Genomic DNA, 51,973 nt, shown 5'->3' on the forward strand with positions numbered 1-51,973 from the left:
TCGAGCGGCCCGCGCCCCGGCCGGCCGGCGCTCCGGCGCCCGGGACGGGACCGTCCGGCCCGTCCGTTCCCTCGGGGACCCCCGGGTCGAGCGGGCCGGGCGGATCGGGCGGGCCGGGCGGGTCGCGCAGCGAGCCGACCGGCGGGTCCGGGAGTTCGGGCCGCACCGCGTCCCGCGGCGGGACGCGCGGGACGGGCTCCAGCGGGTCCGCGCGGCGCGGGATGCTCGGCGCCGGGCTGGTCGAGGTGCCGCCGGTCCCGTTCCGCGACCCCGCGTCCGCGATCATGGAGAACCCGGAGGTCCCGGAGAACCGGCGGTACTGCAGCCGGTGCGGCGAGAAGGTCGGCCGCGGCCGGGACGGGCGGCCGGGCCGCACCGAGGGGTTCTGCGCGACCTGCGGGCACCGGTTCTCCTTCACCCCGAAGCTGAAGCCGGGCGAGCTGCTCGGCGGCCAGTACGAGGTGCTGGGCTGCCTCGCGCACGGCGGGCTCGGCTGGGTGTACCTGGCGCGCGACCACAACGTCAGCGAGCGGTGGGTGGTGCTGAAGGGCCTGCTGGACACCGGCGACGCCGACTCCCTCGCCGCCGCGGCGGCCGAGCGGGCGTTCCTCGCCGAGGTCGAGCACCCCAACATCGTCAAGATCTACAACTTCGTGCGGCACGGCGACTCCGGCTACATCGTGATGGAGTACGTCGGCGGGCGCTCGCTCAAGGAGATCCTGCTCGCGCGCCGCGAGGAGGAGGGCGACCAGGCGGCGCTGCCGCTCGGGCAGGTGCTGGCCTACGGCCTGGAGGTGCTGAGCGCGCTCGGCTACCTGCACGGTGTCGGGCTGCTGTACTGCGACTTCAAGCCGGACAACGCGATCCAGTCCGAGGAGCAGCTGAAGCTGATCGACCTCGGCGGCGTGCGGCGCGCGTTCGACGTGGACAGCCCCATCTTCGGCACCCCCGGCTACCAGGCGCCGGAGATCGGCTCGTCGGGCCCGTCGATCGTGTCGGACCTGTACACGGTCGGCCGGACCCTCGCCGTGCTGAGCTTCCCGTTCCGCGGCTACACGCGGCGGCATCTGCGCAGCCTGCCGCCGCGCGAGGAGGTGCCGCTGTTCCAGCGGCACGAGTCGTACCACCGGCTGCTGCGCCGGGCGACGCATCCCGATCCGGCGCGCCGGTTCCAGAGCGCGGCGGAGATGGCCGAGCAGCTGACCGGGGTGCTGCGCGAGGTGCTGTCGGCGGAGGACGGGAAGGCCCGCCCGGCGCCGTCGCCGCTGTTCGGCCCCGAGCAGCACACCGCCGGGACCGACATCATCGACCCCGATCCGGCGCGCGACGGCGCGACGCCGGTGCTGGCGCCGCTGGAGCCGGGCGCGGCGGCGATCGCGCTGCCCGTCCCGCTCGTGCACGGCTCGGACCCGGCCGCCGCGTTCCTCGCCGGGCTGACCGCCCGCGACCCGGGCGACCTCGCGGCGGCGCTGGCGGCCGCGCCGGTGGCGTCGCGGGAGGTGCGGTTCGCGCTGGTCCGGGTCCGGATCGAGCTGGGCGACCTGGACGTCGCCGCGCGGCTGCTGGGGGAGCTGGAGGCCGAGCAGCCCGACGACTGGCGGGTCGACTGGTACCGGGGCGCCCGAGCGCTGGCGGACGGCCGCGCCGCCGACGCCGCCGCCGTGTTCTCCGACCTGTACGACCTGATGCCGGGCGAGCAGGCGCCGAAGCTCGCGCTCGGCTTCTGCAAGGAGCTGCTGGGCGAGCACGTGGCCGCCGGGCGCTTCTACGCGACGGTCTGGCGCACCGACCCGACGCACGTCAGCGCCGCGTTCGGGCTGGCCCGCGCGTACCTGGCGGGCGGCGACCGGGGCAGCGCGGGACGCGTGCTGGACTCGGTGCCGCGCATCTCCAGCCACTACCTGGCCGCGCAGCTCGGCGCGATCGGCGCGGCGGTGCGGGGGCGTCCGGCCGGGGAGCTGAACGCGGCGGCGCTGGTGGACGCGGGGCGGCGGCTGCGGTCGCTCCGGCTGGACACCGAGCGGTACTCGGCGTTCGTGGCGGAGGTGCTGGAGGCCGCGCTCGGCTGGCTGCGCGCCGACCGGACCCCGGCGCAGCTGCGACCGGAAAAGGACATCCTCGGCATCCCGCTGGAAGAGCCTCGACTGCGGGCGAAGCTGGAGGAGACTTACCGGGTGCTCGCCAAGCTCGCGGACGGCCCGGGACACCGCCACGCGATGGTGAAGCGCGCCAACGCCGTCCGCCCGAGGACGCTGTTCTGACGATGAGCGGGCACGGGAACGCGGCGCGCGTGGACGCCGCCTGCCTCGACTGCGGGAGCTGGTCCGTCACGGCGGACGGGTTCTGCGAGCGGTGCGGGCTGCGGCAGCCGGGCGCCGACGAGCACGCCGAGGCGCACCTGGTGGTGGACGGGCGGCCCGCGCTGGGCGCCGGCATCAGCGATCCGGGGCTGCGCCGCGTCCACAACGAGGACGCGTTCGCGCTGGCGGCGCTGCCGCACGGGGCGTGCGGGGTCGTCTGCGACGGGGTCGCGACGGCGCCGGGGTCGCGGGAGGCGGCGCGGGCCGCGGCGCAGACGGCGTCGGCGGTGCTGCTCGACCGGATCGCGGCGGGCGCGGCCCCCGACGAGGCGACCCGGGAGGCCGCCGGGCGGGCGGGCGAGGCCGTCGCCGCCCTCGCCGACCCGGGCGAGCCCGGCCCGGCCTGCACGTTCGTCTCGGCGGTCGTGGCGGCGGACCGGGTCACAATCGCCTGGCTGGGCGACAGCCGCGCCTACTGGCTGTCGGCGGCGGGGTCGTTCCCGCTGACCACGGACGACTCGTGGGCGGTGCGGGCGGTCGCGCGCGGCGAGCTGACCGCCGACGAGGCCTGGACGGACCGCCGCGCGCACATGCTGACGGGGTGGATGGGCGCGGACGCGGGCGCGTTCGAGGCGCACCTCGCCGCGTTCGAGCCGGACGGCCCGGGACTCGTGCTGATCTGCAGCGACGGGCTGTGGAACGATCTCCCGGACGCGGCGGCGCTGGCGTCGGTCGCGCTCGGCGGGGCGGGCGCGGAGGCCGGGCCGTTGGGGGCGGCGCGGCGGCTGGTGCGGGCGGCGCTGGACGCGGGGGGACACGACAACGTGACGGTGGTGGTCATCGAGTTCCCGCCGCCCGACCCGACGAGGGAGCCCGGCAGATGAGCGAACGTCCCGAGTTCACGATCCGCGTGGACCAGAACCCCTACCTGCCGGCGGGCGGGCGCGAGATGCACGCCATCGTGACCGTCGAGTCCCGCTCGGAGGGGGACGCAGGCCCGCCCGCCGAGGGCGGCGCCGCGGAGGTCATCATCATCGACACGTCCGGGTCGATGTCGTACGGCGGCAAGATGGCCGCGGCGCGGCGCGCGGCGAAGGCGGCCGTCGAGGTGCTGCGGGACGGGGTGCGGTTCGCGGTCGTCGCGGGCGCGAACCGGCCGCGGATGATCTACCCGCAGGGGGAGCGGCTGGTCGAGGCGAGCGCGTCGACGCGGCGCAGCGCGGCGAACGCGGTCGCGCGGCTGGACGCGGCGGGCGGCACGGCGATCGGGTCGTGGCTGCGGCTGGCCGACCGGCTGTTCGAGGGCCAGGACGGCCTCGTCCGGCACGCGATCCTGCTGACCGACGGCAAGAACCAGCACGAGAGCGCCGAGGAGCTGGACGCGGCGCTGCGGCAGTGCTCGGGGCACTTCCTGTGCGACGCGCGCGGCGTCGGCACGGACTGGGAGGTCGCCGAGCTGCGCAGGATCACCTCGGCGCTGCTGGGCGGGTTCCTGGACGTCCCCGACCCGAAGGACCTGGAGGCCGACTTCCTCGCGATGGCGCGGGCGGCGATGGGCAAGCAGCTCGCGGACGTGGCGCTGCGCGTGTGGACGCCGCAGTACGCGGAGCTGCGGTTCCTCAAGCAGATGGTGCCGACCGTGGACGACCTGACGGGCCGCCGGGCGGAGTCGGGCGCGCAGACCGTCGACTACCCGCTCGGCGCGTGGGGCAGCGAGAACCGCGAGTACCACCTGTGCGTGGAGGTGCAGCCGGGCGATGTCGGGCGGCAGATGCGCGCGGCGTGGGTGAAGCTGATCGCGCCGGGGGCGGGCGGGGAGGCCGAGCGGGTCCTGGCGTCCGGGAACGTCCTCGCCGAGTGGACCGACGACGAGGCCCGCTCGACGCGGATCAACGGGCGGGTCGCGCACCACACGGGGCAGTCGGAGCTGGCCGACGCGATCCAGGAGGGGCTGGAGGCCCGGCGCGAGGGCGACGAGGACACCGCGACGGCCCGGCTGGGCCGCGCCGTGGTGCTCGCCCGCGAGGTCGGCAACGAGCAGATCGCCGGGCTGCTGGACAGGGTGGTGGACGTCATCGACCCGGCGACGGGGACCGTCCGGCTGAAGTCGGACGTGTCGAAGGCGGACGAGATGTCGCTCGACACCCGCTCGGTGCGGACCGTCCGGACCGCCCGGACGCGCAAGGACGACGCGCCGCCGCCCGGAGCCCCGGGCGCCCCGCCGAGCCAGCCGCCGAGCGCGGCGCCGCCGGGCGCGCCGCCGCCGGGCGAGGCCGGGAGCTGAGGTCCATGCCGGTCTGCGCGAACGGGCACGTGTCCGCCGCCGACGACTACTGCGACGTGTGCGGCGACCTCATGGAGGGGGCGCCGCGCGCGGAGTTCACCATGGTCGAGCACGGCGCCGTCTCGATCGCCGACCCGGCCGGGGCGGGAGCGGCCTCCCCTCCGGCGCCGGAGGAGGCACCGGCGTCCGAGGACTGCCCCGACTGCGGCACCCCCCGCAGCGGCCGGTTCTGCGAGAACTGCGGCTACGACTTCGCGACCGGCACCGCCCAGGCCGGCTCCGACGAGGGCGGCGGGGACCCCGGCCCGGTGCCGCAGGCCCCGGCGCGCTGGCACGCGGTGATCACGGCCGACCGCGACTACTACGCCTCGGTGATCGCGCAGGAGGGCCCCGACTCGGCGTCGCTGGAGTTCCCGCCGTACTGCCCGGAGCGCCGCGTCCCGCTGCTCGGCGAGCAGATCAGGATCGGGCGGCGCAGCGCGTCCCGCGCGACCGTCCCGGAGATCGACCTCGGCGGACCGCCCGAGGACCCCGGAGTCTCGCACCTGCACGCGGTGCTGCTCGCCCGGCCGGAGGGCGGCTGGCTGCTCGTCGACCCCGGCTCCACCAACGGGACGACGGTGAACGGCGGCGCCGACCCGGTCGCGGTGAACACGCCGGTCCCCCTCGGCGACGGCGACCGCGTCCACGTCGGCGCCTGGACGACCATCACCCTGTCCCTTCAGGAGGGCCCGCCATGACGATGACGCCCGCGCAGCCGGCGGCGCCGCCCGGCGCCCGCCCTCCCGGCGCGCCCGCGCCCGGCACGGACGCCGTGCCCGCCGCTCCCCCGGCGCGGCGGGGGCGGCTCGCCACCTTCGCGCGCGGCCGCTGGCTGCGCACGATCCCCGGCCGGATCCGCGCGCACGTCGCGCTGGTCCTGGCCGCGCTCGTCGCGCTGCTGGCCGTGCTGACGGTCGCGGTCGGGAACGCGCGCGACTCCGTCCAGACGATCGGGCACGACGCGGGCCCGCAGGTCGTCGCGACCAGCACGCTGTACTTCGCGCTCAGCGACATGGACGCGCAGGTCTCCAACATCCTGCTGATCGGCCGCCAGCACGACCTCGGCAGCGGCTACGACCAGATGATCGGCGCCTACGAGCGGCGCCGCGCGGACGCCGACGCGGCGGCGGTGCAGGCCGCCCAGCTCGCCGGGCGCGACCCGGCGCTGCGGCAGACCGTCCAGGACGTCCTCGACGGCCTCGGCCGGTACGAGCGGCTCGTCGGGTCGGCGATGCAGCTCGACCGGCAGGCCGACCATCCGGCGGGGGAGCCGCCGAAGGAGGTCGTCGACGCCTACCGGCAGGCGACCGACCTGATGAAGCTGGAGCTGCTGCCGAAGGCGTACAACATCACGCTCGACACCGGCGCGCACGTCCGGCAGGCGTACGAGTCGAAGCGGACGTCGGTGCTGGCGGGCCGCGACTGGGTGGTCGTCGCGGGCGTCGTCGCGCTGCTGCTGCTGGTCGCGACGCAGCTGTACCTGGCGCGGACGTTCCGGCGGCTGCTGAACCCGGCGCTCGTCCTGGCGACGCTCGGGACCGTCGCGCTCACCGCCGTCGGCGCGGGCCTGCTGTCGGCGCAGGCGGGGCACATCAGGAAGGCGAAGGAGGACGGCTTCGACTCCGTCCTGTCGCTGTCCCGGGCGCGGTCGATCAGCCACAGCGCGTTCGCGGACGAGAGCCGCTACCTCCTCGACCCCGGCCGCGCCGACACCTACGAGCAGACCTACCTCGACAAGTCCCTCTCGGTGGTCTATCCGGACATCGGCGACAAGCCGCTGAATCTGGAGAACTACTACGCGGGGCTGGAGCAGAAGGTGGGGCCGTACCGCCCGCGCGAGGGCGCGGCGCCGTTCCTCGGCTTCCTCGCGGACGAGGCCGCCTCGGCGCGGAACGCCCGCGAGGCCGCCGCCGTGCAGCGGACGCTGCGCGCGTACATCGTCGTCCAGCGCGACGACCAGCGGATGCGGTCGCTCGCGGCGTCCGGGAACCGGGGCGGCGCGATCGCGCTGCGGATGGGCCGCCAGACCGGCGCGATCCCCGACTTCGACGCCTACGACGCGGCGCTCGGCTCGCTGATCGCCGCGCACCAGGACGCGTTCACCAGGCAGATCAAGGACGCGGACGGCGGGCTCCGCGGCTGGAAGGCCGTCCCGCCCGCCGCCGCCGTCATCGCCCTGCTGATCGTCGCGGGGGTCCGTCCCCGGCTGGCCGAGTTCCGCTGACCGGAGGAGACCCCCCATGCGCGCCATCCGTGCCCGTTCCGTCCGCGGCGCCGCCCTGGCCTGCGCCGTCCTGTCCGCCGCCGGGCTGCTGTCGGCGTGCGGGCTCGGCGGCGCGGACAAGCCGACCATCGCCCACAAGCACTCGCTGACCATCGGCGTGAAGGCGGACCAGCCGAGCCTCGGCGTGAAGGGCAGGGACGGGACGTACCAGGGCTTCGACATCGACGTCGCCACCTACATCGCCGGACGGCTGGGCGTGCCGAAGGACCGGATCAGGTGGCGCACGACGAACTCCTCGGTCCGGGAGAAGGCCCTCGCGGACGGCACCGTCGACATGATCGTCGCGACGTACTCGATCACGGCCACCCGCAAGCGGGTCGTCACGTTCGCGGGCCCGTACTACGTCGCGCACCAGGACACGCTGGTCGCGCCGGGCACCACGGCGATCCACGCGATCCGGGACCTGAAGGGCCGCAGGATCTGCGCGGTGACCGGGTCGAACTCGTGGCGGCGGGTGATCGAGGAGCGCAAGATCGCCGCGGTGCCGGTGCAGGCGCCGACCTACGGCGCCTGCATGGACGACCTCGCGGCCGGGAGGCTGGACGCGGTGTCGACCGACGACCTGATCCTCGCCGGCTTCGCCGCGGGCCACCCCGGCAAGATCATCAATGCGCCGTTCACGGACGAGAAGTACGGCGTCGGGCTGAAGAAGGGCGACCTGGAGGGCTGCGAGCAGATCAACCGGGCCATCACCGACATGTACCAGGACGGCACGGCCGCGCGGCTGCTGACCAAGTGGTTCGGCAGGTCGGGGCTCAAGCTCACCACGAGCGTGCCGCAGTTCGAGGGCTGTAGCTGAGGAGCCTCCGGCCACTCGGGGCGGGCCGGGCGGGCGGCACGGGCGGGGCGCGGTCAGGCCGTGGTGGACGGCAGCGCGCCGATCGCCTCCCGCAGCGTGTCGTAGATCGGGACGAACTTGTCGATCCCGGTGATGCGGAAGACGCGCTGCACGCGCGGCGGCAGCGCGACCAGCGACACCGTGCCGCCGTGCTCCCCGGCGCGCCGGTTCGCCGCGACGATCGCGTTGAGGCCGGTCGAGTCGCAGAACGTGACCTGCCGCATGTCGACGACCATGGGCTCGCCCGCGTCCGCCACCTCGAACAGGGCCTCCTCGAAGCGCGCCCGGGAGACCACGTCGATGTCGCCCTGCACCCGGACGAGGGTGCAGCGTTCGTCCTTCATCAGGCTGATGTCGAAGTCCATGGCCACCTCTCGCCCCGGTTCCAAGGGCACCTCGGTCCCGCGCACCTGGTACCCCACCTCAGGTGACTCCTCAGGATTGCGCACCCGTGCCCGCAATCCAAGCACTTCCCGGGATAAGGACCGGGTCGCCCTCCGGCGTCCCGGACCGTAACTCCCCTGGCCGCCGGGGCCGCGCGGCACCCCGTCCCCGTGCGGTCCGGCGCGGCGCGCCGCCGCCCGAATAACTTACTCCAGAGGAACTTACTGGATGGTAGGAAATGGTTTCACGATTTCCGCGCCTCCCCAATGTGACCGAAGTCCCACCCCGGGATCAAGGCCCCCAATAGTCCACCGGTGCCCCCCGTGACCAGCGGTTGGACCATTTCTTACCTCCGGTACGGCGGGAAAAGCAGGTGCTGACCCGGGGACGGATCGGCGCAGACGTTACAGTGGCGGTGCGAATGACAGGAGGCTGGGTGTTCTACACGTTCATGACGCGAGTGGTGCGTCCGATCCTCTGGCTGCTATTCCGCCCGAGGGTGATCGGCGGGGAGAACGTGCCCGCCTACGGGCCCCTCATCGTGGCCAGCAACCACCTGTCGTTCATCGACAGCTTCATCATCCCCCTCGCCGTCCCGCGGCCGGTGACCTACATCGCCAAGGCCGACTACTTCGTCGGCGGCGGCCTGAAGCGCGGCTTCGTCCGCTGGTTCCTCACCAACCTCGGCCACGTCCCGGTCAAGCGCGGCGCGCGGCGCGCCGCCATGGGCGCCCTGGAGCAGGCCGGCGACGTCCTCGCCAACAGCGGCGCCTTCGCGATCTACCCCGAGGGCACCCGCTCCCCCGACGGCCGCCTCTACCGCGGCCGCACCGGCGTCGGCTGGCTCGCCCTCGCGTCCGGCGCCCGGGTCCTGCCCGTCGCGCTGGAGGGCACCGAGAAGATCCAGCCGATCGGTGCGTCCAGGCCGCGCGTCTTCGGGCCGCGCCCCACCGTCCGCATCGGCCCGCCGATGGACTTCTCCCACTACCGCGACCTCCCGCCCGCCAAGGCGCGGCGCGCCATCACCGACGAGATCGTCGAGACCATCCAGAAGATGTCCGGCCAGGAGTACGCGCCCGTCTACAACGAGCGCGCCGACGAGGAGCGGCTGTAGCGGCCCCGGCTCCGCCCGGCCGGGTCATCCGCCGAGGTTCGGGGTCTTCTCCTGGATGCTCGTGCCCGCCTGGCTCTGGGCGTCGGTCTTCAGGCCGTCGACCGCCGAGCGCGCCGAACCGATCTGCGCCTGGTCGAGCCGCCCGGACTCGAACCTGCCGGCGAGCGACGAGAACATCGCCGACACCTTCTCCGCCGGGACCTTCAGCGCCTTGCACAGCGTCGGGTCCGCGCCGATGAGCTTGCGCGCCGCGTTGATCCGGTTGGCGGCGAACAGCCCGGCCGCGGCCGCCTTCGCGAACGCCTTCGTCCGCCCGTTCGCGCCCTGTTTGAAGGCGCCCGCCTGGTACGGATTCCAGATGTAGCGGTGGAAGGCGCCGAACGCCAGGCCGGCGTCCGCGGCGAACCGCGTCTTCGCGAAGTGCTTGGTCGTCTCGGTCGGGCAGGACGACGGTGCCGCGGCCGGCGAGCCCGCCGCCGCCGCCCGGCCCGCGGCGACATGGGCGCCGCCCTCCTGCGCCTTCTCGCCGCCTCCGCCGCACCCGGACGCGGCGACCAGCGTCAGCAGCAGGACGGGCAGCACCAGAACTCTGCGGAGCATTCTCTTCCCCCGATGTGCTCGTGCGCCCGGTCCCGGACGCCGTCCCGGTGCCCTACCCAAAGATCACTAGCAGGCACGGAGGGGTCGCACAGCGCGGCGTCCGGTGGCGCGGACGCCGCGCCACCGGATCGCCGGGCCGTCCGCGCCGGTCAGCGGCGGCGGGCGGTGCGCAGGAGCAGCAGGCCCGACGCGAGGACGGCGGCGGCGGTCGCGCCGTGGACGCCGAACGCGGTCGCCTTGGAGCCGTGGTGCGCGAGGACCGTCACCATGTCCCCGGCGGCGATCGTCGAGAACGCGCACATCACCAGGCCGAGCGCCTCCCGCTTCCCGCGGGCCAGCAGCGCGAGGACGGCCAGGCCGGTGCCGAGGTCCCGGACGCCCTTGACGTTCAGCCAGGCGGCGGCGTCGCCGGACGGCACGGACGGCAGGCCGAACCCCGCCGCGGTGCCCGCCGGGTCGAGGATGTACGAGAGCCCGACGTAGCCGATGCCGACGCCGGTGAGCAGGGCGATGGCGCTGCCGGTGCGGGACGTCCGGACGTCCTCGCGCAGCCGCCGCATCCGGGCGGCGTGGTGGCGTGCGCCGTAGACCCGCCAGAACGCGCGCGCCGGGGCGGGCAGCCCGGAGAGGAACTCGGTGCGCTCGTCCGGCGTCGCGTCCTCCAGCGCGACGCCGAGCAGCGTGAGGATCTTCGACTTGGGGGTGTGCTGGACGAAGTGGTCGCCCTGGGCGTTCCACTCGTCCTCGGTGAGGTGGCGCTCGGCGAGCGGCAGCAGGTGCGCCTCCTCGTCGTCCAGGTGTTCGACCAGGAGGGCGCGGTGCTCGGCGAGCGCGGCGACCAGGGCGTCGCGGCCCGCGGCGTCCGCCGACCGCGCCCAGGGCCCGGCGAGGTCGTGCAGGCGGGCGATGGTCGCGGCGACCTTCTCGTGCTGGGCCTCCATGCGCAGCACGATGTCGGCGTCCAGGTCCACCCGCGACAGCAGCAGCGGCCAGATCAGCTCGTCCTCGCCGTGGTGGTGGTTGTGCAGGCCCAGCAGGTAGTCGGCGAGGTGCGCGGTGAGCGTGTGGGCGCGGCGGCGGTCGCCGGGGCGGGTCGCGCCGATCAGCTCGGCGAGCAGGCGCGACTCGCGGCGCATGCCGCGGTGGATGACGACCATGGAGCGGGTGAAGGTCAGGGCGGTGTGGACGGTGTCGGTGCTCATGCCGCCAACGTTGCCGGGGGCGTCTTGGAACCGGCTTGGAGCGCGACTTGGAGACCGGCTTGGAAGGCCGCGTGGAGACCGGCGCGGAGACCGGTGGCTACGATCTGGTCGAGATGGTGCGGATTCGGGTGCTCGGTGCCTTCGAGGCCGAGGTGGCGGGCGTGCGGGCGGCGCTGGGCGGGCCGCGGCAGCGCGCGGTCCTGGCGCTGCTGGTCGCCGCGCGCGGCGCGGTCGTGCCGGTCGACCGCATGATCGAGGACCTGTGGCGCGGCGAGCCGCCGGCCCAGGCCGTCACGTCCCTCCAGGCCTACGTCTCCAACCTGCGCAGGCTGCTGGAGCCCGGCCGCCCGCCGCGGGCCCCGGCGCGGGTGCTGGTCTCCGCCGCGCCCGGCTACGCGCTGCGGCTGCCCGACGAGGCCGTGGACGCCTGGCACTTCGCCGCCCTCGCCCGCGACCCCGAACGCTCCGCGGAGGCCCTGGCCCTGTGGCGCGGCCCGGCGTTCGCCGAGTTCGCCGACGAGGAATGGGCGCGGGCCGAGATCGGCCGCCTGGACGAGCTGCGCCTGGCGGCCCGCGAACGGCACGTCGCCGCCCTGCTGCGCGCGGGCGACGCCGCGTCCGCCGTGCCCGAGGCGGAACTCCTCACCCGCGACGAGCCGCTGCGCGAGGAGGGCTGGCGGCTGCTGGCGCTCGCGCTGTGGGGAGCGGGGCGCCAGGCCGACGCGCTCGCCGCGCTCCGCGAGGTCCGCGCGACGCTCGCCGACGAGCTCGGCCTCGACCCGAGCCCCGCGCTCGCCGACCTGGAGACGGCGATCCTGCAGCAGCGCACCGAGGCGTTCGACCTTCCCGCGCCCGCCCCCGTGCCGGTCCCCGCTCCCGCTCCCGCTCCCGTGCCCGCCCCCGGCGGACCGGCCTTCCTGGGCCGCGACGGCGAGCTGGCCGCGCTGACCGGGCTCGCGCGCGAGGGCGGCGTGCGCGTCGCGCTCGTCACCGGCGAGGCCGGGCTGGGCAAGACCGCGCTGCTGACCCGGCTCGCCGGCGTCCTGGAGCAGGAGGGGTGCCTCGTCGTGACGGGCCGCTGCCCGGAGAGCGAGAGCGCGCCGCCCGCGTGGGCGTGGACGGAGGCCCTCACCGCGCTCGACCGGCACGTCCCGGCCCCCGCCGAGGCGGCGCCGCTGCTGCGCGACGCGTCCGCCGGCGAACCCCGCGACACCACCGCCGGCCGCTTCCGCCTCCACCGCGCCGTCTGGGCCTGGCTGAACGACGCGGCCCGGCGGCGCCCGCTCGCGGTCATGTTCGACGACCTGCACTGGGCCGACGCCGAGACCCTCGCCCTGCTGGCCGCCCTGTCCGGCGACGCGCCGCTGCTCGTGGTCGCCGCGTTCCGCGCCGACGAGGCGGGCACGCGCCTCACCGAGACCCTCGCGGTGCTGGCCCGCCGGTCGCCGCTGCGGCTGCCGCTGCCCGGCCTGCCGGAGCAGGCGGTCGCCCGGCTCATCGCCGCCGAATGCGGCGGCGGCGTGGACGCGGCGACGGTCTCCGCCCTCGCCGAGCGCACCGGCGGCAACCCCTTCTACGTGCGGGAGAGCGCGCGGCTGCTCAGCAGCGAGGGCGCGCTCGTGGCGACCTCGGAGGTCCCCGAGGGCGTCCGGGACGTGCTGCGCCGCCGCCTCGCCCGCCTGCCCGAGCCCGCCGTCGCGGTCCTGCGGCTGGCCGCGCTCGCCGGCCGCGAGGCCGACGTGGACGCGCTCGTCCTCGCGGCCGATGCCGGCGAGGACGCGGTGCTGGACGCGCTCGACGCCGGGCTCGTCGCGGGCCTGCTCACCGAGCGCGCCCCGGGCCGGGTCCGGTTCGCGCACGCGCTCGTCCGGGACACGATGGTCGCCGACCTCAGCGCCCTGCGCCGCACCCGCATGCACGCCCGGCTCGGCGCCGCCCTGGAACGCCTGACCCCCGACGACGCGTCGGCGCTGGCCTACCACTTCCACCGCGCCGCGTCCGCGGCGACCGCAGCGAAGGCCGTCGAGTACGCCGTCCGGGCCGCCGACCTCGCGGAGCACCGGTACGCGCACGAGACGGCCGTCGAGCTGCTCACCCAGGCGCTGGAGTCGTTCGAGCGCACGCCGGGCCGGGGCGCCGCGGACCGCGTCGACCTGCTCGGCCGGCTGCTGCGGGCCCAAGCGCGCGCGGGCGCCGTTCAGGATGCCCGCGCCACCCGCCGCCGCGCCGTCGACCTCGCCGAGGAGGCCGGGCGCGACGACCTGCTGCTGGCGGCGTTCACCGCGTGGACCGAACCGGCCCCCTGGCAGCTGCGCCCGTACGGGGTCGTCGACGAGCACCTGGTCGGCCTGCTCTCCCGGCTCCTGGACCTCGACGGCCTCGCGCCGGACGTGCGCTGCCGCCTCCTCGACGCCTATGCCGCCGAGCTCACGGGCACCGGGGACGCGCGGGGGCGGGCCGCCGCCGAGGAGGCCGTCGAGATCGCGCGGAGCCTCGGCGACCCGAAGCTGCGCGTCCTGACCCTGTTCACGCTCAGCCGCGAGCACGACCACCGCGTGTACGACCGCCGGGAGATCCGCCGCCAGGCCGCGTGCGCCCGCGAACTCCGCGCCCTCGGCGCCGAGCACGACATGCCCACCGCGCTGTGGTCGGGCACGATCAATCTCGCCGCCGTCGCCGTGCACGAGGGGCGTCCGGCCGAGGTGCGCGCCGGTATCGCCGAGGCGGCGGAGCTGGCCCGCCGCTACCGGATGCCCGAGGCGAGCGTCGTCTGCGAGGTCGCCGAGGCCGCGCTCGCCCAAGCCGAGGGCCGGCTGGACGCGGCGGAGCGCCACTACGCCGCCGCGACGCGGGCCATGGCGGACCAGGGGTCGCTGCACACCGCCGGGTTCGCCCTGCTCACGCGCGCGACGCTGGCGGTGTCGCGCGGCACGCTGGCCGGGTTCGCCACCGCGGCCGGGGAGCTCGCGCCCGAGCTGTCGTCGCTGCTCACCGACATCCTCGCCGCCGCGCACGCCGCCGCCGGACGGCTCGACGAGGCGCGCCGCCTCCACGCGTCGGCCCCGCCGATCCAGCCGGACTACTTCTTCACGATGTTCAGCACGTTCCGCGCCATGACCGTGGTCGCGCTGGGCGACGAGCGGGGCGCGGCCGAGCTGTACCAGGCGCTGCTGCCGCACCGGGACGGCCCGCCGGCGGGGCTGGAGAGCCTGGCCGTGGCCCTGCCGCCGCCCGCCCGCACCCTGGCCGGGCTCGCCCCCCTCGCAGGCGAGGACCCGGCCCCGCACCTGCGCCGCGCCGCGGAGGTCGAGGCTTTGTGGAATGCCCCGCATGAGGTGCCCGAGGGCTGATTCCGGCCCGTATGGGGGGCTCCTGCCGCCCGCACAGCGTGTCGGCCGGGCGATGCGGGGGCCGGGCGCCTAGGGTCGCGGGCATGGCGCAGAGGCTCCTCCCGATCGCGGTGCTGGCGACGGTCGCGGCGGCGTCCGCCTGCGGCGGCTCCGGCGGCGGGAGCGCCGGGGAGGTCCGCGGCCCCGCCCGCGCCGCGCCCGCCGGCACCGGCTACACCTCCGACCAGCTCGGGCAGGCGCTGCTCCAGCAGGTCACCGGCTACCGGCGCGGCGAGCCCGACTCCGGCGAGTACGGCTCGCTGAAGGCCCTCCGGAACGCCGCGCAGGTGCGCGAGGAGGCGGCGCTCGACAAGCCGAAGTGCGCGGACGCCCAGGCCGGCGGCGGGAAGGTCGCCGCGGACGTGCCCACCGCGCTCGTCACGTTCGTCAGGAGCGACGGCCAGACCGTGACGGAGACGCTGATGGGCGTCGCGGACGCCGACGCCGAGAAGCAGGTCGAGGCGCGCGTCCCCAGCGGCTGCCTGACGTTCCGCACCCGGCTCGGCGGGAAGTGGGCCGAGCACCAGGTCACCGAGACCCGGCGCGGCGACGTCGGCAACGGCTCCCGGACGGTCGGCGTCGCCACCACCAGCGGCGACCAGCGCACGAACACCTGGTACGTGGTGTTCGAGGGCCGCCACTACCTCGGCACCGTCACCGTCTTCGGCCCGAACGCGACCCGCTCCGAGGCCGAGGCCCTGGCCCGTGCCTCCGTCGCCCAGACCCACAAGATCCTGAGCTAGCCCGCTTTCACTGGACCCGCGCGAACATCTAGTGTCGTGATCGCGAGCGGAGCCGGATTCGAGCTTGCGAGAATCCGATCGCGCAGCGAGCCCCCAGGGCGAGTCGGAGCGATGCAGCGATCACACCCAGCGTCCGTGGAAGGGAGGGCCCCCGGGCCCGACCGCCGAGGGCGATGAAATCGATACGAGCGGTGGTGCCCTTGATCGGCAAGGAGGGCCGGGTGACCGGCCGGATCGGCCCCGGGCTGGTCGGCGAGGTCATGATCGCGATCCGCGGCGGCGCGGAGGCCTTCTACGCGCATCCGGTCGATCCGCGCGAGGAGATACCGGTCGGCTCCATCGTCGTCGTGGTCGAGTACCACCCGCCGCGGACGGTGTACGTGGCGCACGCGCTGGGGTCCTGAGACCGCCTTAAAAGGGGCGAACCAACGGCGGGTCCGCTGCGTCTACTGGAAAACGCGGACGGGACCCGCCTCCACCGGGCCGGCCGCCCGCCGAGAGTGAGGAGGCCGCATGCCCATCTTCGCGGTGGCGATCGCCGTTGTCGTCGCCATCATCGTGTTGATCGTGCTGTTCAAGATGGTCTGGCGGGTCGCGGAGCCGAACGAGGCCCTGATCATCTCCGGCCTGGGCGCCCGGTCCAAGCCGATCGACGGGGTGGAGAGCCTCGGGTTCAAGATCGTCACGGGGAAGGGCACCTCGGTGCTGCCGGGCTTCCAGACGGCCCGCCGGCTCCGGCTCGACAGCCGCGCCGCGAACCTCGAGGTGCACTGCGTCACCCAGCAGGGCATCCCGGTGAAGGTCCGCGGCGTCGTCATCTACAAGGTCGGCGACGACTTCGTGTCGATCGCCAACGCGGCGCGCCGCTTCCTGGAGCAGCAGAAGTCGATGGACGGGGCGATCCACGAGCTGTTCACCGGCCACCTGCGCTCGATCATCGGCAACCTGACCGTCGAGGACCTCATCCTCAACCGCGAGCGGCTCACCTCCGAGACCCGCGGCTCGGCCGCCGACGAGATGAGCAAGCTCGGCCTGGTCGTGGACTCGCTGCAGATCCAGGAGATCGACGACGAGACCGGCTACATCACCAACCTGGGCCGCCCGCACGCCGCGCGGGTCGCCGCCGAGGCCCGCATCGCGGAGGCCGAGCGGGACCAGGAGGCCACCCGCAAGGAGCAGGAGGCCATGCGGGAGAACGCCGCGGTGATCCGGGACACCGAGATCAAGAAGGCGGAGTACGAGGGCCAGGTGCAGCAGGCCGCGCAGCAGGCCCGCCAGGAGGTCATCCTCAAGGAGACGCGCAACGCCGAGCTGGAGGCCGAGCGCACCGAGAAGCGGCTGGAGAGCGAGGTCCGCAAGCCGGCCGACGCGCGCGCGTACGAGCAGGTGAAGCTGGCCGAGGCCGAGCGGGAGGAGCGCATCTCCTACGCGCAGGCCGCCGCCACCGAGGTGCAGCTGAAGGCGCAGCGGGAGGCCGAGGCCACCCGCCTCCTCGGTGAGGCGCAGGCCGAGGCGACCCGCCAGAAGGGCCTCGCGGAGGCCGAGGCGATCAAGGCCCGCGCGGACGCGCTGGCGCAGAACACCGACGCGGTCATCGCCCAGCAGCTCGCCGAGAAGTGGCCGGAGATCGTCCAGGCCGGCGCGGGCGTGTTCGGCAACGTCGACAACATGGTCGTGCTGAACGGCGCGGAGGGCATCGAGGACATGCTCGCCAAGGCGCTGACGCTCGGCGGCACCGGGCTCGGCGTGGCCCGCCAGCTGCTGGCGGGCATGAACGGCCAGAACGGCCAGAACGGCAACCCGGCCAACGGCGCCGCCCAGGCCGTCCCGGCCGCCCCGGTGGAACTCCCCGACAAGGACTGACCCCCCGGCGACCGTCCCGGCGACGCGGCCGGTGTCCCGCCCGAGCGGCGGGGCACCGGCCGTTTCCGCGGAGGCCCGCCGCCCCCGCCGGGCCCCAATAGACTCGGCGCATGTCCGTGCCGCGGCTCGCTGTCTCCGTCGATCTGGTCGTGCTCACCGTGCGGGAGCAGCGGCTGTCCGCGCTGATGTGGCGGCGGGACCGGGCGCCCTACGACGGGGCGTGGTCGCTGCCCGGCGGGTTCATCCAGCTCGACGAGGACCTGCCCGCCGCCGCGTCCCGGCTGATGGCGGAGCGGGCCGGGCTCGCGGACGTCCGGATCCACCTGGAGCAGCTCGCGACCTACGGGTATCCGGACCGGGACCCGCGGCAGCGCGTGGTGAGCGTCGCCTACCTCGGCCTCGCGCCGGACCTGCCCGCCTCCAGCCGGGCGCAGGTGCTGTGGACGGCGGTCGACGACCTGATCGGCAAGGACCGGGCCGCGTTCGACCACCGGCGGATCCTGTGCGACGGGATGGAGCGCGCGCGGGCGAAGCTCGAGTACACCTCGCTCGCGGCGGCGTTCTGCCCGCCCGAGTTCACCGTCGCGGAGCTGCGCCGGGTGTACGAGATCGTCTGGGGCACCGTCCTGGATCCGCGGAACTTCCACCGGAAGGTGACGGGCGCGGACCGGTTCCTGATCCCGACCGACCGGACGACGACCCGCGACGGCGGCCGCCCGGCGCGGCTGTACCGGCGCGGCGACGCCGAGCAGCTGCGCCCTCCGATGCTCCGCCCCCGCGGCTGATCGCCGGCCGGGCCGGGCCGGGCCGGGACGGCGGCCGGGCCGGGGCGGGGCCCGGGCCCGCGGCGAGGGTAAAAGATCGCCGCGTTGACCTGGGGTGATGTCGCGGGCATCCGGGCGGGATTGCTAGCTTGCGACCTATGAACGGTGACTCGTCCGAAGTGCTGGGCCTGCTCGTCAGGGACATCGGGGAGGCCGGCGTCGCGGAGATGGCCGGGTCCCCCGGCCTGGCGGCGGCGGTCGACCAGCACGTGGCGAGCCTGCGCGACGAGCTGGGCGATCCCGGCGAGGACGAGCTGATGGGCTACCTGCGGTCGTTCGCGGAGGAGGCGTTCAACCGCGGCTGGTGGCCCGACAGCACCCGCGACTGGGAGTTCGTCCGGATCGTCGCGGTGTGCTGGATGATGCGGGACGCCGCGGCCCCCTGAGCGGGGCGTGTCCCGCTTTGGCCTGGGACGTGCCCCATTCCGTAGGCTTGACCCCAACACCCCTGTGCAGACCTGGAGGACAACGGTGTCCGAGGCAACCACTCCGCGCTTCCGCTCCGTCCTCGACCGGTTCGTGGCTTACAAGCCCGGGAAGGTCGTGGTGTCGCCCGAGGGCCGCTCGTTCAAGCTCTCGTCCAACGAGTCGCCGGAGGGGCCGCTCCCCTCGGTGCTGGACGCGATCATGGAGGCGGCGCGGAACATCAACCGCTACCCCGACAACAACGCGACGGCGCTGACCGAGGCGATCGCCGGGTTCTGCGGCGTGTTTGCCGAGCAGGTCGCGGTGGGCTGCGGGTCGGTCGGCATGACCCAGATGCTGCTGGAGGCGGTCGCCGAGCCGGGCACCGAGGTGGTGTACGCGTGGCGGTCGTTCGAGGCGTACCCGCTGCTGGTGTCGCTGTCGGGCGCGACGGGCGTCCAGGTGCCGCTGAAGGACGAGACGCACGACCTGCCGGCGATGGCCGACGCGATCAACGAGAGGACCCGGCTGGTGTTCCTCTGCAACCCGAACAACCCGACCGGGACCGTGGTGCCGCGCGCGGAGATCGAGGCGTTCCTCGACCGGGTGCCCGAGGACTGCCTGGTCGTGCTGGACGAGGCGTACCGCGAGTACGTCCGCGACGACGCGGTCCCGGACGGCCTCACGATGTACGGCGACCGGCCGAACCTGGCGGTCCTGCGGACGTTCTCGAAGGCGTACGGGCTGGCGGGCCTGCGGATCGGGTACCTCGTGGCGCACCCGATCGTGGCGGGCGCGATCCGCAAGACGTTCCTGCCGTTCAGCGTGAACTCCGTGGCGCAGGCGGCGGGCATCGCGTCGCTGAAGGCGACGGACGAGCTGCTGGAGCGCGTCGAGCGGACGGTGAAGGAGCGCGACCGGGTCCGCGGGGCGCTGCTCGCGGACGGCTGGACGGTCCCGCCGACGGAGGCCAACTTCGTGTGGCTGCGGCTCGGGGAGCGGACGATGGCCTTCTCGGCGGCCTGCGACGCGCACGGGGTGAGCGTCCGCCCGTTCGAGGGGGAGGGCGCGCGCGTCTCGATCGGCTCGCCGGAGGAGAACGACGCGTTCCTGGCCGTGGCGAAGGCGTTCCCGCACCGGACCTGACCTCGGCCGGCGGCGGCGTGGCGCCGCCGCGGGCAACGCCGGAGGCCGGCGGCCACCGTGCAAGTGCAGGGCCGGTTCGTCCGGGACCGGAGGAATCGGCCCTGCCCTGCGTTCACCGGAGGCGGGAGCGGATCAGCTCGTGGCCCAGAGCTGCTGGCCGCCGCTGCCGACCAGCTTGAAGGCGGCGGTGACCGTGGCCGTGCCGGGGCAGAGCGAGGATCCGCTCAGCTTGGTCACGGTGCCGTTGGTGATCTTGGCTTCGGCCTGGGCGATGGAGGTGTCGGGCCGGTTGGGGTTGTTCGGGTTGTAGCCGTCGCCGGTGAGGGTGCCGGAGTAGACGCAGCTGAGTCCGAAGACGGTGGCGCCGACGGTGTAGTGGGCGACGGTGATGGTGCCGTCGTGGCCGCCGGAGACGGGGGCGTAGACGACGGAGCCGCCGGTCCAGGGCAGGTTCTGGGCGGTCACGGTCACGGTGCCGAGGCTGCTGGTGCAGCCGGTGAACGACGCCGACGTGACGTTCAGGCCGGTGCCGTCGGAGTTGATCGTGCCGTTCTGGATGGCGGACGTGCAGGTGGCGTTGCTGAGCGACGTGACGACCGAGACGTTGCCCAGGTTGGTCGCGACGACGCCGCCGGAGTAGGCCGGGCCGGTGGCGCTGCCGCTGTGGATCGTGGTGGTCGCGGCGGATGCCGGCGCGATCGCCAGGGCGAGCACCGAGGCCGATGCGGCCCCTACGACTGCGAGCTTGCGAACACGTGACACCTGTGGCTCCCTTCGCGAGGTGTCAAGGGGGTGGTACCGGGATTAAGCACATCTTCTCCGGGCGAATTCAAGAGCGTGACCGGATTGAGACACTTTCTGGTTTCTATTGGACCGGGAAGCCAATGAGCGCATTCGGGCATGCGAAAGTGCGCGCTCAGTGAATGGCGCGTGTGTGAAAAGGAGATGGCGGGGTCTGTGCAGGCGGGGTGGGGTCCGGGAGCGAGTGATCACGTCCCGGACGGTTCGCGGAGCCCCGGCACCGGAGGGGCGGGGCGTTCGGGGCGTTCGGGGCAAAGGGCGGCCTGTGCTGCGGAAGCCTGCGGGAATGCCGGGCCGGCACGGCTCGGCGGCAGGCGCACCGCGCAGGCCGGGGCGAACGGACTTGTCGAGTGCACGGCGCGCTCCCACGAATCCGGATACGGCAGGAACCGGTATGGAGACACGCGCCCAGCGCTGGAGAATCCGGCCGAGGGGTGCGGCCGGGATCAGCGATGATGCCTCACGTGACCGCCATCATGAACGGCGAAACATGATCGGTCAAGGCCATTCGCCGTATGGCCGATCCGGGATGGCCGGAAGTGCATTTCCGGCCGCCCCGGCTTCCCGTCCGCCGGGCGGCCGCCCGCAGCGTCGCCGGCCGAGGTGCCGCCCCTGCGCGGCTGCGGCGCCGGAGCGCCGGCGAGGAAGCGTCGCGGCGCCCCCTCCGGAGTGCCTTCCGGGCGGACCGCGCGGCGGCGGCTGCCGGCCCGCCGCAGCCGCGCGATCTCGTGCCGGCGGCCGGGCACGCGGCGTTCCCCCGCAGTTCGCTGCGCGAATTAAAGCAGGTCCCCGGTGTTAGTCTGACCGTGTGGTCAAAAATGATGACGGCCGGATCGGGGTCGTGGCCGCGCTGGTGCGGTCCTCGTTCCTCGTGGACGCCGTGTACGCGGCGTCGGCCCGGGAGTACGGGCTGACCCAGCAGCAGGGGCAGCTGCTCTGCGTGCTGATGGGGCGGTCGTACGGCATGGGCGAGCTGGGCGCGACGCTGGGGCTGGCGAAGTCGAGCCTCACCGGCCTGGTGGACCGCACCGAGCGCAACGGGCTGGTGCGGCGCGAGCCGGACCCCCGGGACACGCGGGCGGTACGGGTCGCGCTGACCCCTCGGGGCGCCGAGCTCGTCGACGCGTTCTACACCGAGACCTGCAAGCGGATCGACGATCTGGCGGGCGGTCTGAGCGCCGGGGAGCGGGACGCGCTCGCCGGGCTGCTCGGCCGCGTCGTGCAGGACAACGAGGTCCCCATGGTCTTCCAGGAGCCGGACGAGGAGGCCGCCGCCGACCGCCCGCGCTGATGCCGGGGCATCGCCTCCCGCGCCGGCGAAGGTTGTTGTTCGTAGTACGAACTGCTACCGTTCGTACCACGAACTGATCCTTTCTTGCGGGAGTGGTGTCATCATGGGTCGTACGGTCGCGGTCATCGGCGGAGGGTACGGCGGCGCGTCGGTCGCCAAGGCGTTGCAGGCGGAGGCCGACGTCGTGCTCATCGATCCGCGCGACGCGTTCGTCAACGCGGCCGCGTCGCTGCGGGCGCTCACCAGGCCCGACTGGGCCGCCAACATGTTCTTCCCCTACGCGACGCTGCTCACCGGGGGCGGCCGGCTGGTCCGCGACCGCGCGGTCTCCGTCGACCCCCGCGGCGTCACCCTGGCGTCCGGCGGCCGCGTCGACGCCGACTACCTGGTGCTGGCCACCGGCTCCAGCTACGCCTACCCGGCCAAGCCCGGCTCCGACACCGTCGACGAGGCGCTCGACGATCTCCGCCGGACCCACAAGGAGCTGCGGGGCGCCGGCCGGGTGCTGATCCTCGGCGCCGGGCCGGTCGGGCTGGAACTGGCCGGGGAGATCAAGGAGGTCTGGCCGGACAAGCAGGTCACCGTCACCGACCCGGCCGCCGAACTGCTGCCCGGCTTCGAGCCCGAGGTCGTCGCCGGCCTCCGGCGCCAGCTCGACGAGCGGGGCATCGAGGTGCGGCTCGGCACCGCCCTCGCCGCGCCGCCGGCCACCGGGCCCGGCCGGGCCGGCACCTTCACCGCCACCACCACCGGGGGCGAGGAGATCACCGCCGACATCTGGTTCCGCGCCTACGGCGTGCGGACCAACAGCGACTACCTCGCCGACGGTCGCCTCACGACCCCGGACCCGCAGGGCCGGGTCAGCGTCACCGAGTCCCTCAACGTCGCCGGGCACGACCACGTCTACGCGGTCGGCGACATCACCGACGTCGCGGAGGCCAAGATGGCCGGGTGGGCGATGCAGCACGCCGAGGTCGTCGTCGAGAACATCAAGGCCCGGCTGAACGGCGAGCGGCCCACGGCCGTCTACCGGCCGCAGCCGTTCCCGATGATGCTGCTCCCGCTCGGCACCCGCGGCGGCGTCGGGCAGCTGCCGACCCCGGACGGCCCGTCCGTCGCGTCGCCCGAGATGGTCGCCGAGTACAAGGGCACGGACCTGTTCACCGGCCGCTTCGTCGGCCAGTTCGGCCCCACCGCCTGAGACAGGCTCCACCACCTGACAGGCTCCACCGCCTGAAGCACGCCTTACCGCTTGAAACGGGCGCCCAGCGGCGCCGTCCCCGATCCCATAGCAACGAAAGGCGGAGCCATGCCCGCACAGGAAGTCGTCTTCGGTTTCGGAGCGCACAGCACCATCGACGACGGGCCGGCGCTCATGCGCATGGTCCGGCGCGCCGACCGCGACGGGCTGGACGTCTTCTCGCTCTCCGACCACCCCTACATCGGAGCGCGCCTGGACGCCTACGCCACCATCGGGTTCCTCCTCGGCCGGACGGAGCGGATCGCCGGGTTCGCCAACGTCACGAACCTGCCGACCCGCCCGGCCCCGATGCTCGCGCGGGCGGTGACGACGCTGTCCGCGCTGTCCGGCGGGCGCGTCGTGCTCGGCATGGGCGCGGGCGGGCTGTGGGACCGGATCGCCGACATGGGCGTCCCGCGGCTCGCGCCCGCCGACGCCGTCGACGCCTTCGAGGAGGCGATCGTGCTGGTCAGGAAGCTCTCCGGGGGCGGGGAGCCGGTCACCCACGAGGGGCGCCACTACCGGGTCGACGAGATCGAGCCGGCGCCGGTGGACGCGCCGCCGGTCTGGACGGGCTCGGTGGGCCGGCGGTCGCTGGCCGCCACCGGGCGGGTCGCCGACGGCTGGATCCCGGGCCACGCGGCGGACTGGCTCAGCGAGCGGTACCGGACGTCCCGCCCGGTCATCGACGAGGCGGCCGCCGCCGCGGGACGCGACCCGGCCGCGGTCCGCACGGTCTTCAACCTGCCCGGACGCATCACCGACCGGCCGCTGGCCGCCACGCGCGACGGCGACGGGCGCTGGACCGGCGGGTCGGCCGCCCAGTGGGCGGAGGAGCTGACCGGCGCGGTCCTGGAGCACGGCGCGTCCGGCTTCGTCCTGTTCTCGCCCGAGGGCGGCACGCAGGACGAGGTCTCGCTCGGCCGCTGGGCAGGGGAGATCGTCCCGGCGGTCCGCGAGGCGGTCGCCAAGGAGGCCGGCTGAGGACCGCCGGGCGCCGCCCGCGGGACGGCGCCCGGCACGGCGCCCCGCCTCAGGACAGCATGTACACCCGGTACTGCATGAACCGGTAGTTCGTCGGGTCGTACCACTGGCTGACGATGATGTGGAAGTTGCCGAACGTCGAGCCGGGGACGACGAACCCGCCGTACGGGGCGGTGACGACGTTGGCCACCTGCGCCTGCGCCGGGCCGTTGACGATCATCGTCTGCTCCAGCGTCCTGGTCAGGTCCGAGGTCGGGAGCGGGAAGACCATCGCCCGGATCGTCGCCGTCGCGGCGTCCAGCCAGGTGAGGACGTACTTGCCGTCCATCGCGCGGAAGCAGATCTCGCCGTACCGGCGGTCGGCCATGACCGTCGTCGGGGGCGCGCCCCAGCGCCAGCCGCCGTCGGCGTAGCCCCACGGCTCGTAGGCGCCCGGATCGCCGAGGGCATCCTGGCGCACCCGGTGCAGCAGCAGCCCGGAGTCCCTGTCGCGGTTGAAGACCGAGGACAGGACGTAGCAGTACCCGTCGTCGGCGACCGCGTAGGTCTTCTGCTGGAACTGGCCGCCGTGCATGTCACCGGGCCACTGGCACAGGTACTCCCAGGTCTCGCCGTTGTCGAAGGAGCGCCAGAAGTCGGTGTGGTGGGTGTCGAAGATGACGCCGCGCATGAGGTGCATGTACATGACGCCGTCGACGACGAACGCGTCGGACGGGATCGCCGTCGTGAACTTGTCGTCGCCGACGGGGGTGTGCGGCTCGTCGACGAGGCTCCGGGCGTTGCCGCCCCCGACGCTCCCGTCGATGCGCAGGTCGCCGACGTCCCCGTTGCCGGAGCGCAGGCCCGCCGGCGCGCGCCAGTACGAGGGCTCGCCGGGGCCGGGGACGTGGGGGCCGTCGAAGGTGTCGCCGCAGACGAACAGCATGGTGCCGTCGGGGCACCGCACGGGAATGCCGAGGTCGGTCCACGGCGCGTTGAACGGGCCCGTCTCGGCCGGGCCGCTGAGGTCCTTCACCTTGACCGCGACCGTCGGGCTGGAGGGATCGCCCGGGTTGCCGACCGGTGCCGCGGCGGCCCGCCGGTTCCGGCCGAGGTCGCTCCAGCCCGCGGCGGCGATCCCCGCTCCCACGGCGGCGCCGGCGCCGATTCTGAGGAGCCTGCGGCGGGAGTACCCGCCGGTCGCCGCGTTGGTGCCGTCCGATGAACCTGCCATCGCCGCCGCCTTCCGGATCAGGGTGCTGGGAGCCGTTCCCGGCGCCGCCTGGGGCGGGGTGGAAGCGTGCGGGCGCCAGGTCAAAAGAACACCGATGTCTTTTTTACAGCACGCAGGCACCGGACGCCAGGGCGCGACGTCCGGTGGACGGGCTTGAGCGGCCCGTGGCCCGGTCCGGAAAGGCGGGCGGGCGGGCCGGGCGGGCGGGTCAGCCCGCCTTCGCCGGGCCGAGCTTCTCGACGATCAGGCGGTAGAGCTGGCGGGGACGGCCGGGCTGCGGGGTGCGGTTCGGGGGGAGCGGCCAGGCGAGGCCCTCCTCGACGAGGGTGCGCAGCAGCCGGCGGGCGGTGCGCGGCGTGACCCCGAGCATCTTCCCGGCGTTCTCGGCGTCCACGATCAGCGGCTGCTCCTGGTCGCCGAGCTTGTCGGCGAGCCGCGCGAGGATCTCCAGGCCCTTCGGCTTGGCCTGCGGCTGGCTGCGCGGCGGGGTGCGCGGGGCCGGGACGAGCGCGCGGCCGTCCCGGTCGAGCGCGAAGCCCTGCGCGCGCTGGGAGCTCTGCGACCGGGCGAGCGCGGCGCGGGCGTGGTTCTCCGCCTCGTGCGCGGTGCGCCCCATCCCGATGCCGACCTCGATCGCGAGGCCGAGCTCCTCGCGGACCCGCTCGACGAACGGCGGCGTCCGGAAGCCCTCGGTGGACGCGGTGACGGACCCGCGCGTCGCGATGACGAGGTAGCTGTGGTCGTCCAGCGGCCACACCGACGCGTTCATCCGGTGCGCCTCCTGGAGCAGCACGCGGTGCAGCGCGAGCTTCAGCTCGTCCCGCCAGTAGCGGGGGGTGACGCGGCGGGGGGTCTCGCGCAGGGTCGGGACGTCCACCAGCACGACGACGAGCTGCGACTCCTCGAGCCGGTGGTGGGCGCCGAGCAGCGCGGCGGTCTGCAGGGAGCTGCGGATGGACGCGCCGGTCGGGCGGACCCGGATGGTCGGCACCCCCGCCATCTCCATCCGCTCGGCGGTGGCGTGCACGCAGGTCATCGCGACGGTGGTCGCGCCGCGCCGCCACAGCCGCTCGTGGAAGGCGGCGAGCGTGCCGGGGCCGGCGGCCTCCTCGCGCAGGTGGACCTGCTCGGTGCCGAGGTTGATCTCGGCGTAGGCCTCCTCGACCTCGGCGCGGCCGAGCACGTCGATGCTGACCCGGGACGGGTCGAAGCGCTCGTCGAGGGAGGCGCGCAGCAGCGCCCCCTGTAACGCGGCGCCGTTCAGCGGGACGTACGTCGCGGGCATGGTGAGCACGCCGGCCTTGCGCGCGAAGTCGTAGGGGACCGGGCTGGCGAACAGGCAGACGTCCACCCCCGACCCCAGCCGGACGACCTTGTCGGCCGCCTCCTGCTCGTCGCGGTAGGCGGCGGCCACCAGCCGGCTCGGCACCGGCGTCGGGCCGTGGCCCATCAGCATGACCCGTTCGACGAGGTCATGGGGGCCCACCACGCCGATGGTGAGATCAGGCGTGACCGAGCCCGTTCGTGCCGCCGTCATCGATGATCGCTCGCTTCCGGTCCATCCTCTCGGGGGCACGGCCCCGGCCACGCGTTCGCGCACGCTCCGCCCAACGGTCGTCTCATGGCTTGTCGCCCCTGCCTTCTGACCCAGCACCGCAGTTCCCGTGCGATTCGTTCCTCAGTGGGCAGATCGGGTCAGGGCGGCGATGTGTGACGCCCAGACGCGAAATCGAATCAAGAGTGCGGCGAAAAAGTAACCTACGCGACCCCCTGGTCAGTAATTTGTCACCAATCGGTCAGTCTTGATCCTGCATCTTCGGACGTCCGAAGTTGAAAAACAAGACCCGAAAACGCCAGGAGGGCCACCTCCGGGCGCTGGCGCGCACTGGGAAGACCCCTGCGGTGTCCGTTTGGTTTACGCGCGGCCCGAAACTCGATCAACCCGTTGCCGGCGGCCCCGGAAAGACGAGTGATCCGTCCGGGCGGCTCCGAGCGTGCGTCCCGGTGATTTTTCACCGTCCCCGGAAGGGGTGTTTTTGGATCGTTCCATCCAGATTTCCCCGCTGGTCAGGAAGGCGCCCGTCCGGCCTGGTGCGACCCGGTGCCCCGACTTTGCGTGACGGTCCGGTGACGACTGGTCCACCCCGTTTCCCGGCGCGCTGTGACAAGGCTGGTAAGGAACCACTCGCGATTGGGTCAGAGGGGAGGCCACATGCGGCCGATTCGCCCGGACGAAAATGACCGGCCAGTCAGCAGCAGACCGGCCCGGCGGGATCATCCCGCCGGGCCGGTCTGGCGTCGTTGAGGGGCCGGTCAGTCCGCTTCGCGGACGATGTCGGCGCCGAGCTGAGAGAGGCGCTCGGCGGTGTGCGCGTGACCGCGGTCCAGGTAGTAGGCGGAGGTGATCGTCGTCTCGCCCTCGGCCGCCAGGCCCGCGAGCACCAGCGCGCTGCCGCAGCGCAGGTCGTGCGCCTCCACCTCGGCGCCGCGCAGCGCGCGCGGCCCGTTGACCTTGGCGCGGTTGCCGTCCACCTCGATGTCGGCGCCCATCTTGCCCAGCTCGTCGGCCAGCTTGAACCGGCCGTCGAAGATCCGCTCGTAGATGTAGGACGGGCCCTCGGCCAGGCAGGACAGCGCCATGATCGGCGACTGCAGGTCGGTGGCGAAGCCCGGGTACTCGTCGGTGATCACGTTGATCGGGCGGAGCGTGCGCTCCCGCCGGACCTGGAGCACCGCGCCCTGCTGGTGGAACTCGACGCCCATCTGCTCGAGCTTGTCGGCGGCGACGCCGAGGTGCTCCAGCGTGGCGCCGACGAGGTTCAGGTCGCCGCCGGTGATCGCGGCGGCCATCACGAAGACGCCGGCGTCGATCCGGTCCGGCATGACGGTGTGCTCGACGGCGGTCAGCTCGTCGACGCCCTCGACGGTGATGAAGCCGGTGCCGCCGCCGCTGATCTTCGCGCCCATCGCCTGGAGGATCGCGATGTTGTCGAGCACCTCCGGCTCCAGCGCCGCGTTCTTGATCAGCGTGGTGCCGTGCGCCAGCGCCGCGGCCATGATCAGGTTCTCGGTGCCGGTGTGCGACGGCGTGTCGCAGTACAGCGTCCCGCCGCGCAGGTCGCCGGCCTTGATGTGGATGATGCCGTCACCGTTGTCGGCCACATGCTCGGTGACCGTGGCGCCCATCCGCTTGAAGCCGTTGTAGTGGAAGTCCAGGTTCCGGCTGCCGAGATTGCAACCGCCGACGCCCTCGATGACGGCCTCGCCGAGCCGATGCAGCAGCGCCGGCACGAAGAGGAACGAGCCGCGGAAGCGGGAGGCGATCTCGCCGGGGAGCACCGGGCTGCTGAGCGAGGAGGCGTCGATCACGAGGGTGCGTTCGGTCTCGTGCAGCTCGGCCTTGGCGCCGACCGCCCGGGCGAGCTCCACCGCCCGCCGGACGTCCTCGATGATCGGAACGTTCCGCAGCACCGTGCGTCCGCGGGAGGCCATCAGCGAGGCACCGATCATCGGCAGGACGGCGTTCTTGGCGCCCTGGACGAAGACGGTGCCGTGCAGCTGCCGGCCGCCGCGCACGCGATACCGAACCTCGTGGCCCATGCTCATTCCGCCATATCTCCTTCGAAACGCGGTTAAGGTGCCTGCCCGATGAAGGTGGGACCACGGGGGCCGGGCGCGCCGATCGGTCCCGCTGCGCCAGGGCGACCCCAGTAAACCACCGGTCCGGGGATGGGGTGTCCGCATGCGCCACCCTCGCGCCAGTCTGCTAGGTGAGATCCCCAGAGCGGCCCAAAGGTTCGCATTCCCGAGGAAAATCCGAGCCGAGGCGTCCGGCGGACGGGTGCGGTCCGGCGGGTCTAGGGTGATCATCCATGGACGAGTCGCCCGGCTGGGAAGCCATCGACGCCGCGCTGCGCCCCCTCTACGGGGACGTCGAGCCGTACCACTTGGGCACCGTGGTCAAGTGGGCGCTGGGCGGCCCGGATCCGCTCGACGGGATCAGCATCTACGCCCGGACCGAGCCCATCCCGCACTGGCATTTCATTTCGTACGGAATGTCCGAGTTGTACAGGAAGGAATCCGCCGATCCGGACGAGTCCGGATGGGGATTCGAGTTCACCTTCCGGCTCGCCCGCGACCCGGCGGAGGCCGAGCCGCCGGTCTGGGCGGCCAACCTGCTGCAGAACCTCGGCCGGTACGTGTTCAGCTCGGGCAACTGGTTCGAGGCCGGGCACCACATGAACGTCAACGGGCCGATCGCCGCCGACCGCGAGGACTCGGAGATCCGCGCCATCGCGTTCGTCGCCGACCCGGAGCTGGGCGAGATCGGCACGCCGCACGGCCGGGTCCGGTTCCTGCAGGTCGTCGGGCTCGCGTCGGAGGAGTACGAGGCGGTCCGGCAGTGGGACGCCGCGTCGTTCCTGCGGGCGGTCGAGCCGCACCTGCCGCTGTTCGTCACCGACATCGACCGGCGCTCCCTCCTCGCCGACCCGGACCTGGCCCGCGCCGTCCGCCAGGGCATCGCGCGCGACGGGTCGAGCAGCGGCGCCCTGTACGTGACCACCGCGCACTGGGAACTGGACGGCGCGTCCGCGACCCTGCGGATCGGCGCGCTGCAGGCGGAGGCGATCGCACAGTCGCTGCGTGGGCGGCTGCCCTTCGGCCGCACGCTGCTCCTGCAGACCGAGGACACCCGGATGGTGTTCCAGCCGGCCGGCGCGTACGCGGTCGTGGAACCCGAGGACGGGCGCCTCGACGTGAGCATCCCGCCGGAGGGCCTGGACGACGTCGTCGCCGCCCTCCGCCCGGTCGCGGGCAGCACCCCGATCGCTTCCCTGCCGGGACTGACCGTCGAGATCGTCCCGACCCATATGCGGGACCGCTTCGGCAACGAGACCGGCGAAGTCGTCGGCTGACCCCTCGTCGGCTGACCCTCGTCGGACGACCCTCAGCGGGCGGTTTCGAGGACCTCCACCTCGTCGCCGACCGTGAGGGTGCCCAGCTCGCGCGGGACGGCGTTCTGGCCGAACCGGATGCCGCGGTCGATCGTCCGGTACGACGCCAGCGTCCGCAGCGGCTCGCGGCCCCGCTCGCCCGTCTCCTGGTCGGTGGTGGTGATGACGCACCGCGCGCACGCCTTGACCATCTCGATGACGGTCTCGCCGACGCGCAGCAGCCGCACGGCGTCCTCCGCGTACGCGCCGAGCCCTTCGATGACCAGGCTCGGACGGAACCGGTTCATCGGCAGCGGCTCGTCCAGCCGCGCGTTCAGATCGGCGAGGGACTCGGCGGAGACGACCAGCAGCGGGTAGCCGTCGGCGAACATCACCTCGCCGCCGCCCCGCGACGTCGCGCGGTGCCCGGTGAAGCGGACCAGCCGGCAGTCGGCGTCCAGCAGCGCCGAGAACCAGGCGGCGGCCTCGTCGCCCTGGTCGACGCCCCGCGTCTCGTGCCGGTGGACGGTCACGCCCAGCACCTCGCCGTCGTCCACCGCCTTGTGGACGAGCCGGGAGGCGCCGGGCGCGTCGACGCTGAGGACCTCGCCGTCGTAGGACGGGCGCAGCAGCGCCATCCCGGCGAGGTCCCGCTGCGACAGGAACCGGCCCGACGGCGCGACGAGCATGAACTCCCGGTCGTGCGGGAGGCCCCGCGCGGTCAGCCCGGCGGTGCGCAGCGCGGTGCCGCCGCCGCTCTTGAGCGGGTAGGCGTTCAGCTCGGTCAGGATCGCCGTCACGGTCGCTCCGGGGGATCGGGTCAGGCCAGCGCGGCCAGACGGTCGAAGACGGGGCCGAGGCGCTGCACGAACCGCTCGGGGCGGCACACCTCGTCCAGCCGCGCCTCGTCCAGCGTGAGGCCCGCCTCGGCGGCGCGCGCGCGGAGCGTCTCGCGGAACGGGACGCCCGTCTCCCACGTCTCCATCGCGGCCTTCTGGACCAGCGGGTACGCCTCGTCGTCGCGGGACATCCCGGCCTCGACCAGCTCCAGCAGCACCGTCGAGGTGTAGATCAGGCCGCCCGTCGACTCCAGGTTCGCCTTCATCCGCGCCTCGTCCACGACCAGCCCGGACATCAGCCGGTTCGTCAGGTTCAGCATGTAGTCGAGGGCGATCGACGCGTCCGGCAGCGCGATCCGCTCCGTGGAGGAGTGCGAGATGTCGCGCTCGTGCCAGAGCGGGATGCCCTCCAGCACCGGGACGATCTGCGCCCGCACGATCCGCGCCATCCCGGCGAGCCGCTCGGAGATGATCGGGTTCTTCTTGTGCGGCATCGCCGACGAGCCCTTCTGGCCCTTGCCGAACGGCTCCCACAGCTCGCGGACCTCGGTGCGCTGCCCGTGCCGGACCTCCAGCGCGATCGCCTCGCACACCGTCGCCATGATCGCCAGCGCGGACGTCCACTCGGAGATGCCGTCGCGCATCACGACCTGCGTCGACACGTCCGCGCTCTTCAGGCCGAGCTTGCGCGCCACGTGCATCTCGACGGCCGGGTCGATGTTGGAGTACGTCCCGACCGCGCCGGAGATCGCCATCACGCCGACGGCCTCGCGGGCGCGGCGCAGCCGGTCCCGCGACCGGGCCGTCGCGAACGCGAAGTCGGCGACGCGGTGCCCCCACACGTCCGGCTCGCCGTGGATGCCGTGCGTCCGGCCGACCCGCAGCGTCGCCCGGTGCGCGAGCGCGTGGTCCCGCAGCGTCGCGACCAGCGCGTCCGCCTTCGCCAGCAGGATGTCGGTCGCCTCGACGAGCTGCAGCGCCAGCGCCGTGTCCAGCAGGTCGGACGAGGTCATGCCGAAGTGGACGTACCGGGCCGCCTCGCGGGGCTCGGTGTTGTCCGCCCACGCCGACAGGAAGGCGATCACGTCGTGCTGGGTGACCGCCTCGATCTCGTGCACCGCCTCCGGCGTCGGCGGCGGCGCCTTGCGCACCGGCTCCACCACCTCCGGCGGGATCGTGCCGGCCTCGGCGTGGGCCTCGACCACCAGGGTCTCGACCTGGCACCACAGCTCGTATTTGTGCGCGTCGCTCCAGACGCGTCCCATCTCCGGAAGGGTGTACCGCTCGATCACGCTCGAATTCTCCCAGGTCGTGTAGGTGCGGTGGCCGGGCGGGTCAGGCTTGGGCGGCCTTGAGGGCGATGTCGGTGCGGTGGTGCGAGCCCGGCAGGCCGATCCGGGAGACGGCCTCGTAGGCGGTGGCGCGGGCCGCGGCCAGGTCCGGGCCGGTGCCGACGACGTTGAGGACGCGCCCGCCGCCCGCGACGAGCCGCCCGTCCGCGCCGTACTTCGTCCCGGCGTGCAGCACGTACGCGCCGTCGACCGCCGCGGCCTCGTCCAGCCCGGTGATCTCCCCGCCCTTCACCGGCGCCGCCGGGTACCCCTCGGCCGCCACGACGACCGTGACGGCGGAGCCGGGACGCCACTCCAGCTCCGTCCGCGGGTCGAGGCCGCCGATCGCGCAGGACTGGAGCAGCACTCCGAGCGGCGTCGCCAGCCGGTCCAGGACGACCTGGGTCTCCGGGTCGCCGAACCGCGCGTTGAACTCGATCACCCGGACGCCCTGGGACGTGATCGCGAGGCCCGCGTACAGCACCCCCACGTACGGCGTCTCGCGGCGCCTCAGCTCGTCCACGACGGGCTGGACGACCCGGTACATGACCTCGTCCACCAGGTCGTCCGGCGCCCACGGCAGCGGCGTGTAGGCGCCCATCCCGCCGGTGTTGGGGCCCTCGTCGCCGTCGTGGGCGCGCTTGAAGTCCTGGGCGGGCAGCAGCGGGACGGCGTGCTGGCCGTCGCACAGCGCGAACAGCGACACCTCGGGGCCGTCGAGGTACTCCTCGATCACCACGCGGCCGCAGGCGGCGGCGTGCGCGGCGGCGACGTCCCGGTCGAGGGTGACGACGACGCCCTTGCCGGCGGCGAGCCCGTCGTCCTTCACCACGTACGGCGCCCCGAACGCGTCGAGCGCCTCCTCCACCTGCGCGGTGGTCTCGCAGACGCGGGAGTCGGCGGTCGGCACCCCGGCCGCCGCCATGATCTCCTTGGCGAACGCCTTGGACCCCTCGATCCGCGCGGCCTCCTTGTCGGGGCCGAAGCACGGGATGCCGGCCCGGCGCACCGCGTCGCCGACGCCCGCCACCAGCACCGCCTCGGGGCCGACGACGACCAGCTCGATGCCGAGCCGCCCGGCCAGCTCCACCACCGCCGTCGGGTCGCAGGGGTCGAGCTGGTGGTTGTCCGCGATCTCGGCCGTGCCCGGGTTGCCCGGGGCGCAGTGGACGGCGGTGACGGCAGGGTCGCGGTGCAGGGCGCGGGCGAGCGCATGCTCGCGGCCACCCGATCCAAGGACGAGTACTCGCACGTCACGCGAGCTTACTGGTCCGGGCGGTTCGGTGTGGTCGGCGGGAAGGCGGGCATAAGCCCCCAGCGGTAGGGCGTTGGGGACAGTGCGGGCGGTCGTCCCCGACACCGCCGGGCCCGGATGAGGCGGCCGTCACACGCGCCTCCTGTGAACCTCACCGAACGGCCCGGCGTCATAAATGTCGGCTGGTAGGCTGCGACGGGCTTGACGCCCCGTGGTCGAGGTGGGTGAAAGGAGGTGGTCGGGATGAGTCCTGGTGATACTTGCAGTTCGCCAGAGAACCCTCACAGTCCGGACAGGACTGTCCATCCGTCCGCCTCCATCTGGCGTCCGGCCATCGCCCTCGCGCGCTCCCCTCGCTGACACGGTCCCGCTGAGCGGGCCCCCGCCGATGCGGAACGGGTAGAGCGCGCCCCTGCGCGCGTGGCCGGCGGGTTAGGAGCACCCCATGGCCATGACACGAGTCCGTCCTGCGCGCGCCACCAAGTCGCTGTTCAAGGCCCGCGGGCGCGCGCACGGCGCACGGGTACAGGGGCGTGCCCGCGATTCCGCCGTCATCGACTGGGCCGCCTACATCGACGGTCACCGCGCGTCCACCGCCACCGTCGAGGACGCCGTCCGCCTGATCCGCGACGGCCGCCTCACCCCCGACGGCGACAGCGCCGGCTTCGTCTGGGTGGGCCTGCACGAGCCGTCGGCCACGGAGCTGTCGGAGCTGGCCGAGGTGTTCGGCCTGCACCCGCTCGCGGTCGAGGACGCCATCCACGCCCACCAGCGGCCCAAGCTGGAGCGCTACGACGACGTCCACTTCGTCGTGATGAAGACGGTCGGCTACGTCCCGAGCGGCCCGGACGAGGCCGAGGTCGTCGAGACCGGCGAGATCATGATCTTCTGCGGCCCGGACTTCGTGGTGACGGTCCGGCACGGCACGCACGGCGAGCTCGGCCCCGTCCGCCGCCAGCTCGAGAAGGACCCGGCCCGCCTCGCGATGGGGCCCGCCGCCGTCCTGCACGCCGTCGCCGACCGCGTCGTGGACGGCTACGTCTGCGTCGCCGACGCCGTCCAGGAGGACATCGACGAGGTCGAGGAGGCGGTGTTCTCGCCGGAGCGCACCGACGAGGCCCGCCGCATCTACCGCCTCAAGCGCGAGGTCATCCAGCTCAAGCGGGCCGTCGGCCCGCTCGCCGGCCCGCTGCGCAACCTGTCCGGCCGGCGCTTCGTGCCCGCCGAGATCAAGGAGTACCTCCGCGACGTCGAGGACCACCTCACCCGCGTCCGCGAGCAGGTCGAGGCCTACGACGAGCTGCTGAACCCGATCCTGCAGGCGCACATGACGCAGGTGACGGTCACCGACAACAAGGACATGCGCAAGATCTCGGCGTGGGGCGCGATCTTCATGGTGCCCACCGCGATCACCGGCGTCTACGGGATGAACTTCGACTTCATGCCCGAGACGAAGTGGCACTACGGCTACCCGATGATCGTCGGTGTCATCGCCTTCATCTGCCTCAGCCTGTACCGGGGCTTCCGCCGCAACGGCTGGCTCTGATTACTGCAACCCCGGCCCAGGGCACTCGCCTAGCGGCTCGCACCCTGACCGTGCTCGGGCGAGCGCGACATCGCTTCGCGATCTTCCCGGTGGGGCTCGCCTCCGGCTTCGCCCCACCGGTCAGGTAACGCGCTCGCGTGCCACGAGGCGGTGGGCGCGGTCGGGGTAGTCGGTGACGATCGCGTCGGCGCCGTACTTGATGAAGCGGGTCATGTCCTCGGGGGCGTTGACCGTCCAGACGGCGACGGCGAGGGCGAGGGCGTGGGCGTCCTCGACCAGGCCGGGCGTGGTGATGGCGTGCTCGGGGGACAGGGCGGTCGCGCCCATCGCGGCGGCGGCGGCGACCGGGTCGTCCGGCGGCAGGCCGGCGAGCCAGCGGGTGCCCGGCACGAGCGTCTTGCGTTCGATCAGCGCGGTGCGGCCGAGGCCCGGGTGGTTGCGGTGGGCCTCCACCAGGACGCGCCAGTCGAACGCGAGGAGCCGGCTGCGGGCCGTCATCCCGGCGGCGGCGAGGACGCCGGCGACGGCGGCGGTGAAGAGCTCGACCTCCTCGTCCGTCCAGCCGGGGTCGGTCTTCAGCTCGACGGCGAGGCCGACGCGCGCGGGCGCGAGGAGCGCGCACGCCTCCGCCAGCGTGGGGACGGGGGTGCCGGGCAGCGGGCGCTGGGTCCGCGCGAACGCGTCGTCGCGCTGCCGGACGCCCGCGTCCACCGTCTTGAGCTGCGCGAGCGTCAGCTCCCTGATCGGCTTGCCGACGTACGGGAACGAGGGGTCGTCCGGCCAGGCGGGCGCCGTGTCGGCGAGGTTCGCCGGGGACAGCACCTGGTCGTGACCGAGGACGACGACGCCGTCCGCGGACAGGCCGACGTCCAGCTCGATGACGTCCACGCCCAGTTCGGCGGCGTGCGCGAAGCCCGGCAGCGTGTTCTCCGGGCGCAGCCCGCGCGCCCCCCGATGACCGTGCAGTTCGACGGTCTCCCTGATGCCGACCACCGGGGGGACGGTACCGGCCGTCGCCGAACCCCAGGTGGAGGTCCGGTGAGGGCGGGGGGAACGGCGGGTCAGGGGTTACACCAGGGAGCGCAGGGAGAGCGTCTGGTCGCGGCCGGGGCCGACGCCGATCGCGGAGATCTGCGCGCCCGACATCTCCTCCAGCGCCCGGACGTACGCCTGCGCGTTCTTCGGCAGGTCGTCGAAGGACTTCGCGCCGGTGATGTCCTCCTGCCAGCCGTCCAGGTACTCGAGGATCGGCTTGGCGTGGTGGAAGTCGGTCTGGGTGGCGGGCAGCTCGTCGACGCGCTCGCCGTCCACGTCGTAGGCGACGCACACCGGGACGCGCTCCAGCCCGGACAGGACGTCCAGCTTGGTGAGGAAGAAGTCGGTGATGCCGTTCACCCGGGACGCGTAGCGGGCGATCACCGCGTCGAACCAGCCGCAGCGCCGGTCGCGTCCGGTGGTGACGCCGTACTCGCCGCCGGTCGTGCGCAGGTACTCGCCCCACTCGTCCAGCAGCTCGGTGGGGAACGGTCCGGAGCCGACGCGGGTGGTGTAGGCCTTGAGGATGCCGATCACGCGGGTGATCTTCGTGGGCCCGACGCCGGAGCCCGCGCACGCGCCGCCCGCCGTGGGGCTGGACGACGTCACGAACGGGTAGGTGCCGTGGTCGATGTCCAGCAGCGTGCCCTGGGCGCCCTCCAGCAGCACGACCTTGCCGTCGTCGAGGGCCTTGTTCAGCACGAGCGTGGTGTCGGCGACGAACGGCCTGATGCGCTCGCCGTAGGCCAGGTACTCCTGGACGATCGGGCCGGTCTCGATCCGGCGCCGGTTGTAGACCTTGGTGAGGACCTGGTTCTTCTCGCGCAGCGACAGGTCGAGCTTCTGGGTGAGGATGTTCGGGTCGAACAGGTCCTGCACCCGGATGCCCATCCGGTTGATCTTGTCGGCGTAGGCCGGGCCGATGCCGCGGCCGGTGGTGCCGATCCGGGCCTTGCCGAGGTAGCGCTCGGTGACCTTGTCGAGGGCCCGGTGGTGCGGCATGATCAGGTGCGCGTCCGCCGAGATCAGCAGCCTTTCGCAGCCGATCCCCCGCTCCCGCAGCCCGTCGATCTCCTGCAGCAGGACGGCCGGGTCGATCACCACGCCGTTGCCGATCACCGGGACGACGTCGGGCGACAGGACCCCGGACGGCAGCAGGTGCAGCGCGTAGCTCTTGTCCCCGATGACGACCGTGTGGCCGGCGTTGTTGCCGCCCTGGTAGCGGACGACGTAGTCGACGTCGCCCCCGAGCAGGTCTGTTGCCTTGCCCTTGCCCTCATCCCCCCACTGGGCACCGACAAGAACGATGGCAGGCATGCCACTTTTCCTTCCCACGACGAAGGCCCCGGTCGCCGCAAGCGCGAAGGGGCCTCTTGCGATCAAAGCGTACCCGTACCCGGCCGTTAAAGAAACCGCACCTCATCGGCCGGGTACGCGTGCGACGCGTGGGTCGGTGCACCATCCGGGAGACGGACCCCCGGGACGCCGCCCGTGCGGGCGGTCAGCCGGCCAGGGCGTCGGCGGCGGTGGCGCTGCTGTCGCGCAGGAACGCGCGGCAGCGTTCGGCCTCGTCCTCCTCGCCGATGGCGGCGGCGGCGCGGGACAGCGCGTGCAGTGCGCGCAGGAAGCCGCGGTTGGCCTCGTGCTCCCAGGGGATCGGGCCGTGGCCCTTCCACCCGGCCCGGCGGAGCTGGTCCAGCCCGCGGTGGTAGCCGGTGCGGGCGAACGCGTAGGAGTCGATCACGCTTCCCTTGGCGAAGGCGCGGTCGGCCAGTTCGGCCCAGGCGCCCGGGTAGTCGGGGTGGCGCGCGGCGACCTCGAACGGGTCGACGCCGCCGTCCAGCGCCTCGCGGGCCTCGGTGTTGTCCGGCAGTTCCGTGGGTGGCGGGCCGCCGAGCAGGTTCTGGGTCATGCGGGTCATCGTAAGTCGACGCGCCCGGTCCGGATCAACCCGGGTCACGGCCGTGTTCCCGGCCGGGCCTGGAGCCGTCACCGGGCCGCGGCTACGATCGGCGGATGGTCATCCCGGACGGAGTCGACCAGTCCCGCCCGAGCCCGGCGCGGGTGTACGACGCCCTGCTCGGCGGCAAGGACCATTACGAGGTCGACCGGCAGGTCGCCGAGGCGCTGGTGGGGATCCTGCCGAGCATGCGGCTGGTCGCCGTGCAGAACCGCGCGTTCCTCGGCCGGGCGGTCCGGTACCTGGCGGGGGAGGCGGGCGTCCGGCAGTTCCTGGACGTCGGGACGGGCCTCCCGACGCGGGACAACGTGCACGACGTCGCGCAGCGGATCGCGCCGGCGTCCCGGATCGTCTACGTCGACAACGATCCGGTGGTGCTCGCCCACGCCCGCGCCCTGCTGACGAGCACGCCGGAGGGCGCCACCGACTACGTGGACGCCGACCTGCGCGATCCCGCCGCGATCCTGGAGCGGGCCGCGGGCACCCTCGACCTGAGCGAGCCGGTCGCGCTGCTGCTGGTGGCGATCCTGCACTTCCTGCCGGACGACGACGATCCGCACGCCGCCGTCGCCGAGCTGATGGGCGCCCTCGCGCCCGGCTCGTACCTGGTGCTCTCGCACGGCACCCCGGAGGCGAACCCCCGGGGCGTGGACGCGGCCGACGAGTACACGCGGAAGGCGCCCGGCACGGAGGTGACGCCCCGTCCCGCGGAGGAGGTCAGCCGCTTCTTCGACGGCCTCGTCCCCGTCGACCCGGGCCTCGGCTACATCACGGCGTGGCGTCCGGAGGGCCCGGTCCCGCCGCCCGACAAGGTCGGCCTCTACGGCGGTGTCGCCCGCAAACCGTCCTGACGCCCCTCTGGACGGCGTGGGTCCGGATCGCGCACGCCGTTGGGCGCGATCCGCACCGCTTACGGCGTCGCGGCCTGGGCGAGGTCGTAGACGGCCTTGCTCTGTACGCCGAACCCCTGCCCGACGGACCAGGGCCCCAGCGCCCAGGAGAGCGGGCCGAGGAGGTTCACGGCCGGCGCGTCGCCGGTGGAGTTGGTGAAGCGCGAGGTCACGGCGATCTGCGTGCCGGTGCCGGTCGCGGGGTCGAAGCCGGTGAGCCACGGGCCGCCGCTGGAGCCGGGCGACATGGCCGACGGCATGTCGTGCCCCATGTCGCCGAGTTGGGCGTCGTCGATGGACGCGTCGCTGTGCGCGTACATCATGGTGCGGCCGTCGTAGCCGCGCCGCTGGGCCGCCGGGACGCCGAGGTCGCCGTTGGTGCCGTCGTTGTTCTTCCCCCAGTACCAGTTGCGGATGTTGTCCGTCGGATAGCCGAACTGGTACAGCTGCTTCGGGTTGCCGCTGGCGCCGAAGGCGATGTTCTGCGCCCCGACGACCTGCCCGATCGGCCGGGACTCGCCGGGCTTGGCGACGACGGCCATCCCGACGTCGGCGCCGAGGGTCCAGTTGGAGTGCACGTGCCACTCGTAGGTGACCCAGGCCTGGCTGACGCCCCAGACGCCGTAGGGGGCGACGTCCGGGCCGGGCAGCGTGGTCCCGGGGGTGCCGCCGGGCACGTGGCGGGCCAGGCCCGCCCCGTTGAAGCCCGGGATGAAGACCGCGTTGTCGGCCTCGTACGTCCCGGTCGCGCCGTAGTTGGAGTCGACGCGGAAGCAGTGGCCGGCGGCGGTGATGACGCTCTGGTTGGCGCTGGTGACCACGTTGGCCGAGCAGGAGTCGTACCGCGTGTCGGAGGTGTTGCCGGTGTTGTGCATGTGGACGAGGAGCTTGCCGGCGGTCCGCGAGATCAGGCCGCCGGAGCTCCAGGGCGCGCTCAGGGCGTCCCAGCCGCCGGTGGGCGCGTAGGCGTCGGCGCCCTGGCCGTTCTCGTTGCCGAAGTCGTCGTTGAAGCCCGCCTGCGCGATGCGGTCGGTCGTCCAGTAGGCGACCTCGGCGGCGAGGTCCTGGTCGTGGGCCGCGCCCGCCGCGACGAGCGGCGGCAGCGCGTACGGCGGGGTGTCGTCGGCGTGGGCCGGCGCTGCGGCCAGGGCCAGTGCGGCGACGGTGCCGGCGAGTGCGCCGCCCACCGTGCGGCCTCGTCGAGTGATCATGCTGGGCATGGGACGGCCTCGTTCCCCTCGGACGGCGGCGGGAGGCGTCCCGATCATACAGACAGAACTGTTCATATGGCATGACCGATTCCTGCAAGCCTCGCCGGACCGCGCCTGCCTACGCTGACCTGGAAGGAGACCGCGAAGACGGCAGGGGGACGGCGTGGGCGACTCAGACCTCACCGGACTGGTCAACGTGGGCCGGGCGGTGGCCCGCTACTTCGAGCGCATCGGCATCACCCGCGTCGAGCAGCTCGCGGGCCGGGACCCGGTCGAGCTGTACGAACGGATGTCGGCCGCGTACGGGCAGCGCCTCGACCCGTGCCTGCTGGACACCGTCATGTCCGCCGTGGAGCAGGCCGAGGGCGGGCCCGGCCGCCCCTGGTGGCACTACACCCCCGAACGCCGGCGCATTCTGGCCGGGGGCGACGGGTCCTGACGTGCCCTGCCCGGCTCTCAGAGCCGCGCTGCGGCCACGGGCGGGGGGAGGGGGAGGCGGAACCGGGCGGCGCCCTCCTCGGTGCGCGAGCGGGCGGCGGGCCAGCCGCGCCGGATGAACAGCAGGGCGTCCCGGTTGGTGAGGATGACGTCGGCGCCGAACTCGGTGATGCCGCGCCGCGCGGCGAGCTGCGTCAGGTAGCCGACGAGGCCGCTGCCGAGGCCGCAGCGCTTCCAGGGGTCGGCGACCAGCACCGCGATCTCCGCCCGGGACGGATCGCGGACGTCGCGGACGTACTCCGCGATCCCCACCATCTCGCCGCCGACCAGCGCGACGAGGGCGTCGCGGTCCCAGTGGTCGAGGCGGTCCATGGCGGCGACGTAGTAGTCGGGGATGCGCGGCGTCCCGGAGAAGAAGCGGGTGTAGAGGCTGCTGCCGGAGAGCCGGTCGGACATCCGGACGAGCCGGTCGTGGTCCATGACCCCGTACGGACGGATCCGCACGTCCTCGGGTGTGGGCGCGGCAATGTGGGCGACGCTGCGCACATTGAGTTGCTTCATGAAACCCATTGGACCGCAGTGGGTTTCGTCAAGCAACCCTTAAACGGGTGAACGGCGCGTTGATTCTTCGTTCTAGGCGCCCGGGCCGGGCCGGGGGTCGACGTCCCCGGGCCCCAGCGCCGCGCCGCAGGAATCGCAGGTGAAGCGGGACGTGAGCGTGCCGTCGCAGCCGCGGTGCCCGACGATCACCGGCGGCCCGTCGGGGGCGTAGTGGCGGTCGCCCCACATCAGCAGGGTCATCATCGCCGGCCACAGCTCCACGCCCTTGCGGGTGAGGCGGTACTCGTGCCGCTCGGGCCGCTCCTGGTACGGGACGCGGCGCATGATCCCCTCGTCGCACAGCCGGGTCAGCCGGTCGGTGAGGACGTTGCGGGCCACGCCGAGCGCGTCCTGGAAGTCGTCGAAGCGGCGGACGCCTTCGAACGCGCTGCGGATCACCAGCAGCGTCCAGCGATCGCCGACGATCTCCAGCGCGCGGGCGATCGAGCAGTTCTGGCTCTCGTAGGTGCGGGGCAGCGCCACACCCCCGAGACTACCGAAGTTTCATCACAAAACGCGCGCCGATCTTCGCCCGCGGAGGAGCCGGTCGTCGCCCCTCCCGGAAGGCCGAAGCCCAGCTCACGCCACGGGCAGGCACGCGGAGCGAGCGCAGCGGGCCCGCCCGACGACCGACAGGCCGTTTCGCCGCGGAGCGCCAGCGGAGCGGGGAAACGGCCTGTCGGTCGCAACGGGGGTTCCAGGGGGTCGCCCCCCTGGGAAACTAGAGCTTCTTGCCCGCCGACTGGAGGTTCTCGGCGGCCTCGACGATGCGGGCGGCCATCGCGGCCTCCGCGGCCTTGCCCCACGAGCGCGGGTCGTACTGCTTCTTGTTGCCGACCTCGCCGTCCACCTTCAGGACGCCGTCGTAGTTGCGGAACATGTGCTCGGCGACCGGGCGGGTGAACGCGTACTGGGTGTCGGTGTCGATGTTCATCTTCACGACGCCGTACGACACCGCCTCGCGGATCTCGTCGAGGGTGGAGCCGGAGCCGCCGTGGAACACCAGGTCGAACGGCTTGTCCTTGCCGTACTTGGCGCCGACCGCGTCCTGGATCTCCTTGAGCACCTCGGGGCGCAGCTTCACCGAGCCCGGCTTGTACACGCCGTGCACGTTGCCGAACGTCGCGGCCAGGATGTAGCGGCCCTTCTCGCCGACGCCGACGGCCTCGGCGGTCGCGATCGCGTCGCCGGGGGTGGTGTACAGCTTCTCGTTGATCTCGTTGGCGACGCCGTCCTCCTCGCCGCCGACGACGCCGATCTCCATCTCCATGATGATGCGCGCCTTCGCGCACTCCTCGAGGAGCCCGGCGGCGATGTCGAGGTTCTCGTGCAGCTCGACGGCGGAGCCGTCCCACATGTGCGACTGGAACAGCGGCTCCTCGCCGCGCGCCACCCGCTCCTGCGAGATCTTGATGAGCGGACGCATGAAGCCGTCCAGCTTGTCCTTCGGGCAGTGGTCGGTGTGCAGCGCGACGTTCACCGGGTACTTGGCGGCGACGACGCGCGCGTACTCGGCGAGGGCGCTGGCGCCGACGACCATGTCCTTGACGGTGGACCCGGACAGGTACTCGGCGCCCCCGGTGGAGACCTGCACGATGCCGTCGCTCTCCGCCTCCGCGAAGCCGCGCAGCGCCGCGTTCAGCGTCTGGCTCGACGTCACGTTGATGGCGGGGAAGGCGAAGCCGTCGCGCTTGGCCTTGTCGAGCATCTCCGCGTAGACCTCGGGCGTTGCGATGGGCATTGTCAGCGTCCTTTCATACGCAGGGTGCCGCCGGGCATCCGGCCGGGCGGTAGCACCACGAACGACCGTCTACCCAGGTGAGCGGCCCGGGTCACACGGTCTCCGGTCTGGCATGCCGTCCGCCCTCAGTATCCCGTCGGGGTGCGCGTTCCACCTAATCGCGAGGTGCGGAAAGGTACGCTCGCAATGTGGATCTCACGACGATTCCCCTCGACATCACCGAGTGGCTGCATCCGACCGCCTGGCTGCAGCTGTTCGGGACGTTCGCGACGATCGGCGTGCTCGCCATCATCTTCGCGGAGACCGGACTGCTGATCGGCTGCATCCTGCCGGGCGACTCGCTGCTGTTCACGGCGGGGATCCTCACGGCGGTCTCGACCGTCAACGGCCAGGAGTTCCAGTCGCTGTCGCTGCCGTGGCTGCTGGTGGGCGGTCCGGTCGCGGCGATCGCGGGCGCCCAGCTCGGGCACTTCCTCGGCGCCAGCTACGGCCGCCGCCTGTTCGACCGGCCCGACTCCAAGCTGTTCCGGCGGGAGTGGGTGGAGAAGGCCGAGTACTACTTCAACCGGTTCGGGCCGGCCCGCGCGGTGCTGCTGGCCCGGTTCATCCCGATCGTCCGGACGTTCCTGAACCCGCTGGCCGGGATGCTGGGCATGGACGCCCGCAAGTTCTTCCTCTGGAACGTGATCGGCGGCGTCGTCTGGACGGACGCGCTGTTCCTGCTCGGCCACTTCCTCGGCTCCGAGGTCCCGGACGTCGAGAAGTACATCCTGCCGGGGGTCGCGGTGATCCTCGTCCTGTCGGTCATCCCGATCGTCCGGGAGATCATGAAGGGGCGCGGCGGTGGCAACGGTCCGAATAAGAATGACCGTGAAGAGTCACGTCCGTCGCTCAGGAGTGACAGTTATCGCTAACCTCCCCATGTGGGACGTCATCGGTCGGACCCTATAGGTCTCGCACGCATCGTGATCGCGGCCATCGCCGTGGTCTTCGCCTTAGCGCTTCTCGTGGTGGGCGGCATCGCACTGGTGAACGCGGTGTCCGGCTCACCGGACAAGGAGCGCCCCTCGGCGGGCCCAGCCTCCCCGAGCGGTCCGAGCACGTCCTCCCCCGACGCGTCCCCCACCGCGCAGACCCCGGCGGCGAGCGTCCCTCTGCTGATCCGCGTCACCGGCCAGCCGACCACGGTGATCGTCCGCGTCCCCGACACCGGGCAGGTGCTGACCCAGGGCGTCCACGACACCGGGGAGGTCCTCCAGTTCAAGGAGGACACCCTGGACGTCGTCGCGTACAACGGCGGATCGCTCCAGGTGAAGATCTACGGCAAGCTGCAGGCGGCGAAGCCGCCGGGGCAGCGCGCCACCTGGTACGTGCGCCCGAAGGCCTAGGAGAGGCCGAGGTCCTCGACGGCGTAGGGGTGCCGGTAGGCGAGGCCCTCCTCGGCGATGCGGCCGGCGGCGCCGCGCTCCAGGATCGTCGCGACGGCGACGACCTCGGCGCCGGCCTCGCGGAGCGCTTCGACGGCGGTGAGGACGGATCCGCCGGTGGTGGAGGTGTCCTCGACGGCGAGGACGCGGCGTCCGGCGACGTCCGGGCCCTCGATCCGGCGCTGCAGGCCGTGCGCCTTGCCGGCCTTGCGGACGACGAACGCGTCGAGGCGGCGGCCGCGCGCGGCGGCGGCGTGCAGCATCGCGGTGGCGACCGGGTCGGCGCCGAGGGTGAGGCCCCCGACGGCGTCGTAGTCCAGGTCGGCGGTCTCGTCCAGCATCACCCGCCCGACGAGGGGCGCGACGGCGCCGTCCAGGGTGACCCGGCGCAGGTCGACGTACCAGGACGCCTTCTTGCCCGAGGACAGCGTGAAGTCCCCGTGCACGACGGCCTTGTCCTTGATCTCTCGCAGCAGCTCATCACGATCGCTCACAGGAGGAACCCTATTCATCCGGCGCCGGGCCGCCGCAGCCGCCATGTACGGTTGCGGCGGGAAGGGGGACCATGACGCCGGGTTCCGTGGTGCTGCTGCACGCGCCGGGCGCCGCCGCGGCGTCCTGGGGCGACATGCCGGAGATGCTGCGCTCGTACGGGATGGACGTGATCGCCCCGGACGTGCCGGACGGCGCGGGGGCCCGTTACGTCGCCCGCGTGTCGCTGATCATCTCGGCGGCGGGGCCGTCGGTGCCGCTGGTCCTGGCGGCGCACGGCGCGGCGGGGCCGCTGGTGCCCGCGATCGCGCTGGCGCAGCGCGCGGCGCACCGTCCGGTGGGGGGTTACGTGTTCGTGGACGCCGATCTGCCGCGCCCGCCGGGCGCCGCGCACGACCACGAGTCGCTGCCGGGGCCTCCCGACTGGCCGGAGGCGCCCTGCGGCTACCTGCGCACCCACGCCGACCGGGCCGCCTTCCCGGACCGGGACGGGACGGTCAGGGAGGCCCGGCTCCGCGGCTGGGCCGTCGTCGAGCACGAGCCTCCCTCCGCCGCGGCCCAGGCGTTCAGCGAGCTGATCACCACGCTCTAGGCCGCGGCGGGCACCGTCAGGACGCGTCCACCTCGGGGGCGGGACGGTCGGCGCCGCGCAGCGTCAGCAGGGTGAGCAGCGCGGACGCGAGGGCGGCGGCTCCGCAGACGACGAAGCCGATGGAGTAGCCGTGGCCCACGGCCTCCAGGGCCATGGAGTGGACGGGCTTGAGCGGCGGCGCGGCGGCGGAGGCGCCGTTGATGCCGAGCGGGCCGCCTTCGTGCAGCACCTCCAGCGCGGCGTGCTTCAGGCCGGCGGGCAGCGGCGAGGCGTCGAGCTTCTCGGTGAACCCGGAGCCGGCGCGGCTGAGGGCGACGGCGCCGATGACGGCGGGGCCGAGGGTGAAGCCGAAGTCGCGCAGCAGGTTGGTGGTCGCGCTGGCCATGCCCTCCAGGTGGTGGGGGACGGTGTTGACGGCGGTCGCGGTGATCGAGGAGACCGTGACGGCGAAGCCGATGCCGACCAGGCCGAGCGGCAGGATCAGCGAGGTCATGGCGCGGTCGCTGATCGGGAGGGTCGCGGTCCAGAAGTCGCCCGCGGCGATGAGGACGAGCCCGCCGCCGGTGAGCAGGCCGGGCGCGACGCGGCGCAGGAGCCGTTCGGTGACCGGCAGCAGGACGAGGGCGAGGCCGTTGAGCAGCAGGAACGCCATGGCGGTGTGCATGGGCGGCTGGTCCTGCGCGGGGCCGAGCCGGATGCTGACCGAGTAGGCGGTGCCGAGGAAGCTGAACATGCCGACGACGGCGACGATCGAGGCGATGGCGAAGGACCGGTTGGCGAACAGGTCGAGGCGCAGCAGCGGGGAGCGGACGCGCAGCTCGGCGGCGACGAACGCGGCGAGGAACAGGGCGGCCAGCACGAACCCGGTGACGACGGGAGCGGAGCTCCAGCCGTCCTCGGGGCCCTGGATGATGGCGTAGAGCAGCGCGAACAGGCCGAGGCCGATGGTGATCTGCCCGGCCGGGTCGAGGGAGCGTCCCTCGGGGGCGCGGGAGTCGCGGGCCAGCAGGGTGCTGACGGCCGCGCTGATCACCGCGAGGACGGTGACGACGATGAACGACCAGCGCCACGACCCGTAGGTGGCGGTGATGCCGCCGAGCAGCGGGGCGAGGAACCCTCCGGTGGACAGGCACGCGGCCCACAGGGCGATGACACGCGCGCGCTGCGTGCCGCTGGACCCGGCGGCGAGCATCGCCAGCGAGGTCGGGAACAGGGCGGCGGCGCCGAGGCCGGCGAGCGCCTGGCCCACCCAGAGCTGGTGGACGCCGGAGCTGGTGGTGCTGACCAGCTCGCCGACCGCCATGAGCGCGGCGCCTCCGATGAGCAGCCGCTTGCGGCCGAACAGGTCGCCGAGCACGCCGAACGTCAGTTCCAGGACGGCGACGGGCAGCAGGAACGCGTCGGAGATCCAGGTGAGCTGGGAGCCGACGGGATGCAGGTCCTTCTGGAACAGGCCGTTGAGGGTGGCCGGGATCGCGATGCCGATCTGCGCGAGGCAGACCGCGACGCAGCCGGCGATCAGCGTGCCGCGCGCGAGGGCCGAGCCGGACGCGGACGTGGAGCGGGACGGGGTCTCCGCGGTGGTGGACACGTGGACTCCTGACGGGACGGGGTGGGGGTCAGCGGGGTGGGACGGGGTCGGGGTCGACGGGTTGGATGGTGAGCGGTGCGGGGGTCAGCGGCGCGCGCCGACGAGGGTGCCGGGCCGGTAGGCGACGAAGGCGGCGCCGTCGAGGCCGAGGGCGAGGGCGCTGCGCTGAAGCTGCGCGGCGCCGGTGCCGTTCCAGCGCCCGGTGGTGACCCGGTTCTGGACGGCGTGCACGGCGGCGACGGTCTCGGCGGTGGTGAAGTTGCAGTGGCCCTGCCGGGCGACGTACGCCTGGCGCAGCAGCGCGGAGCGTCCGGCGGCCCGGACCCGTCCGGCGAAGGCGTTCTCCTGCTCGACGGGAACGAGCTGGTCGGACGTGGTGTGGACGTCGAGCAGCGGGACGGTGAGGCCTTGGCCGGCGGTGGAGGTGCGGCGCAGGGACCGGACGGCGGCGGGGTCGGCGGTGACGTCGGCGCCCTTGGTGAGGCGGGTGAGGTCGCTGCCGAGGTTCAGCCCGGCCGTCCGGTAGAGGGCGCGGACCTGCGCGGCGTGCGAGGACCGCCGCAGCAGCGCGGCGTAGTCGACGCCCTTGTTCCAGGAGGTGTTGCCTCCGGCGGACAGTTCGATCTGGTAGCGCCCGCTGGTCAGGAAGGGCAGCAGGCCCTGCGTGAACCAGGCGTACTGCTGCTGCTCCTGGCCCGCGTAGTCGGTGCTGGCGGGCGGCTGCTGGTTCGGGGCCCAGCCGGCGAGGTTGAGGTAGGCGGAGGCGAGGGCGATCCGGGCGCGTCCCTGCGGCGTGGCCTGCGCCGTGGTGACGGCGTCGGTGAGCTTCGCGCCGAGCGCCCCCGCCTCGGCGGCGTCGGAGAGGTCGACGAGCCGGGTCCCGCTGCCGGGGCCGAGGAGCGCGGCGATCGCGTACTCGGCGTCGAGCTGGTAGTTGTCCAGGTCCACGCCGCCCGCGACGAGGCCGCAGAGGCCGAGCGCGCCGTCGACGCGGCCCGCGCCGTCCCGGGCGATCTGCGCGTTGACCAGTCCGCCCATGGACTGGCCGACCGAGATGACGTGCCGGGGGCGTCCGGCGGCGCCGCGGAACGCGTCGAGCGTGGCGAACTGGTCGCGTTCGGCCGAGGCGAGCGCCCACATCGAGCCGTTCGGGTCGTAGGACGAGCCCGCGAGCGCGTAGCCCTCGGCCAGCAGGGCGGTCCGGGCGCCGGGGCTCGGCGCGTCCTGTGCGACGAGGGGGCCGAAGCCGTGGCTGAACAGCAGCAGCGTGCCGTTCCAGCGGGCGGGGACTTCGGCGGTCCAGGCGGCTCCGTCGGCGAGCTTCCCGGAGTAGGCGACCGTGCCTGAGGACGTGGACGTGGACGTGGACGGGGCGGGCGCGGACGCGGCGGAGGCGGACGCGGCGGCGGGGACCGCTGGGGCGAGGGCGAGGACGGCGCCGGCGGCGGCGAGCCGTCCGAGGCGGCGGGCGGGGCGGGGCAGGGACATGAGCGGCTCCTGATCGGGAGCGTGCCGGAAGGTCGCCGCGAATGTACGGCTGATTCTTGACGGCTGTCAATATTGTGACGAATATCAGGGCATACGCCGTCGCACGCCGATGATCAGCGGTTTCAGCCGAGGGGAAGGGTGTCCAGGATCCGGGCCGCCTCCGCCGCGGCCGGCCGCTCCCACCGCCCGGCGAGGTCGCGGAACACCGTCTCCGCGCGCATCGCGGGCCAGCCCTCCGGCAGGTGCTCGGCCGGCAGGTGCGGGTCGCGGCGCACCAGCTCCAGCCAGTCGCTGTGCAGGACGAGCTGCCGCGCGAGGTCGTCGGGCAGCCCGATCGCGGCGTCCGGGCAGTCCCCGCCCGCCGCGGCCCCGTCACCGCTGCCCGGGGTGTCCCAGCGGTCGAGGAACGCCTGGTAGCGGGCGGCCATCGCGGGCACGTCGAACGCCTGCTCCAGCACGTCCCGCACCTCGGTCGGCGGCAGCACGCTCCCGCCGAAGACGCGGATGTGGGACTCCAGCCCGAGCCCGGCCACCGCCGCCGCGACGTCGACGGCGCCGGGCGCCACCCACAGGCCGTTCTGCAGGGGTCCGAAGCCCGCCCAGATCAGCCGGGACCGCAGGTCGTGCCGCTCGCGCCGCCAGTCCTCCGGCAGCGAGAACCCGACCAGCGTCCACTGGCCGTCCCAGTTCCGGTTCACCACGCCCGCGCGCCAGATCCGCGCCCGGCCGTCCTCCAGCACCTCGGCGGCGTGCGCGGACAGCGCGAAGTACATCTTGCGGCCCTGCCGGTGACGCTCCAGCAGCCCGCGCTTGACCATCCGGTTCAGCGACGTCCGGACCGCGTGCTCGCCGAGCCCGACCCGGCCGAGCACCTCGATGACGCTGCCCGACGACACCGCGACGGGACGCCCGAGCACGTGCGCTCCGAAGAACGTGAGCATCAGCGGGCGCGTGCGCGCCTCGGCGCCGGCGGAGTTGGGCATCCCCACAGCGTAAGGGCCTCCGGCCCCCGCGCCCTCCCCGGTCGTGCCCGCTCAGTTCTTGAGGAGGTCGTCCAGGAGCGCGTCGTAGTCGTCCTCTTTGCGGCCGAGGTCGATGCGGGCGCGGTAGCGCAACCGCAGCAGCGCCTCCAGGCTGTCCTCGGCGAGGGCGACGTCGTCGGGCCCCGGGGTGAACGACTCCTCGCCGGTGACCGGCGGCTCGTCGGGACCGCCGACGCCGGTGCCGACGGCGCGGTCGCGCAGGGCGAGCACCACGTCGGCGCCGTTGGTGGCCCAGTCGTGGGCGCCGGACGCGTCGCCCTGGGCGTACAGCACCTCGGCGACCGTGCGGTACACCTCGGGGTCGCGCGGCTTGTCGGCGCGGATCTCGTCGACGAGGGTGCGTGCCTCGTCGGCCCTGCCGAGCTCGAACAGGGCGTCGGCCAGGTAGGCGCGCGGGTCGCCGTACACCTCGCCGCCGTCCTCCATGGCCCTGCGGTACAGCTCGGCGGCCTTGGCGTGATCGCCGGCGTGCTGCCACTGCTCCCCGGCGCGCAGCAGCACGTTGGCGCGCGACACCCCGCCCGTCACCGACTCGGCCAGCTCGGACAGCCGTTCGGCCGCCGAGATGTGATCGCCGGTGCGCAGGGTGTCGAACTCCAGGTCGTCGAGATCGTCTTCCGTCACATGCGTCACGCTTCAACGCTACCCGCCGGCGGCCGGCCGAAGCGGGCGAATCACTGATGATCGTGCATTACCCGCCCGTATGCGTCCGCGGCGTACCGCCGTCACCTGCGGGAACGTTCGAGGGCGTCCCAGAATCCGCGGCGCAGCGCGTGCCGCACCTCGTCGTGGAGCAGGAAGTCGATGGGCAGCGAGGACCCCTGCAGGAGCCGGGCCTCCAGGTCGGAGGGCATGCGCGGCTTGCGGGCGAGGACGGCCTCGAGCCACAGCGCGGGCGCGTCCCGCGCGACGGACTCGCCGAAGTCCTGGCCCTCCTGGTGCGCGGCCTTCACGGCGTCCGCGAGGCTCGGGGTGTTCTGCTGCGCGGGGACGGGCGCGATCTGCTGCGGTCCGGTGTAGGGGCCGTGCGGCCGGCTCGACGGCAGCGGCGACGGCCCGGGCGACTGGGGCGGCAGCGTCTGCGGCGGGGGCGGCGGCGACGGGGACGGCACCGGCGACGACGAGGTGTACTGCGGGCCGCCGAGCGGCGGCTGGCTGGACGCCGGGGCCGGTGCGGACGAACCCGTCGCGGACGGGGCCTGGAGCGGCGAGGACGGCAGCGGCAGCCCGCCGGAGTTGAGCGAGGACGACGAGCCGAGCGAGGACGGCGAGCCGAAGCCGCCGCTCCCCGGGAGGGGAAGCGGCCCGGTGGGGACGCCGGTCCCGCCGCCGCTGCCGCTGCCGCTGCCGCTGCTGCCGCCGAGGCCGGGCGGCCCCGACGAGCCGTAACCGGACGATCCCGACGAGCCGAGGCTCGAGGAGCCGAGGCCCGAGGAGCCGGACGAGCCGTAACCGGACGCCGCGGGGCTCAGCGGCGGCTGCCCGCCGATCGGGGACGACGGCGGCGGGCCGTTGTGCGCGGTGGTCTGGAGCGGGCCGAGCGGCGCGCCGGCGCCGCCGGGGCCGTGGCCGTTGGAGCCGTGCCCGTTGGACAGCGGGCCAGCGCCGAGCGCGGCGATGCCCGAGGAGCCGGCCCCCGACCCGGTGTCGGCGCCGCTGAGCAGGTTGACGTAGGGGCGCAGGTGGCCGGCGCCGATCTCGATGAGGTCGTCGCACTCCTGGCGCAGCACCCGGGAGATCGTCCAGTTGCCGTCGACGGCGACGTGCACGACGGTGACGCGCAGGCCGAGGTCCTGGGCGTCGGAGACGACCTGGGCGAGGTCCTCGTCGCCGCTGACCACGACGGCGTCGGCGAGGGCGCTGTTGCGGGCGAGGGTCATGAGGTCGCGGTGGATCTCGCTGTCGACGCCCTCGCGGCGGCCGGGGCGGATGCGGCCGAGGCGGAGCTTGAGGCCGGGCAGGTCGGCGAGCGCGTCGTGCTCGGGGGCGCGGCGGCCCTCGACGGTGGCCTCGTACCAGTAGCAGCGCAGCAGCGGCATGCCGGTGCGTTCGCGCGCGAGGTTGCTCAGCAGCTGCAGGAGCCCGCCGAAGTCCCACGAGACGGTCTCGCGATGGCGGGTGCCGTGCACCGCCATGGCGCCGTCGGCCAGCAGGTAGCCGGCGTCTACGAACAGCGCGCAGCGATCCATGCGACACCGCCCTTCCTCTACACGGGAGCTCACAGGCCGGCGTAGTGACCTCGGGCGCCTATAGCGTAGTGAAGCCCGTCAGCCCCGTAGGCCAATACGGCGATTCGCACTCTTTCATGGCATACCGCCGGTTCGCGACTCCCCAGTAACAGCAAACTGGGAACCGCGGCGGACGCTACCAGCCGTTGCCGCCCCGCCTCGCCCTTCCCCATGATCTTTACGGGAAGGAGCAGGTCGCCGGTTCAGCCGTAGGGTCCGCGCGACCGTGTCTTCAACCGGCCATGGAACCGCCCCTGAAACCGGCCGTGGAACCGGCCGTGGAACCGGCCGTGGAACCGGCCGTGGAACCGGCCGTGGAACCGGCCGTGGAACCGGCCGTGGAACCGGCCGTGGAACCGGCCGTGGAACCGGCCGTGGAACCGGC

Annotated in this window: 49 protein-coding genes (1 of these 49 running past the window's edge); 24 read left to right on the plus strand and 25 right to left on the minus strand. The window is 73.6% G+C overall.

Going from position 1 to position 51,973, the window contains the following annotated elements; translation table 11 throughout:
- A protein-coding gene (locus J4557_RS50245; protein WP_243777136.1) for a hypothetical protein crosses the window boundary here: on the minus strand, window positions 1-286 show its 5' end (the start). The gene continues 344 nt to the left of window position 1, outside the view; 286 of the gene's 630 nt are visible here — the first part of the coding sequence; its start codon is at window positions 284-286; its stop codon lies off the left edge, out of view.
- On the opposite strand from J4557_RS50245, the gene J4557_RS40085 reads away from it, so the two are divergent.
- Genes J4557_RS40085 through J4557_RS40110 form a run of 6 tightly spaced genes read left to right on the plus strand, consistent with a single transcriptional unit; the run spans window position 222 to window position 7,709 of the window.
- Window positions 222-2,261, plus strand: coding sequence for a serine/threonine-protein kinase (locus tag J4557_RS40085; protein WP_243777123.1), 2,040 nt, complete (start codon window positions 222-224; stop codon window positions 2,259-2,261). The two genes, J4557_RS50245 and J4557_RS40085, sit on opposite strands and share 65 nt — an antisense overlap.
- Window positions 2,262-2,263: 2 nt before the next feature.
- Window positions 2,264-3,184, plus strand: a complete 921-nt coding sequence (locus J4557_RS40090) for a PP2C family protein-serine/threonine phosphatase (protein ID WP_208272050.1) — start codon at window positions 2,264-2,266, stop codon at window positions 3,182-3,184.
- Window positions 3,181-4,584, plus strand: a complete 1,404-nt coding sequence (locus J4557_RS40095) for a vWA domain-containing protein (protein ID WP_208272051.1) — start codon at window positions 3,181-3,183, stop codon at window positions 4,582-4,584. Before J4557_RS40090 ends, J4557_RS40095 begins: the two co-directional genes overlap by 4 nt.
- 5 nt (window positions 4,585-4,589) lie before the next feature.
- The gene (locus J4557_RS40100; RefSeq protein ID WP_208272052.1) at window positions 4,590-5,324 is read left to right on the plus strand and encodes an FHA domain-containing protein; all 735 of its coding nucleotides are present in this window, start codon (window positions 4,590-4,592) and stop codon (window positions 5,322-5,324) included.
- Window positions 5,321-6,850, plus strand: a complete 1,530-nt coding sequence (locus tag J4557_RS40105; RefSeq protein ID WP_279576351.1) for a GlnX family signal transduction membrane protein — start codon at window positions 5,321-5,323, stop codon at window positions 6,848-6,850. The genes J4557_RS40100 and J4557_RS40105 overlap by 4 nt, the downstream gene beginning before the upstream one ends.
- A 16-nt stretch (window positions 6,851-6,866) precedes the next feature.
- Window positions 6,867-7,709 (plus strand): glutamate ABC transporter substrate-binding protein, encoded by an 843-nt coding sequence (locus J4557_RS40110; protein ID WP_208272053.1) that lies wholly within the window; start codon window positions 6,867-6,869, stop codon window positions 7,707-7,709.
- A gap of 53 nt (window positions 7,710-7,762) precedes the next feature.
- Here J4557_RS40110 and J4557_RS40115 read toward each other — a convergent pair whose 3' ends face one another.
- A complete protein-coding gene (locus J4557_RS40115) occupies window positions 7,763-8,170 on the minus strand; it encodes an STAS domain-containing protein (RefSeq protein ID WP_307800487.1) in 408 nt (135 codons plus the stop codon).
- A gap of 398 nt (window positions 8,171-8,568) precedes the next feature.
- On the opposite strand from J4557_RS40115, the gene J4557_RS40120 reads away from it, so the two are divergent.
- Window positions 8,569-9,246 (plus strand): lysophospholipid acyltransferase family protein, encoded by a 678-nt coding sequence (locus J4557_RS40120; protein ID WP_307800491.1) that lies wholly within the window; start codon window positions 8,569-8,571, stop codon window positions 9,244-9,246.
- Window positions 9,247-9,270: 24 nt separating this feature from the next.
- Here the strand turns inward: J4557_RS40120 and J4557_RS40125 are convergent, their stop codons facing one another.
- Window positions 9,271-9,846 carry a hypothetical protein gene (locus J4557_RS40125; protein ID WP_208272054.1) on the minus strand — a complete coding sequence of 192 codons (576 nt, stop codon included), beginning with the start codon at window positions 9,844-9,846 and terminating at the stop codon, window positions 9,271-9,273.
- A gap of 149 nt (window positions 9,847-9,995) precedes the next feature.
- A complete protein-coding gene (locus J4557_RS40130) occupies window positions 9,996-11,048 on the minus strand; it encodes a DUF4267 domain-containing protein (RefSeq protein ID WP_243777110.1) in 1,053 nt (350 codons plus the stop codon).
- 47 nt (window positions 11,049-11,095) lie between these two features.
- Here J4557_RS40130 and J4557_RS40135 point away from each other — a divergent pair, with 47 nt between their 5' ends.
- From J4557_RS40135 to hisC, 7 genes are all read left to right on the plus strand, one after another.
- Complete coding sequence (locus J4557_RS40135) at window positions 11,096-14,398, plus strand: ATP-binding protein (RefSeq protein WP_243777111.1); 3,303 nt, start codon at window positions 11,096-11,098, stop codon at window positions 14,396-14,398.
- Window positions 14,399-14,481: 83 nt separating this feature from the next.
- A complete protein-coding gene (locus tag J4557_RS40140) occupies window positions 14,482-15,180 on the plus strand; it encodes a hypothetical protein (RefSeq protein WP_208272055.1) in 699 nt (232 codons plus the stop codon).
- A gap of 221 nt (window positions 15,181-15,401) precedes the next feature.
- Window positions 15,402-15,584: an NfeD C-terminal domain-containing protein gene (locus J4557_RS40145; RefSeq protein WP_241755165.1), complete on the plus strand. Its 183-nt coding sequence runs from the start codon at window positions 15,402-15,404 to the stop codon at window positions 15,582-15,584.
- 109 nt (window positions 15,585-15,693) lie between these two features.
- Entirely contained in the window at window positions 15,694-17,043 is a 1,350-nt protein-coding gene (locus J4557_RS40150) for an SPFH domain-containing protein (protein WP_208272056.1), read from the plus strand.
- A 110-nt stretch (window positions 17,044-17,153) separates the two neighbouring features.
- A complete protein-coding gene (locus J4557_RS40155; RefSeq protein WP_208272057.1) occupies window positions 17,154-17,828 on the plus strand; it encodes an NUDIX hydrolase in 675 nt (224 codons plus the stop codon).
- 137 nt (window positions 17,829-17,965) lie between these two features.
- Complete coding sequence (locus J4557_RS40160) at window positions 17,966-18,253, plus strand: DUF6401 family natural product biosynthesis protein (RefSeq protein WP_208272058.1); 288 nt, start codon at window positions 17,966-17,968, stop codon at window positions 18,251-18,253.
- 85 nt (window positions 18,254-18,338) lie between these two features.
- Complete coding sequence (hisC, locus tag J4557_RS40165) at window positions 18,339-19,418, plus strand: histidinol-phosphate transaminase (protein ID WP_208272059.1); 1,080 nt, start codon at window positions 18,339-18,341, stop codon at window positions 19,416-19,418.
- Between the two features lie 132 nt (window positions 19,419-19,550).
- Here the strand turns inward: hisC and J4557_RS40170 are convergent, their stop codons facing one another.
- Window positions 19,551-20,180 (minus strand): hypothetical protein, encoded by a 630-nt coding sequence (locus tag J4557_RS40170; protein WP_208272060.1) that lies wholly within the window; start codon window positions 20,178-20,180, stop codon window positions 19,551-19,553.
- A gap of 847 nt (window positions 20,181-21,027) precedes the next feature.
- Here J4557_RS40170 and J4557_RS40175 point away from each other — a divergent pair.
- The 3 genes from J4557_RS40175 to J4557_RS40185 all read left to right on the plus strand — a co-directional run bounded on the left by J4557_RS40175 (window position 21,028) and on the right by J4557_RS40185 (window position 23,734).
- Window positions 21,028-21,510, plus strand: coding sequence for a MarR family winged helix-turn-helix transcriptional regulator (locus J4557_RS40175; protein WP_208272061.1), 483 nt, complete (start codon window positions 21,028-21,030; stop codon window positions 21,508-21,510).
- Window positions 21,511-21,613: 103 nt separating this feature from the next.
- Window positions 21,614-22,711 carry an NAD(P)/FAD-dependent oxidoreductase gene (locus J4557_RS40180; protein ID WP_208272062.1) on the plus strand — a complete coding sequence of 366 codons (1,098 nt, stop codon included), beginning with the start codon at window positions 21,614-21,616 and terminating at the stop codon, window positions 22,709-22,711.
- A 108-nt stretch (window positions 22,712-22,819) separates the two neighbouring features.
- Window positions 22,820-23,734 carry an LLM class flavin-dependent oxidoreductase gene (locus J4557_RS40185; RefSeq protein ID WP_208272063.1) on the plus strand — a complete coding sequence of 305 codons (915 nt, stop codon included), beginning with the start codon at window positions 22,820-22,822 and terminating at the stop codon, window positions 23,732-23,734.
- Between the two features lie 49 nt (window positions 23,735-23,783).
- Here the strand turns inward: J4557_RS40185 and J4557_RS40190 are convergent, their stop codons facing one another.
- The 3 genes from J4557_RS40190 to murA all read right to left on the minus strand — a co-directional run bounded on the left by J4557_RS40190 (window position 23,784) and on the right by murA (window position 28,547).
- On the minus strand, window positions 23,784-24,947 hold the full coding sequence (locus tag J4557_RS40190) for a DUF4185 domain-containing protein (RefSeq protein WP_208272064.1): 1,164 nt from the start codon (window positions 24,945-24,947) through the stop codon (window positions 23,784-23,786).
- Between the two features lie 208 nt (window positions 24,948-25,155).
- Entirely contained in the window at window positions 25,156-26,484 is a 1,329-nt protein-coding gene (locus J4557_RS40195) for a transcriptional regulator (protein ID WP_202125990.1), read from the minus strand.
- 776 nt (window positions 26,485-27,260) lie between these two features.
- Window positions 27,261-28,547, minus strand: coding sequence for a UDP-N-acetylglucosamine 1-carboxyvinyltransferase (gene murA / locus J4557_RS40200; protein ID WP_208272099.1), 1,287 nt, complete (start codon window positions 28,545-28,547; stop codon window positions 27,261-27,263).
- Window positions 28,548-28,819: 272 nt separating this feature from the next.
- Between murA and J4557_RS40205 the strand changes: the two genes are divergently transcribed.
- Window positions 28,820-29,863, plus strand: coding sequence for a suppressor of fused domain protein (locus J4557_RS40205; RefSeq protein ID WP_208272065.1), 1,044 nt, complete (start codon window positions 28,820-28,822; stop codon window positions 29,861-29,863).
- 32 nt (window positions 29,864-29,895) lie between these two features.
- Here J4557_RS40205 and J4557_RS40210 read toward each other — a convergent pair whose 3' ends face one another.
- The 3 genes from J4557_RS40210 to purD are packed head-to-tail and all read right to left on the minus strand — an operon-like array spanning window position 29,896 to window position 33,303.
- Window positions 29,896-30,681, minus strand: coding sequence for an MOSC domain-containing protein (locus J4557_RS40210; RefSeq protein WP_208272066.1), 786 nt, complete (start codon window positions 30,679-30,681; stop codon window positions 29,896-29,898).
- A 20-nt stretch (window positions 30,682-30,701) separates the two neighbouring features.
- The gene (gene purB / locus J4557_RS40215) at window positions 30,702-32,012 is read right to left on the minus strand and encodes an adenylosuccinate lyase (RefSeq protein WP_208272067.1); all 1,311 of its coding nucleotides are present in this window, start codon (window positions 32,010-32,012) and stop codon (window positions 30,702-30,704) included.
- Between the two features lie 43 nt (window positions 32,013-32,055).
- Entirely contained in the window at window positions 32,056-33,303 is a 1,248-nt protein-coding gene (purD, locus tag J4557_RS40220; protein WP_208272068.1) for a phosphoribosylamine--glycine ligase, read from the minus strand.
- A gap of 448 nt (window positions 33,304-33,751) precedes the next feature.
- Between purD and J4557_RS40225 the strand changes: the two genes are divergently transcribed.
- Window positions 33,752-34,852 carry a magnesium and cobalt transport protein CorA gene (locus J4557_RS40225; RefSeq protein ID WP_208272069.1) on the plus strand — a complete coding sequence of 367 codons (1,101 nt, stop codon included), beginning with the start codon at window positions 33,752-33,754 and terminating at the stop codon, window positions 34,850-34,852.
- Window positions 34,853-34,972: 120 nt separating this feature from the next.
- On the opposite strand, the gene J4557_RS40230 is transcribed toward J4557_RS40225, so the two are convergent.
- The 3 genes from J4557_RS40230 to J4557_RS40240 form a co-directional block, all read right to left on the minus strand.
- The gene (locus tag J4557_RS40230; protein ID WP_307800488.1) at window positions 34,973-35,845 is read right to left on the minus strand and encodes a glycerophosphodiester phosphodiesterase family protein; all 873 of its coding nucleotides are present in this window, start codon (window positions 35,843-35,845) and stop codon (window positions 34,973-34,975) included.
- Window positions 35,846-35,920: 75 nt separating this feature from the next.
- Entirely contained in the window at window positions 35,921-37,204 is a 1,284-nt protein-coding gene (locus J4557_RS40235) for an adenylosuccinate synthase (RefSeq protein WP_208272070.1), read from the minus strand.
- Between the two features lie 184 nt (window positions 37,205-37,388).
- Window positions 37,389-37,808: a DUF3151 domain-containing protein gene (locus J4557_RS40240; RefSeq protein WP_208272071.1), complete on the minus strand. Its 420-nt coding sequence runs from the start codon at window positions 37,806-37,808 to the stop codon at window positions 37,389-37,391.
- 95 nt (window positions 37,809-37,903) lie between these two features.
- On the opposite strand from J4557_RS40240, the gene J4557_RS40245 reads away from it, so the two are divergent.
- On the plus strand, window positions 37,904-38,698 hold the full coding sequence (locus tag J4557_RS40245; protein WP_208272072.1) for an SAM-dependent methyltransferase: 795 nt from the start codon (window positions 37,904-37,906) through the stop codon (window positions 38,696-38,698).
- Window positions 38,699-38,757: 59 nt separating this feature from the next.
- Here J4557_RS40245 and J4557_RS40250 read toward each other — a convergent pair whose 3' ends face one another.
- On the minus strand, window positions 38,758-39,948 hold the full coding sequence (locus J4557_RS40250) for a trypsin-like serine peptidase (RefSeq protein ID WP_208272073.1): 1,191 nt from the start codon (window positions 39,946-39,948) through the stop codon (window positions 38,758-38,760).
- Window positions 39,949-40,111: 163 nt separating this feature from the next.
- Here J4557_RS40250 and J4557_RS40255 point away from each other — a divergent pair, with 163 nt between their 5' ends.
- The gene (locus tag J4557_RS40255; protein WP_208272074.1) at window positions 40,112-40,387 is read left to right on the plus strand and encodes a helix-hairpin-helix domain-containing protein; all 276 of its coding nucleotides are present in this window, start codon (window positions 40,112-40,114) and stop codon (window positions 40,385-40,387) included.
- 17 nt (window positions 40,388-40,404) lie between these two features.
- Here J4557_RS40255 and J4557_RS40260 read toward each other — a convergent pair whose 3' ends face one another.
- The 3 genes from J4557_RS40260 to fbaA all read right to left on the minus strand — a co-directional run bounded on the left by J4557_RS40260 (window position 40,405) and on the right by fbaA (window position 42,727).
- Window positions 40,405-40,947 (minus strand): GNAT family N-acetyltransferase, encoded by a 543-nt coding sequence (locus J4557_RS40260; protein ID WP_208272075.1) that lies wholly within the window; start codon window positions 40,945-40,947, stop codon window positions 40,405-40,407.
- A 72-nt stretch (window positions 40,948-41,019) separates the two neighbouring features.
- Window positions 41,020-41,469, minus strand: a complete 450-nt coding sequence (locus J4557_RS40265) for a winged helix-turn-helix transcriptional regulator (protein WP_208272076.1) — start codon at window positions 41,467-41,469, stop codon at window positions 41,020-41,022.
- A 238-nt stretch (window positions 41,470-41,707) separates the two neighbouring features.
- Window positions 41,708-42,727, minus strand: a complete 1,020-nt coding sequence (gene fbaA / locus J4557_RS40270; protein ID WP_208272077.1) for a class II fructose-bisphosphate aldolase — start codon at window positions 42,725-42,727, stop codon at window positions 41,708-41,710.
- 188 nt (window positions 42,728-42,915) lie between these two features.
- Here fbaA and J4557_RS40275 point away from each other — a divergent pair, with 188 nt between their 5' ends.
- The gene (locus J4557_RS40275; protein WP_208272078.1) at window positions 42,916-43,641 is read left to right on the plus strand and encodes a DedA family protein; all 726 of its coding nucleotides are present in this window, start codon (window positions 42,916-42,918) and stop codon (window positions 43,639-43,641) included.
- Between the two features lie 51 nt (window positions 43,642-43,692).
- The gene (locus J4557_RS40280) at window positions 43,693-44,115 is read left to right on the plus strand and encodes a hypothetical protein (protein WP_307800489.1); all 423 of its coding nucleotides are present in this window, start codon (window positions 43,693-43,695) and stop codon (window positions 44,113-44,115) included.
- Here the strand turns inward: J4557_RS40280 and pyrE are convergent.
- Window positions 44,112-44,648 carry an orotate phosphoribosyltransferase gene (pyrE, locus tag J4557_RS40285; RefSeq protein WP_208272080.1) on the minus strand — a complete coding sequence of 179 codons (537 nt, stop codon included), beginning with the start codon at window positions 44,646-44,648 and terminating at the stop codon, window positions 44,112-44,114. The genes J4557_RS40280 and pyrE overlap by 4 nt on opposite strands.
- 71 nt (window positions 44,649-44,719) lie before the next feature.
- Here pyrE and J4557_RS40290 point away from each other — a divergent pair, with 71 nt between their 5' ends.
- Window positions 44,720-45,238 carry a lipase family protein gene (locus tag J4557_RS40290; protein WP_208272081.1) on the plus strand — a complete coding sequence of 173 codons (519 nt, stop codon included), beginning with the start codon at window positions 44,720-44,722 and terminating at the stop codon, window positions 45,236-45,238.
- A 16-nt stretch (window positions 45,239-45,254) separates the two neighbouring features.
- Here the strand turns inward: J4557_RS40290 and J4557_RS40295 are convergent, their stop codons facing one another.
- The 6 genes from J4557_RS40295 to J4557_RS40320 form a co-directional block, all read right to left on the minus strand.
- A complete protein-coding gene (locus J4557_RS40295; RefSeq protein WP_208272082.1) occupies window positions 45,255-46,829 on the minus strand; it encodes an MFS transporter in 1,575 nt (524 codons plus the stop codon).
- Window positions 46,830-46,913: 84 nt separating this feature from the next.
- On the minus strand, window positions 46,914-48,317 hold the full coding sequence (locus J4557_RS40300; RefSeq protein WP_208272083.1) for a hypothetical protein: 1,404 nt from the start codon (window positions 48,315-48,317) through the stop codon (window positions 46,914-46,916).
- A 122-nt stretch (window positions 48,318-48,439) separates the two neighbouring features.
- On the minus strand, window positions 48,440-49,300 hold the full coding sequence (locus J4557_RS40305) for a PaaX family transcriptional regulator (protein ID WP_243777112.1): 861 nt from the start codon (window positions 49,298-49,300) through the stop codon (window positions 48,440-48,442).
- A 51-nt stretch (window positions 49,301-49,351) separates the two neighbouring features.
- Complete coding sequence (locus tag J4557_RS40310; RefSeq protein WP_307800490.1) at window positions 49,352-49,993, minus strand: tetratricopeptide repeat protein; 642 nt, start codon at window positions 49,991-49,993, stop codon at window positions 49,352-49,354.
- A gap of 92 nt (window positions 49,994-50,085) precedes the next feature.
- Entirely contained in the window at window positions 50,086-51,549 is a 1,464-nt protein-coding gene (locus J4557_RS40315) for an NYN domain-containing protein (protein ID WP_208272084.1), read from the minus strand.
- A 242-nt stretch (window positions 51,550-51,791) separates the two neighbouring features.
- Window positions 51,792-51,973, minus strand: a 182-nt coding sequence (locus tag J4557_RS40320) for a hypothetical protein (protein ID WP_208272085.1), incomplete at its 5' end; no start/stop codon positions are given.

The sequence above is a fragment of the Actinomadura nitritigenes genome, assembly GCF_017573545.1.
Lineage (GTDB): Bacteria > Actinomycetota > Actinomycetes > Streptosporangiales > Streptosporangiaceae > Spirillospora > Spirillospora nitritigenes.

Bases quoted from the DNA above. Each gene is read 5' to 3' on its own strand.
- J4557_RS40195 (WP_202125990.1), bottom strand. From the start codon at position 26,484: ATGACGGCGGCACGAACGGGCTCGGTCACGCCTGATCTCACCATCGGC.
- J4557_RS40085 (WP_243777123.1), top strand. From the start codon at position 222: ATGCTCGGCGCCGGGCTGGTCGAGGTGCCGCCGGTCCCGTTCCGCGAC.
- J4557_RS40290 (WP_208272081.1), top strand. From the start codon at position 44,720: ATGACGCCGGGTTCCGTGGTGCTGCTGCACGCGCCGGGCGCCGCCGCG.
- J4557_RS40100 (WP_208272052.1), top strand. From the start codon at position 4,590: ATGCCGGTCTGCGCGAACGGGCACGTGTCCGCCGCCGACGACTACTGC.
- J4557_RS40300 (WP_208272083.1), bottom strand. From the start codon at position 48,317: ATGTCCCTGCCCCGCCCCGCCCGCCGCCTCGGACGGCTCGCCGCCGCC.
- J4557_RS40185 (WP_208272063.1), top strand. From the start codon at position 22,820: ATGCCCGCACAGGAAGTCGTCTTCGGTTTCGGAGCGCACAGCACCATC.
- J4557_RS40190 (WP_208272064.1), bottom strand. From the start codon at position 24,947: ATGGCAGGTTCATCGGACGGCACCAACGCGGCGACCGGCGGGTACTCC.
- J4557_RS40205 (WP_208272065.1), top strand. From the start codon at position 28,820: ATGGACGAGTCGCCCGGCTGGGAAGCCATCGACGCCGCGCTGCGCCCC.
- J4557_RS40240 (WP_208272071.1), bottom strand. From the start codon at position 37,808: ATGACCCGCATGACCCAGAACCTGCTCGGCGGCCCGCCACCCACGGAA.
- J4557_RS40095 (WP_208272051.1), top strand. From the start codon at position 3,181: ATGAGCGAACGTCCCGAGTTCACGATCCGCGTGGACCAGAACCCCTAC.
- J4557_RS40315 (WP_208272084.1), bottom strand. From the start codon at position 51,549: ATGGATCGCTGCGCGCTGTTCGTAGACGCCGGCTACCTGCTGGCCGAC.
- J4557_RS40245 (WP_208272072.1), top strand. From the start codon at position 37,904: ATGGTCATCCCGGACGGAGTCGACCAGTCCCGCCCGAGCCCGGCGCGG.
- J4557_RS40105 (WP_279576351.1), top strand. From the start codon at position 5,321: ATGACGATGACGCCCGCGCAGCCGGCGGCGCCGCCCGGCGCCCGCCCT.
- murA (WP_208272099.1), bottom strand. From the start codon at position 28,547: ATGGGCCACGAGGTTCGGTATCGCGTGCGCGGCGGCCGGCAGCTGCAC.
- J4557_RS40125 (WP_208272054.1), bottom strand. From the start codon at position 9,846: ATGCTCCGCAGAGTTCTGGTGCTGCCCGTCCTGCTGCTGACGCTGGTC.
- J4557_RS40140 (WP_208272055.1), top strand. From the start codon at position 14,482: ATGGCGCAGAGGCTCCTCCCGATCGCGGTGCTGGCGACGGTCGCGGCG.
- J4557_RS40110 (WP_208272053.1), top strand. From the start codon at position 6,867: ATGCGCGCCATCCGTGCCCGTTCCGTCCGCGGCGCCGCCCTGGCCTGC.
- J4557_RS40130 (WP_243777110.1), bottom strand. From the start codon at position 11,048: ATGAGCACCGACACCGTCCACACCGCCCTGACCTTCACCCGCTCCATG.
- J4557_RS40180 (WP_208272062.1), top strand. From the start codon at position 21,614: ATGGGTCGTACGGTCGCGGTCATCGGCGGAGGGTACGGCGGCGCGTCG.
- J4557_RS40305 (WP_243777112.1), bottom strand. From the start codon at position 49,300: ATGCCCAACTCCGCCGGCGCCGAGGCGCGCACGCGCCCGCTGATGCTC.
- J4557_RS40160 (WP_208272058.1), top strand. From the start codon at position 17,966: ATGAACGGTGACTCGTCCGAAGTGCTGGGCCTGCTCGTCAGGGACATC.
- J4557_RS40150 (WP_208272056.1), top strand. From the start codon at position 15,694: ATGCCCATCTTCGCGGTGGCGATCGCCGTTGTCGTCGCCATCATCGTG.
- J4557_RS40090 (WP_208272050.1), top strand. From the start codon at position 2,264: ATGAGCGGGCACGGGAACGCGGCGCGCGTGGACGCCGCCTGCCTCGAC.
- J4557_RS40155 (WP_208272057.1), top strand. From the start codon at position 17,154: ATGTCCGTGCCGCGGCTCGCTGTCTCCGTCGATCTGGTCGTGCTCACC.
- J4557_RS40235 (WP_208272070.1), bottom strand. From the start codon at position 37,204: ATGCCTGCCATCGTTCTTGTCGGTGCCCAGTGGGGGGATGAGGGCAAG.
- fbaA (WP_208272077.1), bottom strand. From the start codon at position 42,727: ATGCCCATCGCAACGCCCGAGGTCTACGCGGAGATGCTCGACAAGGCC.
- J4557_RS40260 (WP_208272075.1), bottom strand. From the start codon at position 40,947: ATGAAGCAACTCAATGTGCGCAGCGTCGCCCACATTGCCGCGCCCACA.
- J4557_RS40225 (WP_208272069.1), top strand. From the start codon at position 33,752: ATGGCCATGACACGAGTCCGTCCTGCGCGCGCCACCAAGTCGCTGTTC.
- J4557_RS40250 (WP_208272073.1), bottom strand. From the start codon at position 39,948: ATGATCACTCGACGAGGCCGCACGGTGGGCGGCGCACTCGCCGGCACC.